The organism is Mesorhizobium sp. P3_A10 (genome assembly GCF_056403175.1).
Genome location: NZ_JBFUFZ010000007.1, coordinates 1 through 55,534 on the forward strand (window position 1 = coordinate 1; position 55,534 = coordinate 55,534).

General features: G+C 63.8%; 53 protein-coding genes, 1 pseudogene and 1 riboswitch (1 of these 55 cut by a window edge). Of the genes and pseudogenes, 26 read left to right on the forward strand and 28 right to left on the reverse strand.

Annotated elements, in window-relative coordinates:
* Nucleotides 1–723, forward strand: a pseudogene (locus tag AC1DXU_RS23735) (hypothetical protein); the annotation flags it as partial.
* A gap of 107 nt (nt 724–830) precedes the next feature.
* On the opposite strand, the gene AC1DXU_RS23740 reads toward AC1DXU_RS23735, so the two are convergent.
* Together AC1DXU_RS23740 and AC1DXU_RS23745 are read right to left on the reverse strand one after the other, a co-directional pair.
* Nucleotides 831–2,651: an ABC-F family ATP-binding cassette domain-containing protein gene (locus AC1DXU_RS23740; protein WP_477372916.1), complete on the reverse strand. Its 1,821-nt coding sequence runs from the start codon at nt 2,649–2,651 to the stop codon at nt 831–833.
* Nucleotide 2,652: 1 nt separating this feature from the next.
* Nucleotides 2,653–3,297 carry a thiamine diphosphokinase gene (locus tag AC1DXU_RS23745; protein ID WP_477317760.1) on the reverse strand — a complete coding sequence of 215 codons (645 nt, stop codon included), beginning with the start codon at nt 3,295–3,297 and terminating at the stop codon, nt 2,653–2,655.
* A gap of 87 nt (nt 3,298–3,384) precedes the next feature.
* Nucleotides 3,385–3,499: riboswitch (TPP riboswitch) on the forward strand.
* 44 nt (nt 3,500–3,543) lie between these two features.
* On the opposite strand from AC1DXU_RS23745, the gene thiB reads away from it, so the two are divergent.
* The 4 genes from thiB to AC1DXU_RS23765 all read left to right on the forward strand — a co-directional run bounded on the left by thiB (nt 3,544) and on the right by AC1DXU_RS23765 (nt 8,931).
* Nucleotides 3,544–4,557, forward strand: a complete 1,014-nt coding sequence (gene thiB, locus AC1DXU_RS23750) for a thiamine ABC transporter substrate binding subunit (protein WP_477372918.1) — start codon at nt 3,544–3,546, stop codon at nt 4,555–4,557.
* Between the two features lie 251 nt (nt 4,558–4,808).
* The gene (gene thiP, locus AC1DXU_RS23755) at nt 4,809–6,428 is read left to right on the forward strand and encodes a thiamine/thiamine pyrophosphate ABC transporter permease (protein WP_477372920.1); all 1,620 of its coding nucleotides are present in this window, start codon (nt 4,809–4,811) and stop codon (nt 6,426–6,428) included.
* Nucleotides 6,425–7,204, forward strand: a complete 780-nt coding sequence (gene thiQ / locus AC1DXU_RS23760; protein ID WP_477372921.1) for a thiamine ABC transporter ATP-binding protein — start codon at nt 6,425–6,427, stop codon at nt 7,202–7,204. The genes thiP and thiQ overlap by 4 nt, the downstream gene beginning before the upstream one ends.
* A 320-nt stretch (nt 7,205–7,524) precedes the next feature.
* Nucleotides 7,525–8,931: a M48 family metalloprotease gene (locus tag AC1DXU_RS23765; RefSeq protein ID WP_477372923.1), complete on the forward strand. Its 1,407-nt coding sequence runs from the start codon at nt 7,525–7,527 to the stop codon at nt 8,929–8,931.
* A gap of 96 nt (nt 8,932–9,027) precedes the next feature.
* On the opposite strand, the gene AC1DXU_RS23770 is transcribed toward AC1DXU_RS23765, so the two are convergent.
* Together AC1DXU_RS23770 and AC1DXU_RS23775 are read right to left on the reverse strand one after the other, a co-directional pair.
* Entirely contained in the window at nt 9,028–11,289 is a 2,262-nt protein-coding gene (locus AC1DXU_RS23770) for a caspase family protein (RefSeq protein ID WP_477372925.1), read from the reverse strand.
* A gap of 213 nt (nt 11,290–11,502) precedes the next feature.
* Nucleotides 11,503–12,366, reverse strand: a complete 864-nt coding sequence (locus AC1DXU_RS23775; RefSeq protein WP_477372927.1) for an RNA polymerase factor sigma-32 — start codon at nt 12,364–12,366, stop codon at nt 11,503–11,505.
* A gap of 341 nt (nt 12,367–12,707) precedes the next feature.
* Between AC1DXU_RS23775 and AC1DXU_RS23780 the strand changes: the two genes are divergently transcribed.
* From AC1DXU_RS23780 to AC1DXU_RS23790, 3 genes are all read left to right on the forward strand, one after another.
* Nucleotides 12,708–13,481: an amino acid ABC transporter substrate-binding protein gene (locus tag AC1DXU_RS23780; protein ID WP_477372929.1), complete on the forward strand. Its 774-nt coding sequence runs from the start codon at nt 12,708–12,710 to the stop codon at nt 13,479–13,481.
* A gap of 131 nt (nt 13,482–13,612) precedes the next feature.
* On the forward strand, nt 13,613–14,293 hold the full coding sequence (locus AC1DXU_RS23785; protein ID WP_477372931.1) for an ABC transporter permease subunit: 681 nt from the start codon (nt 13,613–13,615) through the stop codon (nt 14,291–14,293).
* The gene (locus tag AC1DXU_RS23790; protein WP_477372933.1) at nt 14,290–15,048 is read left to right on the forward strand and encodes an amino acid ABC transporter ATP-binding protein; all 759 of its coding nucleotides are present in this window, start codon (nt 14,290–14,292) and stop codon (nt 15,046–15,048) included. The genes AC1DXU_RS23785 and AC1DXU_RS23790 overlap by 4 nt, the downstream gene beginning before the upstream one ends.
* A gap of 86 nt (nt 15,049–15,134) precedes the next feature.
* On the opposite strand, the gene AC1DXU_RS23795 is transcribed toward AC1DXU_RS23790, so the two are convergent.
* The 4 genes from AC1DXU_RS23795 to AC1DXU_RS23810 form a co-directional block, all read right to left on the reverse strand.
* Nucleotides 15,135–15,716, reverse strand: a complete 582-nt coding sequence (locus AC1DXU_RS23795) for a CarD family transcriptional regulator (protein WP_112559634.1) — start codon at nt 15,714–15,716, stop codon at nt 15,135–15,137.
* Nucleotides 15,717–16,084: 368 nt separating this feature from the next.
* On the reverse strand, nt 16,085–16,423 hold the full coding sequence (gene fdxA, locus AC1DXU_RS23800) for a ferredoxin FdxA (RefSeq protein ID WP_477317780.1): 339 nt from the start codon (nt 16,421–16,423) through the stop codon (nt 16,085–16,087).
* A gap of 150 nt (nt 16,424–16,573) precedes the next feature.
* Nucleotides 16,574–16,960, reverse strand: coding sequence for an RNA-binding S4 domain-containing protein (locus tag AC1DXU_RS23805; protein WP_477318295.1), 387 nt, complete (start codon nt 16,958–16,960; stop codon nt 16,574–16,576).
* Nucleotides 16,961–16,987: 27 nt separating this feature from the next.
* The gene (locus tag AC1DXU_RS23810; protein WP_477317782.1) at nt 16,988–20,413 is read right to left on the reverse strand and encodes a helicase-related protein; all 3,426 of its coding nucleotides are present in this window, start codon (nt 20,411–20,413) and stop codon (nt 16,988–16,990) included.
* Between the two features lie 582 nt (nt 20,414–20,995).
* Between AC1DXU_RS23810 and AC1DXU_RS23815 the strand changes: the two genes are divergently transcribed.
* Nucleotides 20,996–21,211, forward strand: a complete 216-nt coding sequence (locus AC1DXU_RS23815; RefSeq protein ID WP_477317784.1) for a hypothetical protein — start codon at nt 20,996–20,998, stop codon at nt 21,209–21,211.
* An 82-nt stretch (nt 21,212–21,293) separates the two neighbouring features.
* Here AC1DXU_RS23815 and phbB read toward each other — a convergent pair whose 3' ends face one another.
* On the reverse strand, nt 21,294–22,019 hold the full coding sequence (gene phbB, locus AC1DXU_RS23820) for an acetoacetyl-CoA reductase (RefSeq protein ID WP_477317786.1): 726 nt from the start codon (nt 22,017–22,019) through the stop codon (nt 21,294–21,296).
* 83 nt (nt 22,020–22,102) lie between these two features.
* A complete protein-coding gene (locus AC1DXU_RS23825) occupies nt 22,103–23,287 on the reverse strand; it encodes an acetyl-CoA C-acetyltransferase (RefSeq protein ID WP_477317788.1) in 1,185 nt (394 codons plus the stop codon).
* Here AC1DXU_RS23825 and AC1DXU_RS23830 point away from each other — a divergent pair.
* Nucleotides 23,268–23,474, forward strand: coding sequence for a hypothetical protein (locus tag AC1DXU_RS23830; protein ID WP_477317790.1), 207 nt, complete (start codon nt 23,268–23,270; stop codon nt 23,472–23,474). The genes AC1DXU_RS23825 and AC1DXU_RS23830 overlap by 20 nt on opposite strands.
* A gap of 117 nt (nt 23,475–23,591) precedes the next feature.
* Entirely contained in the window at nt 23,592–24,203 is a 612-nt protein-coding gene (gene phaR / locus AC1DXU_RS23835; RefSeq protein ID WP_477317792.1) for a polyhydroxyalkanoate synthesis repressor PhaR, read from the forward strand.
* Between the two features lie 61 nt (nt 24,204–24,264).
* Here the strand turns inward: phaR and AC1DXU_RS23840 are convergent, their stop codons facing one another.
* The gene (locus tag AC1DXU_RS23840) at nt 24,265–25,404 is read right to left on the reverse strand and encodes a citrate synthase family protein (protein WP_477372935.1); all 1,140 of its coding nucleotides are present in this window, start codon (nt 25,402–25,404) and stop codon (nt 24,265–24,267) included.
* A 77-nt stretch (nt 25,405–25,481) separates the two neighbouring features.
* On the opposite strand from AC1DXU_RS23840, the gene AC1DXU_RS23845 reads away from it, so the two are divergent.
* The 6 genes from AC1DXU_RS23845 (at nt 25,482) to AC1DXU_RS23870 (ending at nt 34,508) form a co-directional block, all read left to right on the forward strand.
* Nucleotides 25,482–26,570 carry a citrate synthase/methylcitrate synthase gene (locus tag AC1DXU_RS23845; protein ID WP_477372937.1) on the forward strand — a complete coding sequence of 363 codons (1,089 nt, stop codon included), beginning with the start codon at nt 25,482–25,484 and terminating at the stop codon, nt 26,568–26,570.
* A gap of 377 nt (nt 26,571–26,947) precedes the next feature.
* A complete protein-coding gene (locus tag AC1DXU_RS23850) occupies nt 26,948–28,078 on the forward strand; it encodes a patatin-like phospholipase family protein (protein WP_477372939.1) in 1,131 nt (376 codons plus the stop codon).
* A gap of 111 nt (nt 28,079–28,189) precedes the next feature.
* Nucleotides 28,190–29,611 carry a coniferyl aldehyde dehydrogenase gene (locus AC1DXU_RS23855; protein ID WP_477372941.1) on the forward strand — a complete coding sequence of 474 codons (1,422 nt, stop codon included), beginning with the start codon at nt 28,190–28,192 and terminating at the stop codon, nt 29,609–29,611.
* Between the two features lie 307 nt (nt 29,612–29,918).
* Nucleotides 29,919–31,052: an efflux RND transporter periplasmic adaptor subunit gene (locus tag AC1DXU_RS23860; protein WP_477372943.1), complete on the forward strand. Its 1,134-nt coding sequence runs from the start codon at nt 29,919–29,921 to the stop codon at nt 31,050–31,052.
* Nucleotides 31,053–31,088: 36 nt separating this feature from the next.
* Nucleotides 31,089–34,253: an efflux RND transporter permease subunit gene (locus AC1DXU_RS23865; protein ID WP_477372945.1), complete on the forward strand. Its 3,165-nt coding sequence runs from the start codon at nt 31,089–31,091 to the stop codon at nt 34,251–34,253.
* A gap of 96 nt (nt 34,254–34,349) precedes the next feature.
* A complete protein-coding gene (locus tag AC1DXU_RS23870; RefSeq protein WP_477372947.1) occupies nt 34,350–34,508 on the forward strand; it encodes a DUF3309 family protein in 159 nt (52 codons plus the stop codon).
* 35 nt (nt 34,509–34,543) lie between these two features.
* On the opposite strand, the gene AC1DXU_RS23875 is transcribed toward AC1DXU_RS23870, so the two are convergent.
* On the reverse strand, nt 34,544–35,500 hold the full coding sequence (locus tag AC1DXU_RS23875; protein WP_477372949.1) for an NmrA family NAD(P)-binding protein: 957 nt from the start codon (nt 35,498–35,500) through the stop codon (nt 34,544–34,546).
* Between the two features lie 107 nt (nt 35,501–35,607).
* Between AC1DXU_RS23875 and AC1DXU_RS23880 the strand changes: the two genes are divergently transcribed.
* Complete coding sequence (locus AC1DXU_RS23880) at nt 35,608–36,516, forward strand: LysR family transcriptional regulator (RefSeq protein WP_477372951.1); 909 nt, start codon at nt 35,608–35,610, stop codon at nt 36,514–36,516.
* On the opposite strand, the gene AC1DXU_RS23885 is transcribed toward AC1DXU_RS23880, so the two are convergent.
* The 3 genes from AC1DXU_RS23885 to AC1DXU_RS23895 form a co-directional block, all read right to left on the reverse strand.
* Nucleotides 36,480–37,655: an MFS transporter gene (locus tag AC1DXU_RS23885; RefSeq protein WP_477372953.1), complete on the reverse strand. Its 1,176-nt coding sequence runs from the start codon at nt 37,653–37,655 to the stop codon at nt 36,480–36,482. The two genes, AC1DXU_RS23880 and AC1DXU_RS23885, sit on opposite strands and share 37 nt — an antisense overlap.
* A 433-nt stretch (nt 37,656–38,088) precedes the next feature.
* On the reverse strand, nt 38,089–38,397 hold the full coding sequence (locus AC1DXU_RS23890; RefSeq protein WP_477317820.1) for a DUF1244 domain-containing protein: 309 nt from the start codon (nt 38,395–38,397) through the stop codon (nt 38,089–38,091).
* Nucleotides 38,398–38,408: 11 nt separating this feature from the next.
* The gene (locus tag AC1DXU_RS23895) at nt 38,409–39,206 is read right to left on the reverse strand and encodes an N-formylglutamate amidohydrolase (protein WP_477372955.1); all 798 of its coding nucleotides are present in this window, start codon (nt 39,204–39,206) and stop codon (nt 38,409–38,411) included.
* Nucleotides 39,207–39,493: 287 nt separating this feature from the next.
* Between AC1DXU_RS23895 and AC1DXU_RS23900 the strand changes: the two genes are divergently transcribed.
* Nucleotides 39,494–39,940: a DUF1036 domain-containing protein gene (locus AC1DXU_RS23900; RefSeq protein ID WP_477318297.1), complete on the forward strand. Its 447-nt coding sequence runs from the start codon at nt 39,494–39,496 to the stop codon at nt 39,938–39,940.
* Nucleotides 39,937–41,373: a pyruvate kinase gene (pyk, locus tag AC1DXU_RS23905; RefSeq protein ID WP_477372957.1), complete on the forward strand. Its 1,437-nt coding sequence runs from the start codon at nt 39,937–39,939 to the stop codon at nt 41,371–41,373. Before AC1DXU_RS23900 ends, pyk begins: the two co-directional genes overlap by 4 nt.
* Here pyk and AC1DXU_RS23910 read toward each other — a convergent pair.
* The 3 genes from AC1DXU_RS23910 to ykgO all read right to left on the reverse strand — a co-directional run bounded on the left by AC1DXU_RS23910 (nt 41,370) and on the right by ykgO (nt 43,364).
* Nucleotides 41,370–42,437 carry an alpha/beta fold hydrolase gene (locus tag AC1DXU_RS23910; protein WP_477372959.1) on the reverse strand — a complete coding sequence of 356 codons (1,068 nt, stop codon included), beginning with the start codon at nt 42,435–42,437 and terminating at the stop codon, nt 41,370–41,372. The two genes, pyk and AC1DXU_RS23910, sit on opposite strands and share 4 nt — an antisense overlap.
* Before the next feature lie 105 nt (nt 42,438–42,542).
* Complete coding sequence (locus AC1DXU_RS23915) at nt 42,543–43,124, reverse strand: tetratricopeptide repeat protein (protein WP_477317828.1); 582 nt, start codon at nt 43,122–43,124, stop codon at nt 42,543–42,545.
* A 114-nt stretch (nt 43,125–43,238) separates the two neighbouring features.
* A complete protein-coding gene (ykgO, locus tag AC1DXU_RS23920; RefSeq protein WP_006327841.1) occupies nt 43,239–43,364 on the reverse strand; it encodes a type B 50S ribosomal protein L36 in 126 nt (41 codons plus the stop codon).
* A 205-nt stretch (nt 43,365–43,569) separates the two neighbouring features.
* On the opposite strand from ykgO, the gene AC1DXU_RS23925 reads away from it, so the two are divergent.
* Entirely contained in the window at nt 43,570–44,031 is a 462-nt protein-coding gene (locus AC1DXU_RS23925) for a lysozyme inhibitor LprI family protein (RefSeq protein WP_477372961.1), read from the forward strand.
* A 9-nt stretch (nt 44,032–44,040) separates the two neighbouring features.
* Here AC1DXU_RS23925 and AC1DXU_RS23930 read toward each other — a convergent pair whose 3' ends face one another.
* The 9 genes from AC1DXU_RS23930 to AC1DXU_RS23970 all read right to left on the reverse strand — a co-directional run bounded on the left by AC1DXU_RS23930 (nt 44,041) and on the right by AC1DXU_RS23970 (nt 51,018).
* On the reverse strand, nt 44,041–45,117 hold the full coding sequence (locus tag AC1DXU_RS23930) for a 5-(carboxyamino)imidazole ribonucleotide synthase (protein ID WP_477372963.1): 1,077 nt from the start codon (nt 45,115–45,117) through the stop codon (nt 44,041–44,043).
* Nucleotides 45,114–45,611, reverse strand: coding sequence for a 5-(carboxyamino)imidazole ribonucleotide mutase (gene purE, locus AC1DXU_RS23935; RefSeq protein WP_477372965.1), 498 nt, complete (start codon nt 45,609–45,611; stop codon nt 45,114–45,116). Before purE ends, AC1DXU_RS23930 begins: the two co-directional genes overlap by 4 nt.
* Before the next feature lie 96 nt (nt 45,612–45,707).
* Entirely contained in the window at nt 45,708–46,061 is a 354-nt protein-coding gene (locus AC1DXU_RS23940; protein WP_477372967.1) for a cupin domain-containing protein, read from the reverse strand.
* A 99-nt stretch (nt 46,062–46,160) separates the two neighbouring features.
* Nucleotides 46,161–47,366, reverse strand: coding sequence for an aminotransferase class V-fold PLP-dependent enzyme (locus tag AC1DXU_RS23945; RefSeq protein WP_477372969.1), 1,206 nt, complete (start codon nt 47,364–47,366; stop codon nt 46,161–46,163).
* A gap of 25 nt (nt 47,367–47,391) precedes the next feature.
* Nucleotides 47,392–47,853: a RidA family protein gene (locus AC1DXU_RS23950; RefSeq protein WP_477372971.1), complete on the reverse strand. Its 462-nt coding sequence runs from the start codon at nt 47,851–47,853 to the stop codon at nt 47,392–47,394.
* 95 nt (nt 47,854–47,948) lie between these two features.
* Nucleotides 47,949–48,743, reverse strand: a complete 795-nt coding sequence (locus AC1DXU_RS23955) for an amino acid ABC transporter ATP-binding protein (protein WP_477372973.1) — start codon at nt 48,741–48,743, stop codon at nt 47,949–47,951.
* 4 nt (nt 48,744–48,747) lie between these two features.
* Nucleotides 48,748–49,398 carry an amino acid ABC transporter permease gene (locus tag AC1DXU_RS23960; protein ID WP_477372975.1) on the reverse strand — a complete coding sequence of 217 codons (651 nt, stop codon included), beginning with the start codon at nt 49,396–49,398 and terminating at the stop codon, nt 48,748–48,750.
* A 1-nt stretch (nt 49,399) separates the two neighbouring features.
* Entirely contained in the window at nt 49,400–50,065 is a 666-nt protein-coding gene (locus AC1DXU_RS23965) for an amino acid ABC transporter permease (protein WP_477372977.1), read from the reverse strand.
* A gap of 71 nt (nt 50,066–50,136) precedes the next feature.
* Nucleotides 50,137–51,018 (reverse strand): transporter substrate-binding domain-containing protein, encoded by an 882-nt coding sequence (locus AC1DXU_RS23970; protein ID WP_477372979.1) that lies wholly within the window; start codon nt 51,016–51,018, stop codon nt 50,137–50,139.
* 119 nt (nt 51,019–51,137) lie between these two features.
* Here AC1DXU_RS23970 and AC1DXU_RS23975 point away from each other — a divergent pair, with 119 nt between their 5' ends.
* On the forward strand, nt 51,138–51,941 hold the full coding sequence (locus tag AC1DXU_RS23975; RefSeq protein ID WP_477372981.1) for an IclR family transcriptional regulator: 804 nt from the start codon (nt 51,138–51,140) through the stop codon (nt 51,939–51,941).
* A gap of 35 nt (nt 51,942–51,976) precedes the next feature.
* Here AC1DXU_RS23975 and AC1DXU_RS23980 read toward each other — a convergent pair whose 3' ends face one another.
* Entirely contained in the window at nt 51,977–52,180 is a 204-nt protein-coding gene (locus tag AC1DXU_RS23980) for a YdcH family protein (RefSeq protein WP_258606863.1), read from the reverse strand.
* Nucleotides 52,181–52,420: 240 nt separating this feature from the next.
* Here AC1DXU_RS23980 and AC1DXU_RS23985 point away from each other — a divergent pair, with 240 nt between their 5' ends.
* The 4 genes from AC1DXU_RS23985 to AC1DXU_RS24000 all read left to right on the forward strand — a co-directional run.
* The gene (locus AC1DXU_RS23985) at nt 52,421–52,603 is read left to right on the forward strand and encodes a YdcH family protein (protein ID WP_477246239.1); all 183 of its coding nucleotides are present in this window, start codon (nt 52,421–52,423) and stop codon (nt 52,601–52,603) included.
* 247 nt (nt 52,604–52,850) lie between these two features.
* Entirely contained in the window at nt 52,851–54,104 is a 1,254-nt protein-coding gene (gene ispG, locus AC1DXU_RS23990; protein ID WP_477372983.1) for a flavodoxin-dependent (E)-4-hydroxy-3-methylbut-2-enyl-diphosphate synthase, read from the forward strand.
* Nucleotides 54,105–54,107: 3 nt separating this feature from the next.
* Complete coding sequence (locus AC1DXU_RS23995) at nt 54,108–54,962, forward strand: transglycosylase SLT domain-containing protein (RefSeq protein ID WP_477372985.1); 855 nt, start codon at nt 54,108–54,110, stop codon at nt 54,960–54,962.
* Nucleotides 54,963–54,987: 25 nt separating this feature from the next.
* Nucleotides 54,988–55,534: the 5' portion of a chloramphenicol phosphotransferase CPT family protein gene (locus AC1DXU_RS24000; protein ID WP_477372987.1), read on the forward strand. It continues 5 nt past the right edge of the window; only the first 547 of its 552 coding nucleotides appear in the window; the start codon lies at nt 54,988–54,990; its stop codon lies off the right edge, out of view.

A 55,534-nucleotide genomic window follows, 5' to 3' on the forward strand; every position in this document is an offset into this window, starting at 1 on the left:
GCCGAGGGCGCCGCGCCGGCAACACCGCCCGCCGAGGGTGCTACGCCGGCTACACCGCCTGCAGCGGGCGCCGCACCGGCGGCGCCGACCGATGCCGCAGCGGCTCCGCTGGCGCCAGTTGCCGCCGCCCCGACGACACCGGCAGCGGCACCTGCCGAGACCTCGTTGCCGGTCGGCCAGAAGGCAATCTTCTATGAGGAGCGCACCAGCACGGCTCAGGGTTCGGCCGAGCCCGGCAGCATCGTCTGGTCGCTGGTGCAGGAATCGCCCGGCGGTGACCTGCCGCCGGAACCGGCGATCCGCGCCGAAGCGACCATCCCCGGCAAGGATATCCAGTTGCGCATGACCATCCGCCGCAACACCGACCAGACGCTGCCGGCGAGCCACATCATCGAGATGATTTTCCTGACGCCGGATGGCTTTGAAGGCGGTGGCGTCGACAATATCCTGCGCGTCGCCATGAAGAGCTCGGAACAGGATGCCGGCAGCCCGCTGATCGGCATTCCGGCCAAGATCGCCGACGGCTTCTTCCTAGTGGCGCTGAACGACACCAAGGCGGACGAAGACGCCAATCTGACCCTGCTCAGGGGCCAGGACTGGATCGACGTGCCGGTGGTCTACAAGACCGGACGCCGCGCTCTGCTGACCATGGAAAAAGGCATTCCCGGCGAGAAGGTGTTCGACGAGGCGATCAAGGCCTGGCAGGCGAAGACGGCGGGCTGAGGATCGAGGAATGGGTCGGCTTTCCCGGCCCTTCGCTATGGCTCCGGGCGTTCGTCGCTTCAATCGACAAATCGTTGTCGATTGATCGGCCTACGGCCGAACGCTCCTCACCCTTCCATCTCCTCGCGCAGCATTTCCAGTTCCAGCCATTCTTCCTCAAGCGCCGCCAGCGTCGCGCGCTCCTTGTCGAGGGCGGCGATGGTCTTCTGGAACGAGGCCGGATCGCGCTCGTAGTAGGCCGGATCGGCGATGTTGTTCTCCAGCCGCGAGATCGACGCCGTCACCGCCTCGATTTTTTTCGGCAGCGATTCCAGCGCGAACTTCTGTTTGAACGACAGCTTTTTTGCCGGGCCTTTTGGCGCGGATGCTTCCGTCCTGACAGCGGCAGTCATTTCGCCAATCTCTGCCTTCGCCCGCGCCTTGCGATCGTCGAGCCTGGTGCCACCGCGCTGCGCCAGCATGTCGGAATAGCCACCGGCATATTCGATCCAGCGGCCGTCGCCATCCGGCGCGATCAGGCTGGTCACGGTGCGGTCGAGAAAATCGCGATCATGGCTGACCAGGATGACGGTGCCGGCGAAACCGGCGACCAGTTCCTGCAGTAGTTCCAGCGTCTCCATGTCGAGATCGTTGGTCGGCTCATCGAGCACCAGAAGGTTTGCCGGCCGCGCTAAAACGCGGGCGAGCAGCAGGCGCGCCCGCTCGCCGCCGGAGAGCTCACGCACCGGCGTGCGCGCCTGTTCCGGCTTGAACAGGAAATCCTTCATGTAGGAGACGACATGACGCTGCTCGCCATTGATGACGAGGTTTTCACCGCGCCCGTCGGTGAGATATTGCGCCAGCGTTTCTTGCGGGTCGACGGCCTCGCGCTTCTGGTCGAGCGTGGCGATTTCCAGATTGGTGCCGAGCCGCACCGAGCCCGCATCCGGCGTCATCTCGCCGGTCAGCATCTTCAGCAGTGTCGTCTTGCCGGCGCCGTTCGGCCCGACCAGGCCGACGCGATCGCCGCGCTGGATGCGAGTCGAAAAACCCTTGACCACGGTGAGGTCGCCAAAGCTCTTCTCGATGTTCTTGGCCTCGATCACCAGCTTGCCGGATTCGGCGGCGTCGCTGGCCACCATGTTTGCCGCGCCCTCGGCGCCGCGATGGCCGCGAAAGCGCTGGCGCATGGTCTGCAGTTCGCCGAGCCGGCGCATGTTGCGCTTGCGCCGCGCCGTCACGCCATAGCGCAGCCAGTGTTCTTCGCGCACGATCTGGCGGCCGAGCTTGTGCTGCTCGCGCTCTTCCTCTTCCAGCACCACGTCGCGCCATTCCTCGAAGTGAGCAAAACCCTTGTCGAGACGGCGGGTCTGGCCGCGGTCGAGCCAGATGGTGGCGCGCGACACGCGCTCGAGAAAGCGGCGATCATGCGAGATGACGACCAGTGCCGAGGAGGTGCGGGCGAGCTCCTCTTCCAGCCATTCGATCACCGAGAGATCGAGATGGTTGGTCGGCTCATCGAGCAGCAGGATATCCGGCTCTGGCGCCATCACGCGGGCAAGGGCGGCGCGGCGCGCCTCGCCGCCGGAGAGGTCGTTCGGCCGTTCCTCGCCGGACAGGCCGAGATGCTCCATCAGATAGGTGGCGCGATAGGGATCGTCGGCCGGTCCGAGCCCCGCCTCGACATAGGCGCGCACACTTGCGAAATCATCCATGTCGGGCACTTGTGGAAGGTAGCGCACGGTCGCCGAGGGCTGGCGGAACACTTCGCCGTCCTGCGGCTCGATCAGCCCGGCGGCGATCTTCAGCAGCGTCGACTTGCCGGAGCCGTTGCGGCCGACCAGCGCGATCTTGTCGCCGGCCGATGCGGTCAGCGCGGCGCCGTCGAGCAGCGGTGTACCGCCGAAGGTCAGTTTTACCCCGTCGAGATTGAGAAGCGGCGGCGCCATGTCAGCTTTCTGGAAGAGGGTAGGGGTGAGCGAGCAACAGCGCGCGGCCACCACCCAGTGCAATTTCGAGCCGGCCCTTGACCTCGTTGGAAATGGTCAGCGAGGAGCCGAAGGCAACCTCGACATGGGCGAGTGGCCATTTGGCGCCGGTGACGGTCAGGCCGGACAGATCGGAAAAGCCAAGGATCGAAAACAGCGTGCCGTCGGCATAGTCGAAACCGGCCTTGCCCGGCAGCAATGGGATGCCCTCCTGCGCGCCGCTGGTCAACAGCACCTGCGTGCCGGCCTCGGCCAGCCGGAGGCTGAGCGCCAGATGCAGGAAAGCGTGGTCGGCGCGTTTGCCGCCGAAGGCGCCGGCGAGCACAAGGCTGGTCGCCCCGCGTTCGAGCGCGGCGGCGATGGCCAGTTCGCCATCGGTCTTGTCTTTTTCCGGCGGAAACACCTGGCGGGGCACGGATGCCAGGTCGTCCGGCAGATCGGCCGGCACGGAATCGAAATCGCCGACCCAGAGCTCCGGCATCAGGCCGAGCATCCTGGCATGGCCGATGCCGGCATCGGCGGCGATGACGCGCGAGCCTTCGACCTGGCGGTCGAGCAGCGGCGTGCGGATGAGATCGCCGCCAAGCAGGATGGTGAATGTGCTCATATCTGGTGGCCCTTACCAGCCCGGCACGAGAAACGGAAGGCGGCAAACTCCCACTTGCGCGGTCGATCGGCCGGGCCTATGTGTCGAAACGCTCTAACGGGGTGCCGGACGCAATCTTCGCGGACCGGCTGAGAGGCAGTCTCGCCAACCCGCTGAACCTGATCCGGTTTGTACCGGCGGAGGGATTAGACGTTTCGGACAAGCCCGACGCCTCAATTCCTTTCAACGCGAACGAAGGAGGCGCCGATGCGCACGCTTTTTTACTCTCTTGTCTCCGCAACAGTTCTTGCGGCATCCGTTCTTGCCACGTCCGGGCCGGCATCCGCCCAGGAAAAGCTCACCGTCTACACCTATGAGAGCTTCACTGCTGACTGGGGTCCCGGCCCTGCGGTAAAAAAGGCCTTCGAGGCCGAATGCGCCTGCACCCTCGACTTCGTCTCGGTCGCCGATGGCGTGGCATTGCTCAACCGCGTCAGGCTCGAAGGTGCCGCGACCAAGGCCGACATCGTGCTCGGCCTCGACACCAATCTCACCGCCGAGGCAAAGGCCTCCGGCCTGTTTGCGCCGCATGGCGCGGTGTCTGAAAACAACGTGCCGGGTGGCTGGAGCGACGACACTTTCGTACCGTTCGACTATGGCTATTTCGCCGTCGTCTACGACACCGAGAAGCTGAAGACGCCGCCCAAGAGCCTGAAGGAATTGGTCGAGGGCAGCAGCGACGAGAAGATCGTCATCCAGGATCCGCGCACCTCGACGCCGGGGCTCGGCCTGCTGCTCTGGGTGAAGTCGGTCTATGGCGACAAGGCGCCGGAAGCCTGGGCCAAGCTCAAGGCGAAGGTGCTGACCGTGACGCCGGGCTGGAGCGAGGCCTATGGCCTGTTCACCAAGGGCGAGGCGCCGATGGTGCTGTCCTACACCACCTCGCCGGCCTACCACATGGTTGCCGAAAACACCGAGCGCTACCAGGCGGCGTCCTTCGAAGAGGGCGAGTATCTGCAGATCGAGGTCGCCGGTATCACCACCACAGGCGCGAAGAACCCGCTGGCGGAAAAGTTCATCGCCTTCATGACCGGGCCGAAATTCCAGGATGTCATCCCCGAGACCAACTGGATGTTCCCGGCCGGCAAGACCGACAAGCCGCTCAACCCGGCCTTTGACAAACTGGTCAAGCCGATCAAGACCTTGCTGTTCAGCCCGGAAGAGGTCGCGGCCAACCGCAAGGCCTGGGTGGATGAGTGGCTTGCGGTGATGAGCAAATAGGAATCAAGCCTCGTCGGATGTTTGTGCCAAGCCACCCCCCTCTGTCCTCCGGGACATCTCCCCCTCAAGGGGGGAGATGGGCAGCTTTGGCGCTTCGCCAAGCCCCGCAACATTGGAGATTGGCGAAAGCTACCGAGTGCGTAATCTCCCCCCTTGAGGGGGAGATGTCCGGCAGGACAGAGGGGGGTGGGCGGGAACTCGACGTTCGCGAATTGTTTCCGTCAGCCCATCGAAGTGTCGGATAGCGCGAGATGCGTTCGCACTATTCCTCTGACCCTCGCATCACTGCCGGCGTCGTCGCGCTGGCGGCGATCGCGCTGTTGATCGGCGGCGCGTTCGCCGGGCTCGTCCTCGAAGGCGGGCGGGACCTGTCCGGCGCGGTGTCGGCCTTCGATCCCTATCTCCTGCGCGTCGCCCGCTTCACGCTGTGGCAGGCGGCTCTCTCGACGCTGCTTTCCGTGGTGCCGGCGCTGTTCGTCGCCCGCGCGCTGTCGCGGCATCCGCGCTTCTTCGGACGCGGTTTCATCCTGCAGCTGTTCGCCGTACCGCTGGCGCTGCCGGCGATCGTCGCTGCACTTGGCATTCTCGCCCTCTACGGCCGCGCCGGCTATTTCGCCGGCGTGCTCGGCACGCTCGGCGGCCAAAGCTGGCCCGGCATTTACGGCCTGTCCGGCATTTTGGTCGCGCATGTCTTCTTTAACCTGCCGCTCAGCGTGCGGCTGTTCCTCGAAGCGCTGGGCACGGTGCCTGCCGATCAGTGGCGGCTGGCGAGCCAGCTTGGCATGGGCGCGGCGCCGGCCTTCCGGCTGATCGAGTGGCCGACATTGCGCGCGGCCCTGCCTGGCGTCGCCGGGCTTGTCTTCATGCTCTGCATCACCTCCTTCACCATCGTACTGATCCTCGGTGGCGGGCCGGCCGCGACGACGCTGGAGGTCGCCATCTACCAGGCGCTGCGCTTTGATTTCGATCCCGCACGGGCAGTAACACTGACGCTGCTGCAGATTGCGCTGACCTTCGCCGTGGTGCTCGCCTTGACGCGGCTTGGCGCCAACACTGTCGGCGATGCCAATCTGCCGGTTGTGTCGCGCCGGTATCTTTCGGCTGGTGCGGCTGAGACCATGCTGAATGCAGTCTTGATTGTTCTCGCCCTGCTGTTCGTCGCCGGACCAATGGCGGCGACAGTGATGTCGGGCCTCGGCGCTGATCTCAGCCGTCTCGCCAGCGAGAGCGCGGTGCGGCAGGCGACGCTGACCAGCGCCGTGCTGGCCTTCCTGTCGGCGCTGCTTTCGGTGGCGCTGGCGCTGGCGCTGATCATGGCGCGGCGGGCCTTGTCGCTAAGCCGCCGCGTTGGCGCCAGAACGCTGCTCGAACACGCCACCGACACCGGCGCCGGCTTTGTGCTTGTCGTGCCGCCGATCGTCATCGGCGCCGGCTGGTTTTTGGCCCTGCGCACGGTCAGCGATGTCTTTGCCATTGCACCGATCATGGTCGTCACCGTCAACGCGGTGATGGCGATGCCGTTTGCGCTTCGCGCCGTCCGCCCCGCCTATGATGCGGCGAGCGAACGCCATGAGCGGCTTTGTGCACAACTCGGCATTTCCGGCTGGAGCCGGCTGCGGCTGATCGACTGGCCGTCGCTGCGGCGGCCGCTCGCCACCGGCTTTGCCTTTGCCATGGCGCTGTCGCTTGGCGATCTCGGCGTCATTGCGCTGTTCGGCAGTGATTCCGTGCAGACACTGCCCTATCTGCTGCTGTCGCGCATGGGCAGTTACCGCACTGCGGACGCCGCCGGCCTGGCGCTGCTGCTCGGCGTGGTTTGTCTGGCGCTGGTGCTGGTGGCGGACTGGCTGGGACGGGGAGAAAAGTCATGACGTCCGCGAACCAGAGCTCCGGCGACGAAAAAGGCGCGGCCGTGCGGCTGGACAAGGTCACGTTCGGCTATGCTGAAATGCCGTTCCTATTCGACGTCGAGTTCGCCGCGTCGAAGATCACCGCCATCATGGGAGCGAGCGGCTCGGGAAAGTCGACACTGCTCAATCTGGTCGCTGGCTTCGAGACACCGCAGTCTGGCCGGGTGCTGATCGGCGGCGCCGACATCAGCGCCGAGCCGCCCTCGGCGCGGCCGGTGTCGATGGTGTTCCAGGAAAACAACCTCTTTGCCCATCTTTCGGTGGAACGCAATGTCGGGCTCGGCCGCTCGCCTTCGCTCAGCCTGAGCGAGGCCGACCGCGCCGCAATTGCCGAGGCGCTCAAGCGCGTCGGCCTTGCCGACAAGGAGAGACGCCTGCCGCGCGAACTCTCCGGTGGTGAGCGGCAGCGTGTCGCACTCGCCCGCGTTCTGGTGCGCGACCGGCCAGTGCTGTTGCTCGACGAGCCTTTCGCCTCGCTCGGACCGGCGCTGCGCGACGACATGCTCGACCTGGTTGTGTCCGTTCATGCGGAACGGCAGATGACGGTGCTGTTCGTGACCCACCAGCCGGAAGATGCGCGCCGTGTCGGTCAGAACATGGTGTTCCTGGACAATGGCACGGTTGCCGCAACCGGGGCTGCAGCTGATTTCTTTGCCGGGGCTGGCCCTGATGCCTTTCGGCGCTATATCGGCACGGGTCCGGGCGGATCACGAGATGTTGCCCGGAAGCGGACATAATTTACGGCCAAACCGGGTTGAGGCGAGGTGGCGCTTGCTTGCCATGGTCAAGGTAGTGTGGCTAGGTCCGCCCAGTACTGGTCCGGCACAGGCCGTGATTTGCCCCTACAGCGTCGTGTCCATTCGGACGACAAGGATGCTGTAGGTTTTTGATTTTGTGCGTGATCTCCAAGCCGCCGGCGCGAACCTTCGGTTCGGGATCATGTGTTGAGAGCCGAAAGGAAGCTGTTCTGCCGACCGGCACAGACACAGTACGACGCAGTCCGCTGGCGCGCTTTCTCACGCTGGCCGGCTTGGCCGTGGCGCTGGCAAGCTGCCAGATGTTCACGCCTCCGGACGTGCAGGAATCCGGCTTCCAGCCGTCCGACAAGCCGATCACGGTCGACAATGTCGCCGCCAACAGCAAGCTCGCCGAGCTGGCGAAGGCGCAGCACCCGCGCATCCTCGCCACCTATGGTGGCGAATATTCCGATGCCAAGCTCGAACGCATGGTCGCCAAGGTCGTCGGCCGCCTGACTGTGGTGTCGGCCAACCCGACCCAGACTTATCGCATCACCATCCTCAATTCGCCCAACGTCAACGCCTTCGCGCTGCCGGGCGGCTATCTCTACGTCACGCGTGGCCTCTTGGCGCTGGCCAATGATTCGGCCGAGCTTGCCGCCGTCATCGCGCATGAGATGGGCCACGTCACCGCCAACCATGGCCTGCAGCGCCAGCAGCTGGAGGCCGAGGAAGGGTTGGCAACCAAGGTCGTCTCCGATGTGCTCGGCGACAGCCCGACCGCCAAGGCGGCGCTGATCCGTGGCAAGTTGAAGCTCGCCCAGTTCTCGCGCAACCAGGAGCTGGAGGCCGACGCCATCGGCATCAAATCGATCGGCGAGGCGGGTTTCGATCCGTTTGCCGCCGGCCGCTTCCTGCAGTCGATGTCGGCCTATACCGATTTCCGCTCGATCAGCGGCGCCACCGATGCCAGCCTCGACTTCCTGGCGACGCACCCCAACACGCCGCAGCGTATCGATCTGGCGCAGCGCCATGCCCGCCAGTTCGGCGCGCCAGGCGTCGGCACGCGCGACCGTGATTCCTTCCTTGCCGGCATAGACGGCCTGCTCTACGGCGACACGCCGGAGGAAGGCTATGTGCGCGGCGAAACCTTCATGCATCCGGGCCTCGGCGTCTCCTTCTCGGTGCCCGATGGTTTCATCATCGACAATTCGGCCGCGGCGGTGACCGCTACCGGCCCCGGCGACATGGCGATCCGCTTCGACGGTGTGGCGATCGACAAGAACCGCCCGCTGACCGACTACATCCGCAGTGGCTGGGTGGCTGGTCTCGTCGACAGCAGCGTCAAGCAGGAGACGATCAACGGCAACGAAGCGGCGACAGCGCATGCCGGCGCCGAAGGCTGGCAGTTCGATATCGCGGTGATCCGTGCCGGCGGCCAGGTCTACCGGCTGCTGACGGCGGCACCCTCGGCCAGCACCACGCTGGAGCCGGTGGCGCGCTCGGTCAGCGGCTCCTTTCGCATCCTGAGTGCGGCCGAAAAGGCGGCGCTGAAGCCGCTGCATATCCGCGTCGTCACCGTGCAGCCGGGGCAAACCATGGGCTCGCTGTCGGCGCAGATGGTCGGCGTCGATCGCAAGCTCGACCTGTTCCGGGTGCTCAATGCGCTGTCGCCGGGTGCCGCCGTCTCCGCCGGCGACAAGGTCAAGATCGTCACCGATAAGTAAGAATCGGGCGGGCAGGCGGTGCGATAGCTCGCCAGCGGGTGGTGGCGAAGGTGTTTCCACTCACATTGTCTGGTCGGCCGCCAATGACCGCCGCCGTCAGCCAGGGCTGCCGCCGCTGCGTTGTCCGCCACTGCCACTGCGACTGCCGCTACCACCGCCACGCCAGGGCACAATGATTGGATCGGGTTCGCTCGGTACCGGTCCGAGAAGTTTCGGGAGGGGCTCCCTTTTGGGTTTGGCGACCTTGGGCGGTTTCGTGCGAATGACCTTTACCTTCGTGATTGTTTTCGTTTCGGGCGTGCAGACTGCGATCGCCAGGGCATTGCGCCCAGCAGGACCGAGAATGCTCATCGCATAGATGTTCTGCCGTTCGATACCGGCCCTGAGGAAAGCCACGGCACGGGCCGAGTCGGCGGGCACGCCATTGCGGCCTTCCTTGAAGATCACGGCGAGATCGTTCATGGCATCGCTATGCCCCATCGCCGCCGCCTTGAGCAGCAGATCCAATCCCTTGCCGGTATCGCGCTTCACGCCGAGGCCATTGAACAAGGATCGTCCCCACGCTGTCAGCGCGTAAGGGTCGCCCTTGGCGGACGCTTCTGAATAGAGGACGTTGGCTTTCGTGGTATCCGCAGTCGTCCCTATTCCGGACGAGGCGATGCGGCCGAGTTCGAAGACGGCCCGGACATGTCCCCTGTCGGCAGCCTCCTGGATCGCCTTCCTGGCTTCGTCGACCTTGCCTGACGCCAGCAAGGCACGCCCCAGTTCGTAGTGGAAGCGGGCGATGTCGGGGTAGGCCTTCACCGCCGCCTGGCAAAGCTCAACCGCATTGCCGCCGATCTCGTTGGGCAGCAGTCCTGGGACCACGCCTTGCAGGTCGAGGGGTTCGCCTGCCGCCTGGTCGCAAGGGTCGACGCTTGGCGACAGCGTCATCGTCGCCCGCTTCGACGAATTGTTGGCTCGGATTTCGAAGCCGATCTCGACGGCAGCTGTCGAGCCGACCTGCGGCTCATAACGCAAATCACTGACTTCATTGGCCATCAGGCTCGATTGAGGCGACAGGATGCGGTCCGGCAGCGACAGCGTTCCTGTTGCCGGATAGCTGGCGAGCTTCAGGCTGATGCCTGGATCCTTTGCCGGCAGATTCAGCTTCAGCGGCACCGGGCCTATTCCGACCGGAACCTTGACATCGCGATCCCCGATCGCCTCGGCGGCGCCGGAGATATGGATGCCGCGCTCAAGCACCCGCTGCTTCTGCTCAGCCTTGAGTGAGGCGATGATCTGCTTGCCGTCGGCGCCCTCGCCGCTCTTGACCCGCAGCACCAGAACGCCTTTGGATTCGCCACCCCAGTCGTCATGCGTGGTGTAGGCCAGCGTGTCCACTTGTTCCTGCTCGCCGACGCCCTTGGGGACTTCCATCTTCAGACGCGGCAGATCCTTGCTCTGGATCGGCTGGCCCACTTCTACGGGTTTGCCATCCAGCGTCAGCCGGCCGAGCGTCGGCGGGTTTTCAATGCTGACGGTGACCGCGCCGCCGTCGACGTCGACAGGCTGCGGCAGGTCCAGCGCGACAGGACCGACGCCGGACGGCACGACCTTCTCCAGCACTGGCGGCAGCGAGGGCCGGGTCACGCGACGCATCAGCACGACGTCGTCGATCAGCGAGGAGTTTTCCCACGGAACCTGCTTGCCATCCGTGGCCTTGACGACATCACGGCGCACCGCAGCCATGACCGTGCGTATCTCTTGGTTCGGCGCCAGCGCCCTGCGCGAAAATGCCGACGAGAAGGGGCTGAGATCGCCGGTTCCGTCATAGGCGATTGCTCCCGGTTCCGTGGCAAAGGCGATCAACGTGTTCTGCGAGCTTTTGACTTGCGCGAGGCCGGTGCCGCCGGTGATGATCAGCTGGTCGCGCAGCCAATAGTCCTTGCGTGGGAACGGATTGTTGCGGCAGGCATCGAGAATGATCACCTGGATCTTGGATTTCGAGCGCAGCTGCTCAAGCACATCATCCAGCTTGACAGCCTGGACCTCGATGTCGGCTGCATCCTTGAGCGAGGCATCGACCGGGATCAGGAAATTCTCGCCGCCGATCTGGAAGCCGTGGCCGGAGTAGTAGACGACGGCCAGATCGGCGCCGTCCGCGGCCGCGAGATAGTTGCGGAACTGCTCCTCGAACTGAAGCCTGGTGAAGTCCTTGGCAAGGAACACATCGAAGCCAGCCTGCCGAAAAGTGTTCGACACATCGTCGGCGTCCTTGTCCGGATTCTTGAGAGCGGGAATGTCCCGGTACTCGGAATTGCCGATGACAAAGGCAACCCGTCGATCGGCGCGAGCATCGAATGTCGTGAGGCCCACGAGGACCAAGACTGCAAGGATCGCATAGCATCGCAACATGACAAATCCCCATCCGCTATGACCTGTTCGGTCGCAAGAACGCACTTGCAGCGGCCGGGTCTGTAAAATGGGTCACAATCTAAAAATATATTGTAGAGGGATGCCGCCATTGCGGCGATATATTCCTATTTAACCAAAGTCTTGCTTCTCTCCTCAGAGACATCACAGGTGCGTTCAGGCGGCCGTCGCCAGGAATTCCGGATTCTGCTCGACCAGCGCCACCTTCAGTTTTTCCATGGCGCGCGCCTCGATCTGACGCACACGTTCCTTGGAGATGCCGAGCGTCTCGCCGAGTGCTTCGAGCGTCGCGCCGTCGTCGCTCAGCCGGCGTTCCTCGATGATCCTGAGTTCACGGGCGTTGAGCGCGCCGAGCGCGGTCTTCAGCCAGCCGGACCGGCGTTCGACATCGATGGTGTCGCCGGCGACCTCGTCGGGCAAGGGGGCATCCGAAATCAGGAAGTCCATCCGCTCGGTCGCGCCGGCGTCGTCGGCGAGCGGCGCATTGAGCGAACTGTCGGGCGCCGAAAGGCGCGAATCCATCATCGCCACATCGGCTTCGGAAACGCCCAGCGCCACCGACACTTCGCGGTAGAGCGTGGCGTTGGAGATCGGCTCGGCGCCTTGCGCCAGCCGGGCGCGCAGGCGCCGCAGGTTGAAGAACAAGGCCTTTTGCGCCGAACTGGTGCCGCCGCGAACGATCGACCAGTTGCGCAGGATGTAATCCTGCATCGAAGCGCGGATCCACCAGGTCGCATAGGTCGAGAACCTGACTTCGCGCTCCGGCTCGAAGCGTGCCGCCGCCTCCAGCAGGCCGACATGGCCCTCCTGGATCAGGTCGCCCAGCGGCAGGCCATAGTGACGGAATTTGGAAGCCATGGAGATGACCAGCCGCATATGGGCGACGGTGATCTGATGCAGCGCGTGCTGGTCCTGGTTCTGCTTCCAACGCAGCGCCAGTATGTGCTCTTCGTCGCGCTCGAGATAGGGAGCTTTCATCGCCGTACGGACCATGGTCCGTCCTGCCGTGTCTTCCATCATGCGCCGCGCTCCCTGTTACGGGCATTGCGGACGGCTTGGCGACCGCGATCCCTGGTCTGGCGTCGGGGTGGTTGAAATGGTGACGCCGCGCCCTACAACAGCCATGAACGTGCCATGCGCCTGATTGGTTCCGCCGCTCATGTCGCGTGGGTTGTGCTGCCGTCAACAAGGTTGCAACGACCAAAGCGAGGTCGGTTGGCGCCAGCCGGCATGGTTTTGAGAATTCGATTTCGGGCGCCGCCGATTTTTGAAATCTGGTTCCTTATTTTGCGGCTCAGCATCTGTCAGTTTCCGGCTCTCACAATGCGCCGGGCACCGGCCAAGGACGGGATCACAGAAAAATGAAATGGTTCAACTCACTTATCGTCGCCGGAACGCTGCAGATTCTGGCCGTCACCGCTGGCCATGCCGGCGCCAATCTCGACCAGATCAAGCAGGCCGGCACCCTCAAGATCGGCACCGAAGGCACCTATGCGCCGTTCACCTATCATGACGCCTCCGGCGCGCTGGTCGGCTTCGACGTCGAGATCGCGCAGGCGATCGCCCAAAAGCTCGACGTCAAGGCCGAGTTCCTCGAAGGCAAATGGGACGGGCTGATCGCCGGCCTCGACGCCAACCGCTATGACACCGTCATCAACGAGGTCGGCATCACCGATGCGCGCAAGGCCAAGTATGATTTCTCCGATCCGTATATCGCTTCCAAGGCGGTGCTGATCGTCGCCGGCGACAACACCGACATCAAGGGTTTTGCCGATCTCAAGGGCAAGAAGTCGGCGCAGTCGCTGACCTCGAATTTCGGCAAGCTGGCTGAAAGCAACGGCGCCGAGCTCGTCGGCACCGACGGCTTCGACCAATCGATCCAGCTGCTTTTGACCGGCCGTGCCGATGCCACCATCAATGACAGCCTGTCCTTCCTCGACTTCAAGAAGCACAAGCCGGACGCCAATGTGAAGATCGCCGCGCAGGAAGAAAACGCCGATTATTCCGGCGTCATCGTGCGCAAGGGCGATCCGGAACTGGTCGCCGCCATCAACAAGGCGCTGGCCGACATCAAGGCCGACGGCACCTACAAGAAGATCGCCGACACCTATTTCGGCCAGGACGTTTCGAAGTAGGCGTAGCCCATCGAGCTGACATGTAACGCGGCGAGCTGTCTTTGACGGCTCGCCGCTTTTCGCGTGATATGCAGCCTGCATTTGCGCTTCGATGAGCCGCTACGGCGTAATCTGGCAGGGAGATGCCTTTCGTGCCCCATTGGCTGCAACTGATGCTGGACTCGCTGCCTTCGCTATTGTGGGCAGCGCTGATCTTCACCGTGCCGCTGACGCTGCTGTCGTTTGCGCTCGGTCTTTTCGTTGGGCTCGGTGCAGCGCTGATCCGGCTGTTCGGTCCGAAGCCGCTGGTCGCGGTGGTCCGCTTCTATGTCTGGATTTTTCGCGGCACGCCGCTTTTGGTGCAGTTGTTCCTGATTTTCTACGGCCTGCCGTCGGCGGGCATCCTGCTCGATGCCTTCCCGGCGGCGCTGATCGGCTTCACGCTCAACATCGGCGCCTACACCTCGGAAATCATCCGCGCCGTCATCGGCTCGGTGCCGAAGGGACAGTGGGAAGCGGCCTATTCGATCGGCATGACCTGGGCCCAGGCGATGCGGCGCACGATCCTGCCGCAAGCCGGCCGGGTCGCGGTGCCGCCGCTGTCCAACACCTTCATCTCGCTGGTCAAGGATACGTCGCTGGCCGCCGCCATCACCGTGCCGGAGATGTTCCAGGCGGCGCAGCGCATCGTCGCCACCACCTATGAGCCACTGATCCTCTATGTCGAGGCGGCGGCACTCTATCTGGCGCTGAGTTCGGTGCTGTCCGCGCTGCAGACGCGGCTGGAAACGCGGCTTAACCGCTATGGCGGCTTTCTGGAGGCGCGGACATGATCGGCCTCACCAGCATCGAGAAGCGGTTTGGCGACAATCTTGTGCTGAAAGGCGTCAGCGTCGCCATCGAAGAGGGCAGCGTCACCGCGCTTGTCGGCCCCTCCGGCGGGGGAAAAAGCACGCTTCTACGCTGCATCAACCTCTTGGAAATCCCGACTGCGGGCACGGTGCGCATCGGCGATGAGACGCTGGAATTCCGCCCCGGCATCAAGGTGTCCACGAGGGATATCCAGCGGCTGCGGCTGCAGACCGGCATGGTGTTCCAGAATTTCCAGCTGTTCCCGCATCGCACCGCGATCGAGAATGTCATGGAGGGGCTGGTGACGGTGCTGAAATGGCCGACTTACAAGGCGCGCGAGCGGGCGCTCACCTTGCTCGAAAAGGTCGGCATGGCGCACAAGGCCGATGCCTGGCCGGCGACACTGTCAGGCGGCCAGCAACAGCGGGTGGCGATCGCCCGGGCGCTTGCGCCTTCACCGAAAGTGCTGCTTTGCGACGAGCCGACCTCGGCGCTCGATCCGGAACTGGCGCAGGAAGTGGTCGATGTGCTTGGCCAGCTTGCCAGCGAAGGCACGACCATGGTGATGGCGACGCATGATCTCAGGCTTGCCTCCAAGATCGCGCAGGAAGTGGTGTTTCTCGATGCCGGCGTCGTGGTCGAAAAAGGTCCGGCAGCGGTGCTGTTCAGCAATCCGGAACACGAGCGGACCAAGCGTTTCATTGCGACGCTGAAGCAGGAGGCGGGCGAGGCGTAGGTACGTGACCTCGCTTCAACCCTATTTCCAGAAACAAAAAACCCGGCGCGAGGCCGGGTTTTTCATGAATTGTGAGATGAAAGCGATCAGGCAGCTTCTTCCTGTTCGGATTCCTCGTTGTCGGCCTTGGCGCCACGCTTCGGACCCTTGTTGAGGTTCACCTCGATGAGGCGCACCGCTTCGGTTTCCGACATGCGGTTGACGGCCGCGATCTCGCGGGCCATGCGGTCGAGTGCCGCTTCATAAAGCTGACGCTCGGAATAGGACTGCTCCGGCTGGTTGTCGGCGCGGTAGAGGTCGCGCACCACTTCCGAGATCGAGATCAGGTCGCCGGAATTGATCTTGGCATCATATTCCTGGGCGCGGCGCGACCACATGGTGCGCTTGACGCGGGCGCGGCCCTGAACGACCTTCAGCGCGCGCTCGACATAATCCTCTTCCGACAGCTTGCGCATGCCGATGGAGGTCGCCTTGGCGACCGGCACCTTGAGGCGCATCTTGTCCTTCTGGAAGTCGATGACGAAGAGTTCCAGCTTGTGACCCGCAACTTCCTGCTCGTCGATCGAGACGATCTGGCCTACGCCGTGCGCCGGATAGACGATGTACTCGCCGGTCTTGAAACCGTGACGCGCCGCGGTGGACTTCTTCTGCGGGGTGATCGTTGCCATACGCCGTGAACTCCTTGTGTGGTGCCAGCATTCTGCCGGCAGAAACTCGCGTGATCGGGGTTACCGACCGTTAGCCGCACAACGGATGAACCCACCGGAAAAGCCGAGACCGGCAAACCGCACAGAATGCGACCGCCCGCCCCAGATCGCTCTAGTCCGGATTGAGAAATTCACCTTTCAGTGATTTGGGGCGTTTGCGCCATAAATCGACGTTGTGTCACCGGCATGTTGGACTGATGTAACACAAAAAGTCGGAAGAATCAAGGTTTTGCTGCATTCGCGAAGGCCAAGCACTATCTCTGCCTGTCAAGGCAGTTGATGTGTCACGTCCGTTACGCAGCGTTATGCCGGCCAAACCGGCACTTTCGTCAGTCGCCTTCGCCGGGCTCGGCCGAGAAATATTTCTCGAATTTTCCAGCCTCGCCATCGAAGGATTTGGCGTCTCCCGGCGGTTCCTTCTTGGCGGTGATGTTGGGCCATTTCTCGGCGTATTCGGTGTTGACCTGCAGCCACTTTTCCAGACCCGGCTCGGTGTCGGGCTTGATCGCGTCGGCCGGGCATTCCGGTTCACAGACGCCGCAGTCGATGCACTCGTCGGGATGAATGACGAGCATGTTCTCGCCTTCATAGAAACAGTCGACCGGACAGACCTCGATGCAGTCCATGTACTTGCATTTGATGCAGTTGTCGGTCACGACATAGGTCATCGGTCGGCTCCGGGACGTCCCATTTTTGCTGGGCTTTTTTGGTGAGGTAACGCCTTTGTCCGCCGCTGGCAAGGGCAGCCATTCCCGGCGGCACCAGCGCGCCCGGAATGGAATTCCAGATCGCCGGCATGGCGAAGACCGCCCATGTTCTCAGTCTTCGCCAAACAACCGGTCGGTTTGCCTGCGCTCTTTCTTGGTCGGCCTGCCGCTGCCGGCGTCGCGCAGGGCAGGGATGGCATCGGCAACAGCCTCGCCTTTGGGCGCCGGCGGTGGCGACATATCCTCGTAGAGCGTGCGCGCCTCCTCCGCCGGACCGCGTCGCGTACCGGTGTTCAGCACCTTCCAGACGAAGATGCGCCGTTCCAGCGTGATGGTCAGGACATCGCCAGGCTTGACCATATCGGAGGCCTGCGCTGCTTTGTCGCGATTGATGCGGACGCGTCCGGCGACCACCAGCTTCGCCGCCAGCGAGCGCGATTTCACCGCGCGCGAATAGAACAGCCATTTGTCGATGCGCTGTCGGTCTCTGGCGACCACTGGGGCAACCATTGGAGCGAACCGAGCCTACTTCTTCAGCTGGTCGCGCAAGGCGGCGAGCTTGGCGAAGGGCGAGTCCGGATCGAAGCGCACCGGGCGCTCCTCGCGCGGCTTCTGCTGGAAGGCGGGCTTTGCGCCTGGCGCGCCACCCTTGCCCTCCGGCCTGCCGCCCTTCCAGTCGGGTCGGCCTTCACGGCGATCGGGACGCTCGCCCTGCGGCTTGCCCTCGCGGCGCTCTGCGCCTTCGCCTTGCGGCTTGGGCTTGAATTTCGAGCGGTCGAAGCGCGGCTTGCCGGCGCCGTCGCGCTGATCGCGGCGTCCCGGATGGGCTGGCCGATCGCCCGGCGCGCCGGCCGGCTGCCCGCTGGTGGCGTCTGCCGGCGCGTCGCTGCGCGCGGCCTGGCCGTTGCGCGGACGGCCGCGGTTTTCGTGCTGACGATTGCGTGGGCGCTGGTCGAACCGACCCTGGCGCCACAACAGGATGGGTTTTGGCGCTTCGGCCTCCGGAGCGGGCTCGCCGGGGGCGGCTTCCGCCAGCACGGCTGGCTCAGCCGCAGTATCACTTGCAGGCGAAGCCTCGGCGACCGGTTCCGCCGATGTGGCTTCAGCTTCGACGGCTTTAGATTCCGCCTCGGGCTCTGCCGATGCGGCTTCAACCTCGACGGCTTCGACCTCTACCTCAGGTTCCGCAGGGGTTTCAACTGCGGCGTCGGCTACCGGCGGCGCGTCTTCCGCGACCTCAACGGGAGTTTCCGGATGGGCGTCCGCAACGGCCTCCGCTGCTGCTTCGGCGACAGCCTCGGCTGCAACCTCGGTGGCGGCAGCCGCATCAGGCTCCGAACCTTCGGCTGGCGTCTCGACAGCCGCATCGGCAGTCGCGGCTTCCGCCGCTTTGGCTTGTTCGGCGCGGGCAGCCTCTTCAGCCGCCAACTTGGCTGCCGCAGCTTCACGCGCGGCGCTGTCCTGCGCTTCGAGGCGCGCCTTCACTTCGGCCGCCGGCTTCGGCTCGGCGCGATAGCCGAGGCCTTTGAGGATCTCTTCCATGTCGTCGGCGGTAGCGCCGAGGATCGACATCATCGGCGGCGTCACCATGAAGGCCTGGCCGTCATAGGCGCCGTCGGGGCGCTGGCCAAGGCCGGGCTTCCAGTTGGTCGCCGGACGGATCAGGTCGGCCAGCCGCTCGAGAATGTCGATGCGCACGGCGCGGCGGCCGAGATTGCGGTAGCCGGCGAGCTTGTAGAAGGTCTTGTCGAAAGCGGGATCGATGACCACCGAAGTGCGGCCGGAAGCCAACGCATGAACGACGTCGCCAAAGCCCGGCTTGTCCTTGCCGTCGTTCTTGAGCGCCCACAGCAGCGTCACCAGACCGGCCGGAGCCGGCTTGATCAGTGCCGGCACGAAGACATGGTAGGCGCCGAAGCGGACGCCGAGGCGGCGGAGCGCCGCGCGACCTTCCTGGTCGAGCGACTTCATCTCCTCGGCGATGTCGCGGCGGTTGATGAGGCCGAAATGCTCGACGAGCTGGAAGGCAATGCCACGGCCGATACCGGTGATCTGCTCGGCGTTCTTGAGGTCGACCAGCGGTTTCAGCAGGGATTCGATCTGGAAATTGACGAAGCGCTCGGCACGCGCCGCGACCTTGTCGCGGGCAGGACCGGTGAGCTGTTCGTCGGCCAGCAGCACCAGACGTGGCTTCAGCACTTCGTCGCCCGAAACCAGCGTGCCGATCGGCGCGCCAATCCAGCGCAGCGTGCCGTCGGAGCCGAGCGCGATGTCGCCGTTGGACGAGGCGCCGAAGCGTTCGGCGCGTGCCTCGAACTCGGCTGCAAGCGCCTTCTGGGCTGCCGCACGCACGGCCTTGGCGTCTTCGCCGCCGGCGCTCTGGTCGGCGGTGAAGCGGAATCCTTGCAACTCGCCGACATGGTGGCCTTCGACAAGGACGGTTCCGGTTGGGCTGATTTCGGCTTCAGGCATGGTATTTTCTCTAAGGCGCCGCATGAGGACGGAAGTCCTGCGGTCTACGAAGCGTTTCGTCAACCGCTCATGCAGCGCATCCGACAATCTGTCTTCGATTTCGCGCGTCTTTTCCTGCCAGTGTGCCTGATCGGCCAGCCAGCCGGGCCGGTTGGACACGAATGTCCAGGTGCGGATCTCGGCAATACGGTGCGACAGCGTGTCGATGTCGCCCTCGGTGGTGTCGGCGCGGCGCACCTGCTCGGCCATGTAGTTCTCGTCGACATGGCCGTGCCTGGCCAGGTCCATGTAGATCGAGGCGATGAGGTCAGAATGCTGGGCCGGCGCGATCTTCCGGTAGTCGGGCAAGGCACAGGCTTCCCATAACAGCGCCACGCGCTTGGGGTCGGTGGCAAGCGCTCTTATGTCGCCGTCACGCGACAGATGCTCGAGCGCCTGTGCGTCGACCGCCGGCAGTGCCCGGGTCAGGCCTTCGACCGGCGCGTTGGTCTCGATCGAGCGTTTCAGCGCATCGAGGCTGGCGAAATCGAAACGGGCAGAGCGCCACTGCAGCACCTTCACCGGATCGAACTCATGGCCTTCGATCCGCTTGACCAGTTCCTCATCGAGCGGATCGACCTGGCCGGTCACGCCAAAGGTGCCGTCGCGCAGATGCCGGCCGGCGCGACCGGCGATCTGGCCGAGCTCGGCCGCCGTCAAATTGCGATACTGGTAGCCGTCGAATTTGCGGTTCTGGGCAAAGGCAACGTGATCGAGATCGAGATTTAGGCCCATGCCGATGGCGTCGGTGGCGATCAGATAGTCGACATCGCCCGACTGGAACAGCGCCACCTGCGCGTTGCGGGTGCGGGGCGACAGCGCGCCGAGCACGACGGCGGCGCCGCCCTGCTGGCGGCGGATCAGTTCGGCGATGGCATAGACCTCGTCGGCGGAGAAGGCGACGATTGCCGTGCGCCTGGGCAAACGGGTCAGCTTCTTCGAACCGGCATAGGCGAGGTGCGACAGCCGCGGCCGCGTCACCACCGAAACGCCCCTCAGCAGCTTTTGCAGGATGCCGTGCATGGTGGCGGCGCCCAACAGCAGCGTCTCCTGGCGGCCGCGCAGATGCAGGATGCGGTCGGTGAAGATGTGGCCGCGCTCGAGATCGCCGGCCAGCTGCACCTCGTCGATGGCGACGAAGGCCGCGTCGGTCTCGCGCGGCATGGCTTCGACGGTGCAGACGGAATATCTGGCGCCTGGCGGCTGGATCTTCTCCTCGCCGGTGATCAGCGCCACCTTATGGGCGCCGACCTTCTCACAGACACGGGCATAGACTTCGCGGGCCAGTAGCCTGAGCGGCAGGCCGATGATGCCGCTTTCATGCGCCACCATGCGTTCGATGGCGAGATGGGTCTTGCCGGTGTTGGTCGGGCCGAGCACGGCGGTCACGTCGCGGCCCGACAAGATCAGCGGCTCAGTGTGTTTCGGCTGGATGTTCATCGGCCTGGAAATGAGGCTTTCTGCGTCGCGTTGTCGGGAGCGCGCCCCAAAGTGGCGCGTATGACAGGCGACACATAGGGATTTCGTGGGCGAAGCGAAAGCGGAATGTTCCAGCCTGCTGTCCGAGGGTCGCGCTCGAGGGCTGAATCCGTCCCCGGTTAACAGTTGGAACGAGTCTGGAACGAATCGGCGACGAATCAGTGACTCCTGCAGATTCAGCTTTTGTTCACGGCTATATGTGGATTTTGCGACCAGGAGTCTCACCACATGCTGAATCGCTGGAACTGGCCCGATTCATGCAAGCGAACGCAGATGTTAACCTTTGCCGGTGAAAGATCGGATCCTGACGGCGGACCTCACCCAAGATTATGAAATTGTTGATCTTTCCTAACGCGCCTTAATCATTTGGAGGGTGATTTCGGCCTCCGCCGTTAACGTTCCGGTCAAAGCCGGAACGAATCGGCGACGAATCGGCGATGACGAGATTTTCCCGGTTTGTTCACCCCAACATCTTGTGTTGTGAACAGGTTTTCCACCGAGAATCCACAGGCTTGCTAACAGGTTTCGCACAGGCGGCGGCTGTTGCCGTTAATTTCTGCGTACCGGAGTGGCACAGATCGGCATCGCCGGGCGCTTTCGCTGGTCAACCTCAATCCATTCCTGAAGCGTCGCATCGCCTTGAAGCTGTCAGGCCTCAGCCGGACGCCGCTTGCCCGGCTGCCGGCACCGTCGCGCGACCCAGGTCCGATGACCCAGGCCAAGCCTGCAGCCAAGCCAGGGCTGAAGCTTGCCGCCTGACAACCGCGATCGTCCGGTCCCAGTGATTCCGGTACCGGCCGTTGGGCCGGTACATCATTGGTCGGCGAGGGACGCCAAAGCCTCAGGCGAAATACTGGCCGCCATTGGCCGAGATGGTCGAACCGGTGATGAAGCCGGCCTCGTCGGAAGCGAGGAAGACGACGCAGCGCGCGATCTCCTCGGGTTCGCCGAGGCGGCCGACCGGGATCTGCGGGATGATGCGTTCGTTGAGCACTTTTTCGTCGATCGCCTTGACCATCTCGGTGGCGATGTAGCCGGGGCAGATGATGTTGACGGTGATGCCCGCGCGAGCCCCCTCTTGAGCAAGCGCCTTCGAGAACCCGATGTCACCGGCCTTGGCGGCGGAATAGTTGACCTGCCCGGCCTGACCCTTCTGGCCGTTGATCGAGGAGATGGTGATGACGCGGCCGAACTTGCGGTCGCGCATGCCGCCCCACAGCGGATGCGTCATGTTGAAGACGCCCGACAGATTGGTGTCGATGACCTCTTTCCACTGCTCGCGCGTCATCTTGTGGAACATGCCGTCACGGGTGATGCCGGCATTGTTGACCAGCACCGAAACCGGACCAAGGTCGGCTTCGACCTGTTTGATGCCGGCGGCGCAGGCATCATAGTCGGCGACCGACCATTTATAGGTCTTGATGCCGGTTTCTGCGCTGAACTTCGCCGCAGCCTCGTCATTGCCGGCATAGTTGGCAGCAACCGAATAGCCGGCATTCTTCAACGCGATCGATATCGCCGCACCAATGCCACGCGATCCACCCGTGACGATTGCAACCTTGCTCATGCGCTTCCCCTTTTTGATAGCCCTGTTGTCGGGCTTTTCAGGCACTGGATAAAGAACGGGCGGCTTGCGCCGCCCGGATAATGCTACAGGGCTTCAACGCACATGGCGACACCCATGCCGCCGCCGATGCACAGCGTGGCAAGGCCCTTCTTGGCGCCACGGCGGCGCATTTCGAAGACCAGCGTGTTGAAGACGCGGGCGCCGGAGGCGCCGATCGGGTGGCCGATGGCAATGGCGCCGCCATTGACGTTGACGATCGAGGTATCCCAGCCCATGCCCTTGTTGACGGCACAGGCCTGGGCGGCGAAGGCTTCGTTGGCCTCCACCAGGTCGAGGTCCTTGACCGACCAACCGGCCTTCTCCAGCGCCCGCTTCGAGGCTGGGATCGGTCCGGTGCCCATGATCGCCGGATCGACGCCCGCGGTTGCCCATGATGCGATGCGAACCAGCGGGGTGATGCCGCGCCGGACGGCTTCGGCTTCGCTCATCAGCAGGGCGCCGGCGGCGCCGTCATTGATGCCGGAGGCGTTGGCGGCGGTCACCGTGCCGTCCTTGTCGAATGCCGGCTTGAGCTTGGTCATGGCGTCGATCGTGGCGCCGTGGCGGATGTACTCGTCCTGGTCGACAATGGTGTCGCCCTTCTTGCCCTTGACGGTGAAGGCGACGATCTCGTCGGTGAACTTGCCGGCCTTCTGCGCGGCCTCGGCCTTGTTTTGCGAGGCCAGCGCGAACTGGTCCTGATCGTCGCGGGTGATCTGGAACTGGCGAGCGACGTTTTCGGCGGTGTTGCCCATGTGATAGCCGTTGAAGGCGTCCCACAGTCCGTCCTTGATCATGGTGTCGATCAGCTTGAAGTCGCCCATCTTGACGCCGGCGCGCAGGTGCTGGGCGTGCGCCGAAAGCGACATCGATTCCTGTCCGCCGGCGATGATCACCTTGGCATCGCCAGCGGCGATCTGCTGCATGCCAAGCGCGATGGCGCGCAGGCCCGAGCCGCAAACCTGATTGAGGCCCCAGGCCGTGGTCTCCTTGGGCAGGCCGGCATTGATCGAGGCCTGGCGGGCGGGGTTCTGTCCTTGCGCGGCGGTCAGCACCTGGCCGAGGATGACTTCGTCGACCTCGCCCGGTTCGACACCGGCACGCGAAAGCAGTTCCCTGATGACGACGGCGCCGAGCTCATGCGCCGGCGTGTTGGCGAAGGCGCCGTTGAAGGAGCCGACGGGCGTGCGCGCCGCACTGGCGACAACGATGGCATTGGCTGCGGACATTTTCTTCTCCAGACTTCGAGCTGTGGTGTTTTTTTGGCTATGGTTGGGGACTTTTCTTGCCCTTTCCATGATCCAAGTCAAACCGGAAATGGGCATGCCGGCCATGCGCCGCAAGCATGCCGCGCTTGCGCACGACACGGGCCCCGCCTTTGCTGCGCAGCATAATCACCCTGCCATGCAGCATTAATTGATGCCGCACTGCACAAACCACTTGGAATTATGACGCTTTTGCGCATATCCTCGAAAGAGGCGCAATCGTTACCGGCTGCTTACTCAGGTGTGCCGGTGTCCGGGGAGGATACTGATGGCCGCGAAAGACGATCCGATCATTATCAAGAAATACGCCAATCGCCGTCTCTACAACACGGGCACCAGCACCTATGTGACACTCGAGGACCTGGCCGACATGGTCAAGAAAGGCCAGGAGTTCACCGTTCAGGACGCCAAGACCGGCGACGACATCACCCATCCGGTGTTGACCCAGATCATCTTCGAATTGGAGAACAAGGATGGGCAAAACATGCTGCCGATCCCGTTCCTGCGCCAGCTGATCGCCTTCTACGGCGACCAGATGCAGCAGATCGTGCCGAGCTTCCTCGAACAGTCGATGATGGCCTTCTCCAAGGAACAGGAGCGCTTCCGCGAGCAGATGAAGGGCGCGATCGGCAAATCGCCGCTGGACATGATGAAGATCGCCACGCCGATCAAGGCACTGGAGGAGCAGACGCGCCGCAACATGGAAATGTTCCAGAACGCCATGCGCCTGTTCACGCCGTTCCCGCCTGGTGGCCCGAATGGTGCCGCCGCGGCGCCGGTCGAGCCGGCCAGGAAAGAGGCGCCAGAGAAGCCCGACGACCTTCAGGAGCTGAAGGAACAGATCGCCGCCATGCAGCGCAAGCTCGACACCATGTCGTGAGGCCTGGGGCTCGCGGATCGAAGGATCTCGCGAGTGATCGAAAATCCTGTAACCCGGAAAGCTATGGCAACGGTCCCTCATAGCGGGCGCGCGGCCTGATCAGGCCGTTGCTGGTGACCTGTTCGACGGCGTGCGCGGTCCAGCCGATGCTGCGGCCGAGCGCGAACAGGCGGAACGGCGCATCGGGCGGCAGACGCAGGCTGCGGGTCAGCGCCGCCAGCGCGAAATCGATGTTCGGGTGCAAGCCCGTTGCGGCAAAGGCCGCGTCGCGCAGCCGTGAGAACCCACGATCGACCTTGAAGGCGGCCAGCAAGGCTTCAGCCCTGGGATCGCCTTCGGGGTAGAGCGGGTGGCCAAAGCCAGGCATTGGCCTGTCATGACAAAGCCAGCGCTCGACGGCCGCGCCCGGCCCCAGCCTTTGCGCATCCTCCGCGAGGATCATGACCGCCTCGCCGGCGCCGCCATGGCGCGGTCCCGAAAGCGTGGCGAGGCCGGCCAGCAGGCAAGCGGCAACTGGCGACCCGGTGGAGGCGGCGACGCGCGCCGCGAAGGTCGATGCATTCAATTCATGATCGGCCAATAGGACGAGCGCCCGGCGGATCAGGGCTGCGCCTGCGGCGTCAACGGACCAGCCCCGCGCCAGTCTTGCGTGAAGGGCAGCCGTTCCGGCAACCGCGCCCAACGCCTGCGCGATAACTCCGATGGCGCCAGCCGCATCCTGATGCAGCGAAGCCGGCTTGCGTCCGAGCGAGGGTCGGCCCTCGGCCGCCAGCAAGGCCAGTTTGGCGAAGGCAGCCGGCCGGCCGCGTTCGTGGCCGCTGTGAGGGGCCGACGAAGCGAACGACACAGGACCATCGGATGCCCATAGCAGCCTTGCCGTGTCCTCCAGCGAGGCCTTCTCGGAGAGCGCAACCGCATCCTGGCCGCGATAGACCAGGCGGCCGTGCACGATGGTCGAAATCCCGGTGGCGATCGCCGGCTCACCCCAGGCGATGGCACTTTCGGCGATGGCCTGGGGCGTTCGTCCGCGCGCCCGGCGGGTCGCCAGCGACGCAATGTCGTCGGCGCGATACTGGCTTCGGCGCGGATCTGCCTGGTCCGGCCGCATCCCGATCCGGCCGCGGCTGACATAGGCGTAGAGCGTCTGCGGGCGCACTTTCAGGCGCTCCATCGCTTCTTCCCGGGTCAACCACTCCGACATGTTGATTCGCTTGATCAAGATTGATGGTTGGAGCGCTCACCATTATCTCCAATCAGGAAATGGTCAAGGAGGCAGTCATGGCAAACGGGCTCGATGACGTGGTGGCGGCGGAAACAGTGCTTTCCGACGTCGATGGTCTTGGCGGTCGTCTCACCATCCGCGGCCATTCGCTGCCGGAACTGGCTGGCCGCTGGCGCTATACGCAGGTGGTCCGCCTGCTGCTCGACGGCTTTTTGGAGGATCTTCCGGGCGATGCGGAACTGGCGGAGAAGATCGGCGCGGCGCGCGTTGACGTGTTCCAGCGGCTCCACCCGATGCTTGCCTCGCTGGCCCCGCTCGACATCTACAGCGCCATGCGCGCCGGCATTGCGATGCTGCCGGACGGCGACACATTGACGGATGCGCTGCGGCTGATCGCGGCACCTGCGGTGCTGACGCCGGCGCTGTTGCGGGCCAAGCGGGGCGCACCGGCGATCGCTCCCGACCCACACGCCGATCATGCCGGCGACATGCTGAGGATGCTGGCCGGCACTGCCGCGTCGCCGGCGTTGGCCACGGCGCTCGACACCTATCTGGTAACCGTCTGTGATCACGGCCTCAACGCATCGACCTTCGCTACGCGCGTGGTGGCGTCGACACAGGCCGGCCTGACGTCGGCGGTGCTGGCCGGGCTCGGTGCCCTCAAAGGTCCGCTGCATGGCGGCGCGCCTGGTCCGGTGATCGAGATGCTGGACGCAATCGAGGCGCATGGCGATGCCACCGGCTGGCTGCGCGACGAAATTGCGCGCGGCGAACGCATCATGGGTTTCGGTCACCGCATCTACCGGGTGCGCGATCCGCGCGCCGACGTCTTGAAGGCGGTGGTGCGGCAACTCGGCAGCCAAGGCGAAACCGGTCGCCGGTTGGCCTTCGCCGAAAAAGTGGAGCAGGCCGCGCTCGACGTGCTTCGGGTCGCCAAGCCGTCGCGCTCGCTGCAGACCAATGTCGAGTTCTACACCGCGCTGCTGCTGGAGGCGGCGGGCTTTCCAAAAGAGGCGTTCAGCAATGTCTTTGCCGCCGGGCGGATGGCCGGCTGGATTGCGCACGCGCGTGAGCAACAGGCGACCGGACGGCTGATCCGGCCGCAGTCGCGCTATGTCGGGCCGGTGCCCGACCTGGTGGCCTGAGAAGTTGGGTTTCCTCGCCCCCGCAAAGCGGGGGAGAGGTGGCCCGGCGAAGCCGGGACGGAGAGGGGGACGCCCGTTGTGAGGCGGCATCCCCTTAAGTTAGGTGCGCGGCTGGCCCGCGATACCCAGGAGCAGGAAATTTCCAGCGGCCGCGAAGGCCCCTCTCCGTCCCGGCTTCGCCGGGCCACCTCTCCCCACTATCGTGGGGGGAGGAACAATCTTGATGACCAAAATTTCATGTGATCACGCGACCGTGTTCGTGTTCTTGCCTCGGTCACCACTTATATGCTGCACTGCAACATAAGTCCGCTGCCGTCGAACCCGCCCGATTCCCGGGCGGGATAAGGCAGCAGCGAACAAACCGATACAGGAACGCCATGACGAAAAACGGCAAGGCGGAGGAAACCAAGAAGATCAACATTGCGCTGCAGGGCGGAGGCTCGCACGGGGCTTTTTCCTGGGGCGTGCTCGACCGGCTGCTGGAGGACGGCAGGCTCGACATTTCAGCGGTATCCGGTACCAGCGCCGGCGCCATGAACGCGGTGGCGCTGGCCGACGGCTTTGTGCGCGGCGGCGTCGAAGGCGCGCGGCAAAAGCTCGACGATTTCTGGCGCGCGGTGGCGGCCAAGGGCCGCTTCAGCCCGGTGCAGCGCATGCCGTGGGATGTGGCCTGGGGCAACTGGTCGATTGAGAGCACGCCTGGCTATTTCTTCTTCGACACCATGTCGCGGGTGTTCTCGCCCTACGTCGCCAACCCGCTCGGTCTCAATCCGCTACGCGACGTCGTCGAACAGGAGATCGATTTCAAAAATGTGCGCGCCTGCAAATCGATGGAGCTGTTCATCTCCGCGACCAATGTCGAGACCGGGCAGTTGCGCGTCTTTTCGGACGGCGAGATCGACCTCGACACGGTGATGGCCTCGGCCTGCCTGCCGCAATTGTTCCAGGCGGTCGAGATCAAGGGCGTGCCCTATTGGGATGGCGGCTATGGCGGCAATCCGGCGCTTTATCCGTTCTTCAAGATGGCGGCGACCGAGGATGTGCTTCTGGTGCAGATCAATCCGGTGGTGCGCGAAGGGACGCCGAAGAGCGCCAACGAGATCCAGAACCGCATCGACGAGATCACCTTCAATGCCGGGCTGCTGCGCGAATTCCGCTCGATCGCGTTCGTCAAGGAACTGATCGCCGCCGGGCGCTTGCCGCATGGCGAATACCGCGACATCCGCATGCACCGCATCGATGCCGACGACGCGTTCAAGGACCTGTCGGCATCGTCAAAGGTCAACGCCGAATGGGCCTTCCTGGCCTATCTGCGCGACCTTGGCCGGACCGCCGCCAGCGACTGGCTGGAGGAGAATTACGACGCCGTCGGCAAGCGGCCGACGCTCGATCTCTCCGGCGAACTCGATGACGGCTTCAAGCCGGTTCGCGGTCCCGCACCTGGCCGGCGGGTCAAGGAGTTCCTGGCGGCGCGCAAAAGGCCCGAGCAGGCACGCCGTCAGGCCTAGACCTGTCCGTCAGGACCAGATCGACGCAGTGCTTCCCCGGGGGAACCGGGGAAGTGCTGGATTCGGCCCATGGCGCGTTGTACCTTACCTAGACGTAAACGGGAGGTTGCGATGTTGCAGGCCAGACAGGATGCCCTTGGTGCATTGTTCGAGTTGCAGTGCAGGGCATTCGAAAAAGAGCCCTTTCCAGGGTTCGACGTCCGCAAGGATCGCCTCAGACGTCTGCTGGCGCTCACCGAGCAGCATGAGGCCGAGATATGCTCCGCCATCGACGCCGATTTTGGCGGCCGGTCGGCCGAAGAGACGCGCCTGGCCGAACTGTTCGTCGTTCGTGCCGGGATCAGGCATGCGCTGGCGCATTTGCGCGGATGGATGCGGGAGCGCCGCGTCGCCACCAGCCTGCCGTTTCTGCCGGGACGCAACCGCCTTCTGCCGCAGCCGGTCGGTGTCGTCGGCATCGTGTCGCCCTGGAACTATCCTTTCCAGCTTGCCATCGCGCCGGCTACTGCCGCGTTGGCCGCGGGCAATCGCGTTCTGCTCAAACCGTCCGAACTGACGCCGAAATTTTCCGCGCTGCTCGATCAACTGGTCGGCAAGCATTTCGCGCCTGACGAGATGAGCGTCGTCATCGGCGATGCCGATGTCGGAAAGGCATTCGTGTCGATGCCGTTCGATCATTTGCTGTTCACCGGTTCCACCGCAATCGGCCGTCAGGTGGCGCTGGCGGCGGCAGCCAATCTGACGCCGGTCACGCTCGAACTGGGCGGCAAGTCGCCGGCCATCTTCGACGCGTCCTGCGATCTCGATGCGTCGGTGGCCAGCGTCGCCTATGGCAAGCTTCTGAACGCCGGACAGACCTGCATCGCGCCCGACTATCTGCTGGTGCCGCAAGGGCAGAGCGAGGCGATCGCGGCAAAACTTGCAGCCGCCGTGAAGCGGCTCTACCCGAGCCTGCGCGACAATCCCGACTATACGGCCATCATCAGCGAGCGGCATCGTCAGCGCCTTGCCGACATGATCGCCGAAGCCCGCGAAAGCGGCGCCGATGTCATCGAGATCAACCCGGCCGGCGAGGAACTCGGAGCCACCAACCGCAAGATGGCGCCGACCCTGGTCAGGAATGCAGGCGAAAATCTGCGGCTGATGCGCGAAGAGATCTTTGGGCCGGTGCTGCCGATCATCGAATATGGCACGGTCGACGACGCCATCGATCAGGTGAACCGGGCGGAGCGTCCGCTGGCGCTGTATTGGTTCGGGCGCGATCATAGCAATCGCCAACGGGTCCTGCGGGAAACGATCGCCGGCGGCGTCACGATCAATGACTGCATGCTGCATCTAGTGCAGGAAAGACAGCCCTTCGGCGGTGTTGGCGCCAGTGGCATGGGCGCCTATCACGGCGAATGGGGCTTTCGCACGTTCAGCAAGGAGAAGCCGGTTTTTCTGCAGTCCAAGCTGAGTGCGGGCGGCCTGCTACGTCCACCCTATGGCAAGATATTCGAGAGGCTTTTCCGTCTGTTGAGGCTCATTACTTGACGGATTTTCCCCCTGTTCACTTCACATAGTTGAGAGGTTCCACATCATCCTGACGCCTACTGCCACAAGCATGCCGACCCAGAGAAAGCGGGCCGGCAGGCGGCCAGAAGCCTAGGAATGGCGGGTGCGCCCAGCCCGGTGGCACCATAACCCATCAACTTTTCTGACTATTTTGCAGTGCAACTTTGATGTAGAAGCGCGCTTTCGCCGTTCACGGCAAATTGAACACGGCCTCGCGCGCACCCATATCGGCAGCGCGCCCGAGTAGAAGACGCGGCCTGGCCATGCCCCGCACAGTGGAAAAACGATGATGAAGATCAGGTTTCACAAGCTTGCAGCCATTGTTGTGCTTGTCGCCTTCGCGGCGTGGGTCGGGACGGGCGTGTTTTCGTCCGTCGGCAGCGCGTCCGCCGACAACAAGCCCAAGGCAGTTGAAGTCGAGCAGCCAAAGCCGCCGGTTCGCACCGTGGCCGTGGCGACGCCGCCGCGCGCCACCTATGCACGCGCGATCCGCATTTCGGGATTGACCGAAGCCGACAAGCGCGCCGTGCTGGCGACGCGGGTGGCCGGCGTCATCGCCGAGCTGCCGGTCAAACAGGGCCAGCACGTCAAGGCCGGAGATCTGGTGTTGATGCTGGCCGCCGAGGAGAAGATTTCGGCTGTCGACAACGCCAAGCAGCTTTTGGTGCAGCGCCAGGCCGAACTGGAAGCGGCCCTGCGGCTGATGAAGACCGGCAATCTGCCCAAGCTGCAGCTCGATACCGCCCGCTCGAACCTGACTTTGGCGCAGTCGCAGCTGGAAGCCATGCAAGCCGAGTTGGACCGCAATGAAGTGAAGGCGCCTTTCGACGGCATCATCGACCGCGTGCCGGTGGAGCTTGGCAGCGCCGTCATGCAGGGCGGCGAGGTCGCCACCATTCTGAGCCTCGATCCCATTGTTGCCCGGGGCGAGGTCAGCGAAAGCGATCTCGGCTATCTGAAGATTGGCGACAAGGCGAATGTGCGGCTCGTCAGTGGCCAGATCGTCGACGGCACCGTGCGCTATATCAGCCGTGATGCGTCGTCGGCCACCCGCACCTTCCGCATCGAGGTCGCCATCCCCAATGCCGACGGCGCTCTGCCGGCGGGCATGACGGCGGAAATTTCGCTCAGCGCGCAGCCGACCGATGCGGTCATGCTGCCGCGTTCGGTGGTGACGCTCGGCGACAAGGGCGATCTTGGCATCCGCGCCGTCGACAAGAACAACAAGGTCGTCTTCTACCCGATCGATCTTGTCGACGATTCGCCAAAGGGCCTGGTGCTGGGCGGCATTCCCAAGGATGCCCGCATCATTGTGCAGGGACAGGACCTGGTGACCGAAGGCGATACAGTCAAGGCCGTCGAAGCCGATCCGGCGATGATCAAGAAGCTGATCGGCGAAGCCACCGGCGCGACCCAGTAAGCGGCGCAACACAACAGGCAACGGGAAACTTTGCGAATGGGTATCGTCGGTTTTGCGATCCGCAATGCGCGGCTCACGCTGTCCTTCATGATCTTCTTCATCGTGGCCGGCGCGCTGTCCTATATGTCCATCCCGAAGGAAGCCGAGCCGGACGTCCAGATTCCGATCATCTATGTCAGTCTGAGCCTCCAGGGCATCTCGCCCGAAGATTCGGAACGGTTGCTGCTGCGTCCGGTCGAGACGCGCATGAAGAGCCTTTCCAACGTCAAGGAAATGCGCTCGGCCGCCTTCCAGGGCGGCGGCTACGTGCTGGTCGAATTCAACCCCGGCGCCAATCTGTCTACGGCGCTGGAGGATGTCCGGGCCAAGGTTTCGGACGCCAAGCGCGATCTGCCGCAGTCGGCCGACGAGCCCACCATCAACGAGGTCAACCTTTCGGAGTTCCCGGTTCTGGTGGTGACTTTGGCAGGTAACGTGCCGGAAAGGGCGCTGACGGCGGCGGCGCGCGACCTGCGTGACCGCATCGAAGAGGTTCCGGGCGTGCTCGAGGCCGATCTCGAAGGCGCACGCGACGATCTGGTCGAGGTCATCGTCGATCCGGTTAAATTGTCGTCCTATGGACTGCAGCTCGACCAGCTCATCGCCGGTGTCGGCGCCTCGAACAGCCTGGTTGCGGCCGGCAACATCGAGGGCGCCGAGGGCAAATATGCGGTCAAGGTTCCGTCGCTGATCGAGACGCCGGAAGATGTCGCCAACCTGCCGGTAATCGCCGGCCCGAACGCCGTGGTGCGCGCCCGCGACATCGCCACCATCCGCTCGACCTACAAGGACGCCGAGACGATCACCCGGCTCAACGGCAAGCCGGCCATCGCCATCGAAGTCAAGAAGCGCATCGGCGCCAACCTCGTCGAAACCGTCGACGCGGTGAAGGCGATCGCCGACGAATATGCCAAGAAGCTGCCCGAAGGCAGCGTCGTCTCCTACAGCCAGGACAAGTCGACCTCGATCCGCCAGTTGCTCGGCGACCTGCAGAACCATGTGATGATCGCCGTCATCCTGGTGTTCATCGTCATTCTCTATGCGCTGTCGGGTCGTGCCTCGCTGCTGATCGGGCTGGCGATCCCGTCATCGTTCCTGCTCGGCATATTGATGCTGTCGCTGCTCGGCTTCACGGTGAACATCGTGGTGCTGTTCAGCCTGATCCTGGCCGTCGGCATGCTGGTCGACGACGCCATCATCGTCACCGAATTCGCCGAACGGCGAATGACCGAGGGCATGGACAAGAAAGAGGCCTATGCGCTGGCCGCCAACCGCATGGCCGGACCGGTCATCGCGGCGACCATGACGCGCATCGCCGCCTTCTCACCGCTGCTGTTCTGGCCGGGCATCGTGGGCGAGTTCATGAAATACATGCCGATCACGCTGATCGTGACGCTCGGCGCCTCGATGCTCTACGCGCTGGTGTTCACACCGACGCTGGGCGCCATCTTCGGCAAGGCGCACAAGGAGCCGGAGCACAGAGACGGCCTCTATATGGGCACGGTCAAGCTCGCCGTGCGCCATCCGATCATAACGCTGCTGCTGACGGTCGCGCTGCTGGTCGGCTCGGTCTACACCTATGTCCAAAAGGGCAATGGCGTCGAATTCTTCCCCAACGTCGAACCGGACTACGGCCTGCTCTACGTTCATGCGCGCGGCAACCTCTCGCTGGACGAGATGGACGCGGCCGTCGGCCAGGCGGAAAAGCGCATTCTTGGTTGGCCGGGCATCAAGTCGGTCTATACCCGCGCCGGCAAGGCGCAAGGGTCGGCCAACAACGACGTCGCCGAGGATGTCATCGGCGTCATCCAGTACGAGTTCGTCGACTGGCGCCAGCGCAAGCCCGCCAATGACGTGCTTTCCGACCTGCGCGTCGCCATGGCCGGTATTCCCGGCGTCGACGTCGAAGTCAGGGTGCCGGATGCCGGCCCGCCGACCGGCAAGCCAATCCAGGTTCGTCTTTCGGCGACCGACCCTGCCGGCTTGAACGACAAGGCTCGCGAAGTGGCGAAGATGCTGAAGACGGTGCCTGGTGTCATCGACATATCGGACGGCCTGCCGCCGCCCGGCATCGACTGGGCGCTGAAGGTGGATCGCGCCAAGGCTGCGCAATACGGCATTAGCCCGGCCTCGGTCGGCACGGTCGTACAACTGGTGACCACTGGCTTGAAGCTGTCCGAGTATCGTCCGGCCGGGGCTGACGACGCCGTCGACATCAGGCTGCGCCTGCCTGAGGACCGCCGCACGCTGGCGACGCTGGATCAATTGCGGGTGCAAACGGCGCAAGGGTCGGTGCCGATCTCCAATTTCGTCAGCCGTGAACCCGAACTGACAACCGGCATCCTCAACCGCATCGACGCGCAGCGCACGGTCATCGTTCAGGCAAATCTGGCGACCGGCACCCAGCCGGCGGAGGCACAGGCCGAGGTCAAGAAGAAGATGGCCGAGATGGATCTCCCGGGCATACGCTGGAAGCTTGCCGGCCAGGACGAGGAGTCGGAGAAAGCCTCGGCCTTCCTTGGCAAGGCTTTCGGCGCCGCGATCTTCATGATCTGCATCGTGCTGCTCATGCAGTTCAACAAGTTTACCAGCGTGCTGATGGTGCTGTCCTGCGTGGTCATGTCGACGATCGGCGTGCTGCTCGGGCTGCTGATCACCGGCCAGCCCTTCGGCATCGTCATGTCGGGCATCGGCGTCATCGCTCTGGCCGGCGTGGTGGTGAACAACAACATCGTGCTGATCGACACCTATGACCGCCTGCGCGAAGAGGGTTGGGACAAAATGGATGCGGTGCTGCAGACCTGCCGCGAGCGTGCCCGGCCGGTGGTGCTGACCGCGATGTCGGCCATCCTCGGCGTGCTGCCGATCGCGTTCGGCCTCGGCCTCGAAATCTTCCATCACGAGACGACGATCAACGCGCCGTCGACCCAATGGTGGATTTCGCTGTCGTCGGCGATCGTCTTCGGCCTGTCCTTTGCCACCATCCTGACGCTGGTGGTGACGCCGGCAATGCTGATGGTGTTCACGCGCAGCAAGAACAGCCGCTTCTATGCGTTTTTCCGGCGGCTGTTCCGGCGCGACAAGGGCAAGGTTTCGACGACCGCTGGCGGGGACGAGGCGGGCGGAGAACCGGCAATCGCCTTCCAGAAGGCCGCCGAATAACGGCATCGATCAGCCTGACAAAAAAGGCCGTCCGGAACAACCGGGCGGCCTTTTGCATTCTTAGCCATGAGGGCAGTTCAAGGCGAGGGAATTTCCATGACGGTCAGCACCATTCTCATCATCATCCTGATCCTCATTCTGATCGGCGCCGTGCCGGCATGGCCGCACTCGCGGTCCTGGGGCTATGGGCCCTCGGGGATTGCCGGTGTCATCCTGGTGGTACTGCTGATTCTGCTCGTGATGGGCAGGATCTGAAGATCAGGCAGCACCTGGCGGTCGTGCCAGCTCTTTCAGGCTGCGATCCTGTCTGTGCCATCGAGTTTCAGATCGGCGATCGCCTGCCGGATGGCGTCGACCGGATCGGTGGCCGGCAACTTGCCTACGACCCGCTCCAGCTTTTCACCGCTGAGCCCATGCGGCGTCCGCCAGAGGTAGGACATCTTGACGATTTCGCGCATCATCGGGCTGAACAATGCCGCCGCGCGCAACGCGATCCAAGGCATGCCCTTCGATATCAGCTTGCGGCCGCTGGCGGCTTCCGCCGCTGCCTTCATCTGGTTTCCGGTCAGCGTGTGGCCGGCGAAATGGAACCGCTCGTAGACGCCCAGGCTCCTGCGCTTTTCGGCGAGTGCCACGAACGCTTCTCCGAGATCGGGCAGGTAGGCGAAGGCGTGCGGAATATCCATCGGCCCGCCCCACATGAAGATGTTCTTGCGCAGCTTGGAGAGGATGATCAGGTCGAGCCAACTTTCCGGCCGTGTCCCGCCATAGAAATCACCGGATCTGAGCACGATCGTCTGGACGCCGCGCTCCTCTGCCTTCCTGCGGAAAAGCTCCTCCATCGCGATGCGGATTTCGGCCTTCTCCGTTGACGGGACTTCCAGCGCGTCCTCCGTGGTGCCAACACCGATGCCGTAGCCGAAATTGTAGACGTTCCCGGGCAGCATGTGGGTCGCGCCCGCGATCTCCGCCGCCGCAATGACGTTCTCGGCCATCGGCAAGACCTTCTCGGCCCATTCCGTGTAAAGCGGGTTCAAGGCGTTGAGGATGACATCGGCGCCCTTGCAGGCTTCGATGAGGGAGGCGCGGTCGGTGGCGTCCGCCTGAACGACCTCCACGCCCGGCGCCAGGGACGCTGCCTTGGCGTTGCGCGCCAGCCCCTTCACGCGCCATCCAGCGGCAACGAACGCACGTGCCGCGGCATCGCCAACCCTGCCTGCCGCACCCAGAACAACCACGGTCTGCATCTCTCTTCTCCTGTTTCGATGTTTCGGTGAGAGGAAAATCAGTTATTTGCATGTGAATTGAAATTCGCTAGGATTGGCATGCTGATATTCAATCATGAATAAGCGGGATGCCTGATCTCGACTGGAATTTGATCAAGAGCTTCGTCAGCGTGGCGGAATCCGGCAGCCTGTCGGCCGCCGCGCGCAAGCTGGCGGCAAGCCAGCCGACGCTTGGCCGTCACATTGCCGAGCTGGAGCAAGAGCTTGGCGTCACGCTGTTTCGGCGCGGCCGGCGTGGCTATGCGCTGACCGAAGCCGGCAGCACGCTCTATGAGCGCGGCAAGATGGTCAGCGAGCAGGCGAGCGCCTTCTCGCTGCTGGCGCTGGGTTCGACAGAAGCGATCGAGGGCACGGTCCGCATCGCCGCCAGCGAAGTGGTGGCGGCCTATGTGCTGCCTGAGATAACGGCGCGGCTCGGTGTGGAGGAGCCGGGGGTCGAGGTTGAGGTCGTCGCCTCGAACCAGGTCGAAAATCTTATGCGCAGGGATGCCGATATCGCCATCCGCATGATTCGGCCGGTGCAGAACGAACTGGTGGCGCGCAAGGTCGCCGACGTTCCGCTCCGTGCCTGCGCGGCAAAATCCTATCTCGAGCGGCGCGGCTGTCCGCTTCAGCCGAGCGATCTGGTCGGCCACGATCTGATCGGCTTCGACCGCAGCGACGAGATCATCAGAGGCTTTGCCGAATTCGGCGTGCCGCTGAACCGCGGTAGCTTCCGTTTCAGGTCCGACAACCAGATCGTGCTGTGGGAGGCGATGAGGGCGGGAAACGGCATCGGCTTCGGCCAGGAGCCGTTGATCGCGCGCGACCCGCTGATGGAGACCTTGCTGCCGGGCCTGCCTTTGCCGTCGCTGCCGATTTGGCTCGCCATGCACCGCGATGTGCGCACCAGCGTGCGCATCCGTCGCGTCGCCGATTTCCTCTACGAGGAACTGAAGCGCTATTCGGCCGGAGCCGGCGCGAACTCGGCGCGGTGAGCCAGTCCGGCCATCAGCAGCACGATGACCAGCAGCCCCGACAAAGCGACGAAGATCGGACCAAAACTTGAGCGCTCGGCAACGAAGCCGATCGCCGACGGTGCCACCAATATGCCGGAATAGCCCATGGTGGTAACGACGCTCATACCTGTGCCCGACGACATGCCTTCCTGGTTGCCGCCGGCGGAAAAGATGATCGGCACCATGTTGGCGATGCCGAAGCCGCAAAAGGCAAATGCCGCGATGGCGAGCCAGGGCGACGGCGCCAGGCCGGCGACCAGCATGCCGGCAGCGGCGACAAGCGCCGAAACGCGCAGCGTCATCACCGCGCCGAAGCGGTTGCGCACGCCGTCGCCGAGGAAGCGCATCAGCGCCATGACGCCGGAAAAGGCGGCGTAGGCGAGGCCGGCAATGGCAAGGTCGGCGCCGAGTTCCTGGCGAAGATAGAGCGCCGCCCAGTCGAGCACAGCACCCTCGGAAATCATCGTCAGCAGCGCCATCAGTCCGACCAGGTAGACCAGCGGATTTGCCGGAAGCGTGAATTTCTGATGCTCGGCCGTCGCCGGCTTGTCTTCGGCGATCAGATGACGGACCGCCACCGCGATCACGGCAAAGGCAATCGCAGTCACCGCCGCCGCATGGGCGAGGTGACCGTAATTCTGGATGGCAAAGCCGCCAAGCGCCCCGCCGGCGAAGCCGCCGAGGCTCCAGAAACCGTGCGAGGACGACATGATGGCGCGGGACAGACGCCGTTCCACCGCCACCGCATTGGCGTTCATGGCGACGTCCATGCCGCCGATCGAACCACCGAAGATGAACATGGCGATGGCCGCCAGCGGCACATTAGGCGCCAGCGCCACGACCAGCAGGCCGATGCTGCCGCACAGGCCGAACCAGCGCAGCACGGTGCGCGAGCCATACCTGGAGATCAGATGCCCGCACCAGGTCATGGCCGCGACAGCGCCGGCGCCGAACAAGAGGATCAGCAGGCCGAGCGTGAACTTCGAGATATCGAGCCGGGTCAGGAACACCGGGATCTGCGGCGCCCAGCTGCCGGTCAGGAAGCCATTGGCGAGGAAGATCGCCGCGACGGCCCAGCGCCCGCGAAAGGCGCTCTGCATGACGTTTTGCGCGTCCATAGGATAGAATCCGCTGCGGAATTGGCTTTGCGCGGCAAATTAGATCGATTCAATCCTCAGTCAAGCGCCGTACCTGATGAAACGCTTGGACCAAACAGGCGATGGGGCCGGTATCGTTCGTGGCGAACTACGTACGTCGGAGATTAGCGGAAGCGCCTCTCCCTTCGTCATCCACGGGCGGAGCAAGGAGCGTAGCGACGCAGCGCAGACCCGAGGATCCATGCCGCCACGTATGTGCGATGCTACGGTGCAACACCAGTTCTGGTGAGCGCGACCTTCATCCTGAGCGCCGTGCTTGTGTTGACCGGCGCGGCATGGATCCTATGGTCTGCGCCGCGTCGCTACGCTCCTTGCTTCGCCATAAGATGACGAAACGCGTAGGCCCGAGCCAATCGCGGACGCCTGGTTGCCCGCAGGAATCGCTTGCCGGGCGCTAATGATCCCTCGGCCGTCTTGCCTCGAATTCCGCCTTTTTGGCGTCGGAGGCCTCAGTCTGGTTCAGCGCCTGCCATTCGGCATAGGGCATGCCGTAGACGATTTCGCGCGACTGATCCTTGGAGAGATCGACACCCTCGGCAGTCGCGGCATCGCGGTACCAGTTGGACAGGCAGTTGCGGCAGAAGCCGGCGAGGTTCATCAAATCGATGTTCTGCACGTCTGAGCGTTCGCGCAGATGCGCCAGCAGACGGCGGAAGGCGGCGGCCTCGAAATCGCGTTGCTGCTCGTCGCTGAGTTTGGTCATCATAAACCTCCTTACAGCGGCCCGGTGCGCGAGCCGAACATTTTCACCTGGTGTATATCGGGACGACGGTCGATCGCGTCAACGATCGGCGCCAGCCGCTCGGCCCAGGCGAGCGCGCCCTTCTGGTCTGATATCAGGTCCTGACGGATCTCGATCAGCACATGGGCAAAACCGTTGACGATGGCATGCTTGAACATGGTGTCGCCGCGCAAGGCGCCGTCATAAGGTTCGTTGTCGCCGACGACGAGGGTCTTGTCGGCGGCAAGCATGTCGATCAGCGGCCGCGCCACGCGGTCGTCGAGGTCCCACAATATGCCGACATGCCATGGGCGCTCGACGCCCTGCATGGCCGGGGTGAAGGAATGCACCGAGAAGATGAAAGGCGCCTTCGCGGAGGCCTGCGCCACCGAGGCGATCATGGCGCCGACCGCGTCATGGTAGGGCCGGTAGAAGCGGTCCAGCCGCCGTTCCCGCTCTTCGGCAGCGATGGGATAGTTCCCCGGCACCAAGGTGCCGTCATATAGTTGGCGAATGAGCGTCGGGTCGTCCTCGCCGCGATTGGGGTCGATCAGCAGCCGCGAAAAATTGGCGATCACCGCCGGCACGCCGAGCAGCGCCGCGAGTTCACGTGTCACCGCTTCAACGCCGATGTCGTAGGCGATGTGGCGCTCGAACTCCGCTGCCGGCAGGCCGAGGCTGCCATAGTCCTCGGGCAGGTCGCGACGGGCGTGGTCGGCCAGAAGCACGATGCCGCGCTTGCGGTCGCCTTCGACGATATCGAAAGGCGCGAAAACTGTGGATCGGGTCATCGGCGGAAGATGTCTGTTCGCTGGCTTCGGGGGAGGGTGGTATCGTCTTTCCACGAAGAGGACGCTTGCGCAATGCCGTTGTTTGGCCACGGTTTCTGCGAAAATCCGGCAAAGGGCGACAGACCACGCGCCGGGGGCCTTTCTAAATCGATTGGAATTGGACAAAACGGCGCGTTGACATGCGCCCGGACTTTTCCGAAAAGGGGCGTTGAGAGATGCATATGTGGTTCTTGAGGGGTTTTTGGATGGGTTCCGCCGGCAGGCCGCGCGTGCGCTATGCCTTCGCCATGCCGCTCCTGACCCTTACCATGGGCCTGTCCGCGCTGGTTGCGGCCTCGCCCGCCCGCGCCGACTTCCGCGTCTGCAACGCAACGCAGAACCTGGTCGGTGTCGGCATCGGCTACCGCGCCAAGGCCGGCTGGATCACCGAGGGCTGGTGGCACATCGAAGGATCGAGTTGCAAGACGCTGATCGAAGGTCCGCTGTCATCAAGGTTTTACTATCTTTATGCAGAAGACGCCGAGCGCGGCGGGCGCTGGGATGGCCCGATCAACATGTGCGTGGCTGAAAAAGAGTTCAAGATCGCCGGCGTAACCGATTGCGTCGCCCGGGGCTTCCAGCGCGCCGGATTCCAGGAATATGACACGGGTGAACAGGCAAGCTGGATGGTCCAGCTGACCGATGAGCCCGCAACGGGAGGCGCCCCAGCCGCCCCGGGAACAAACAGTCAATGAGACGTAGCCGTAAGGTCAAGATCCTCGCCACCATCGGTCCGGCCTCCTCGTCCGAGGAGATGCTGAAGAAGCTTTTCGAAGCCGGCGCCGATGTGTTCCGCATCAATATGAGCCACACCGACCACGATCTGATGCGCACGCTTGTCGGCCGCATCCGCACCGTCGAGGAAGCGGTCGGCCGGCCCATCGGCATCCTCGCCGACCTGCAGGGACCGAAACTGCGTGTCGGCAAGTTCGCCAACGGCAAGGAGGTGCTGACCGTCGGCCAGACCTTCACGCTCGACAACAATCCGGAACCCGGCACGTCGACAAGGGTCTATCTGCCGCATCCCGAAATCCTGAGCTCGGTCGAGGCCGGCCATCGTCTGTTGATCGATGACGGCAAGCTTGAATTGAAAGCGGTGAAGAGCGACGGCAAGGCGATCGTCTGCACGGTCATTGCCGGCACCACCATTTCCGACAAGAAGGGCGTCAGCCTGCCCGACACCGATCTGCCGGTCGGTGCGTTGACAGAGAAGGACCGCAAGGACCTTGATGCCGTGCTGGCCACCGGTGTCGACTGGGTGGCGCTGTCGTTCGTGCAGCGGCCGGAGGATCTAGCCGAGGCGCGCAAGATCGCACGCGGCCGGGCGCTGATCATGGCCAAGATCGAAAAGCCGCAGGCGGTCGCCCGCCTGGCCGAGATCATCGAACTCTCGGACGCGCTGATGGTCGCCCGCGGCGATCTCGGTGTCGAGATGCCGCTCGAAGCCGTGCCTGGCATCCAGAAGCAGATCACGCGTGCCGCGCGCCGCGCCGGCAAGCCGGTGGTGGTCGCCACGCAGATGCTGGAATCGATGATCACAGCACCCGTGCCGACCCGTGCCGAAGTCTCCGACGTGTCGATCGCCGTGTTCGAGGGTGCCGACGCGGTCATGCTCTCGGCTGAATCCGCCGCCGGCGCCTATCCGGTCGAAGCAGTGGCGATGATGGACCGCATCGCCACCAAGGTCGAAACCGATCCCACCTATGCCGGCATCATCAACGCGCAGCGCTCGGAGCCGGAAGCGACCGGCGCCGACGCCATCTCGCTTGCCGCCCGCGAAATCGCCGAGACACTGAAACTGTCGGCGATCATCACCTACACCGCGTCCGGCACCACCGGCCTGCGCGCCGCGCGCGAGCGGCCGCAAGTGCCGATCGTCGCACTGTCGCCGATCCTCAACACGGCGCGGCGGCTGTCGCTTTTGTGGGGCACGCATTGCGTGGTCTCGCCCGATGCCAGCGACCTCGACGACATGGTCGACCGTGCCTGCCGCATCGCTCTCGAGGAAGGGTTCGGCAAACCGGGCGACCGCGTCATCATCACGGCCGGCGTGCCGCTGCGCACGCCCGGTTCGACCAACATGCTGCGGATCGCCTATATCGGCTCGGACTCGCAGACCGGCCACTAGGTCGGCGCGAGTTCGGCTTCTGGGACTTTGAGGTCGGCGCATTTGCCGGCGCCATAGGCGTCGGCGGCGATCCGCGCTTCGACGGTCTTGGCCATCGCCTGCAGGTCCACGTTCTTGCCGGCCACCTTTTCGATCGCGCCGACGACCAGATCGGGCGCGATCCAGTCCGGCTTGTGGCCGAGATTGTGGACCCAGACCAGTTCGGCTCCGGGGATATCACGCACCAGACCGACCGAATGGATCGAGGCATAGACCACCTTGTCGCGATCACCCGAGATGACCACGGTCGGCGCTTTGATCTCGAGGTAGTGCGGCGAGGCGGCAAGCGCATAGCGATAGAGCCCGGCGACATCGGTGGCGTTGGCGCGGAAGGCGTTGGGCCTGAGCACCAGCGGGATCGAAGCCCTCTCGACATAGTTGTCCGGCACCTTGTTGGGGGCAAAGACGCAGGTGGTGGCGTCTTTCATCTGCAGCGTTCCCGCCGGATAGGTCAGCGTCTCGGAAAACAGCCAGCCGACGACCGGAAGGGTGGTCAAACTGTAATACCAGGACGTGGCGCCGCCCGGCCAGGGATGGCTAACGGGCGAAACGAAGACGAGGCCAAGCGTCTTGTCCTGGTGTTCGCGGCCAAAGGCTGTCGTCACGGCGCCGCCGAAGGAATGGCCGACGATGATGGCTTGTCTGATACCGAGATGGTCCATCAACGCCGCTATGGTGTTGGCCTGCGCCGACGGGGTCTCGTTGTTGCCAGGCCCACGCCCGGACCAGCCGTGACCTGGCCGGTCGAAGAAAACCATCTCGGCACGGCCCTCGAGCAGTGGCCGCAGCGGCAGCATCTGGTCCCGGAGATTGGCACTGGCGCCGTGGATAAAGATGATCGGCGGCAGCTCGGCATTTTGCGGCGCGGGAACATGAACGTAGTGAATGCGGGCGCCATCGATGTCGGCAAATTCGCCGCTTGGCGGATTGCGGCGTTCGATCAACCACGAGCCGGCGCGGGTAACCCCGACAAGCGTAAGGACAAGCGCGATGAGGAAGGCGAGCGCGGCGTAGATCAGGTTCATGGGGGATATACGGGGATGGAGAGGGATAAGTTGTGTAGGGCAGTAGGCTATGTGTTTGGCAGCGCGATACGCACCCTAATCCCTACTGCCTATTCCCTGGAACAATCAAATGCCTTCGCCGGCAAGCTCTTCCGAAAGCGTCGCGACCTGATCCTGGGCGCTGCGCATCATCGGATAGATGCCCAGCACCTTCTGCCAGGCTTCGAGCGCCGATTGTTTGTGACCGGTCGCCGCCATGATCTGCGCCAGGCCCGAAAGCGCGCCGAAATGGCGTGGTTCCAGTTGCAGCGTGTGGTCGATGTCGGACATCGACTTTCCAAAATTCTTCATCATGTAGTGCACGGTGGCGCGCCGGTTCCAGCCTTCGGCATAGGTCGGCTGCAAGGTCACCACCTGGTCGAGGAAATCGAGCGCGACGTCGAATTTCTGGTTCTCGATCGCCTTCTGCGACCACAGCATCATCAGGTCGATCGAGGCGCTGCCGGATTGGAACCATTCGCTCCAGATGTGCCCGGCAATGCGCTCGGCGGCTTTTTCGTTGCGTTCGCGCTTCAGGTCGGCGAACAGCTGGTCGAGCCTGGCTGCCTTGGTCTCGGCAACCGGAGGATCGACCGGGTCGTCCGCCCATGCGGGCAGGACAGCGCTGGAGAGGAAAAGGGCGGTCAGAAATCCAAAAAGAATCCGCATCGCCGGAATCTAACCCCGGACGGCGGATCTTCAAACTGAAATTAGCGTGAAAGGGCCGGCAAGCCGGCAATAAACATCATGCGGGCGGAGGCAGAGAGCCTCCGGCCGAAAAACTCAACCCTGGCGCGCCTTGTAGCGCGGAGCGGTCTTGTTGATGATGTAAACGCGGCCCTTGCGGCGAACCAGCTGGTTGTCGCGGTGACGCGCCTTGAGCGCCTTGAGCGAATTCTTGATCTTCATGGTCTTGCCCGTCGGTCTGGGCCCGTCTCGGGCCGAATTATTAAGGCGCGCTCAGAAAGCGCACCTTGAACTTGTGCGTGGCTCATAAACGAGGAGCCTTGTCCGTGTCAACCGCAAGCGTGCTCATAGACGATGGGAACGCCTCGGGCCATCAAATATCCGCCATCGGCGCCTTGCGGCATTGCGCCACCTGGGCCCGGCTGGAATGATGCCGACGCCGCGAAGTGATTTGGAGACCATCATGCGCCGAATTTTTCTGCCTGCCTGTCTTGTCATCCTGGCGGCGGCCTCGGCCGCGCGTGCGGAAGATTGCGACCGCAACGACGACAGCCAGCAGATGATGAACATCTGTGCCAGCGAAAACTTCAGCGCGGCCGACGCGAAGCTCAACGAGACCTACCAGAATCTCATCGGCGCAAGTGACGCCAACACCGGGAAACTGCTGCAGACCGCGCAACGCGCCTGGATTGTCTTTCGCGACGCGGAGTGCGAATACACCACCGCGGGCAGTGAAGACGGCTCCATCCATCCGATGGAGGTTTCGGAATGCCTGACGCGGTTGACCAACGACCGCATCACGCAGCTTACCGCCACCACGAACTGCGACGACGGCGATGCGAGCTGCGCCAGCCCCGACGAGGACGAGGGCGACGGCGACGTCCAATAATCCTGTTTTTCAGGTCCTGCGGCTGATCCGGGTGAAGTGGCCCATCTTGCGGCCGGGGCGCGCCTCGGCCTTGCCGTAGAGATGCAGCATCAGATCAGGTTCGGCGAGCAGCGCCGGAACGCGCAGGATATCGTCGCCGATCAGGTTTTCCATGACGCAGTCCGAATGACGGCCGGGATCGCCGAGCGGCAGGCCGGCGACGGCGCGGATATGCTGCTCAAACTGCGAGACGGTCGCTGCGGCTTCCGTCCAGTGACCGGAATTGTGGACGCGGGGCGCGATCTCATTGGCCAGCAGCGAGCCGTCGGCAAGGACGAAAAACTCGACGCCGATGACACCGACATAGTCGAGCGCCGCGAGTATCTTTGCTGCCGCAGCTTGCGCTGCCGCAGTTGTCTCGAGCTTTATCCCGGCAGGCAAGGTCGAGCTGTGCAGGATGCCGTGGCGGTGGACATTCTCAGCCGGATCGTAGGCGGCGACAGCGCCGTCTTGCCCGCGCGCCGCGATCACTGAAATCTCGCGCTCGAAGGCGACGAAGGCCTCGAGGATCAGCGGCACGCCGCCCATTGCCTCGCAGGTGCCGGCAAAGCCGCCGGCTTCCATGTTGCGGAAGACGCGCTGGCCCTTGCCGTCATAGCCCATGCGCCGGGTCTTCAGGATGCCGCTGCCCTCGAATTTCTTCAGCGCCACCGTCAGTTCGTCGTCTGTGTCGACCGGGCAGAAATCAGCGGTGGGGATACCGATGCCGTTGAGGAATTTCTTCTCGGCGACACGGTCCTGTGCCACCTCCAGCGCCCGCGCCGGCGGATAGACCGGAACCTTTGCGGCAAGCGCGCTGGCGGCCGCGACCGGAACGTTTTCGAATTCGTAGGTGACGACAGCGCTGACTGCTGCCAGTTCCGCAAGAGCGGCTGTATCGTCATAGGCGGCCGTGATCTGCCGGTTGGCGACCTGTGCGGCCGGACAATCCGCTTGCGGCTCCAGCACCACGGTGCGGTAGCCAAGGCGCGCAGCTGCCATGGCCAGCATACGGCCGAGCTGACCGCCGCCGATAATGCCGATGGTCGATCCCGCCGGCAAGCTCACGGCGAGTCCGTCGGCTCGGCGGCGACCTTGGCGGTCTGCGCGGCACGCCAGGCATCGAGCCGGACGGCGAGCTTGTCGTCGTAGAGCGCCAGCACGGCGGCGGCCAGCAGCGCGGCGTTGGCAGCACCGGCCTTGCCGATGGCCAGCGTGCCGACCGGAATGCCGGCCGGCATCTGGACGATGGACAGCAGCGAGTCCTTTCCGGACAGCGCCTTCGATTCCACCGGAACGCCGAACACCGGCAATGGCGTCATCGCCGCGGTCATGCCCGGCAGATGGGCCGCGCCGCCGGCGCCGGCAATGATCACCTTGTAGCCGGCCCCCTTGGCCCCCTTGGCAAAGTCATACAGCCGGTCAGGCGTGCGGTGGGCCGAGATGATCAGCCGGTGGTGCGGGATGCCCAGCGCCTCCAGCGTTTCGGCGGCATGGCGCATCGTCGCCCAGTCGGACTGGCTGCCCATGATGATGGCGACGTCGGCGCGGTGATCGTTCAAGCTTTTGCTCCCCGGCGGCAAAGGCGCGCATTAGCGGAATTCGCGCAAAGCCGCAAGGAACAAGCACTTGCCGGTCGAGACAAAGGTTTGCGGGGATCAGTCGACCCTGACGACGAAGTGCTTGGTCACCGGCTCGATGATCTTCCACGTGCCCTTGAAATCGGCTTCCACCACGAAAGCATCGCCGGGGCCGACTTCGACGGGCGTGCCGCCATCGGGGGTGATGATGATGCGGCCGGCGATCATGTGCACGAACTCATAGTCGCTGTAGGTCGCGTGATAGGTGCCCGGCGTCGCTTGCCATGTGCCCGACATGACCTTGCCGTCGGCGGTGGTGTGCTGGACGGCGGTCTTCATGGTCGGCTTGCCCTCGACCACGACCCAGCCCGCGAGATCATCGGCCTCCGCATTGTCGACGGCGCCGAATTTGAGGATGGTCTTGTTTGTCATGGTCGGGCTCCTGTGCCGGCATTGGCTGCCGGTTGATAGCCGATGCACCCGGTGCGGGCAACGCGGATGCGGTGCCTAGCATCGGTCCAGCCGGCCAGTCTAATCCGGCCAGCGCAAGGCGCCGGAAGACTCCTTGCGAGGGGACTTCATCGCGTCCTTGGGACGGTCGCGTGCGGTCAGCACGGCGCGCAGGCGTTCGGCGACGATCTCCGCCTCGCCTGGGTGAAGATTGCAGGGGTCGAGGAAGAAGTGGCCGCGCTCGACCTCGTGGTTGCGCACAATGATCGGCGGCGAGCCGGCGGCAAGCGCCGAGGCAAGTCCGGCGGCGCTGAAGCGACTTTCGGGTGAAACAAAGATTTGCAGCCGGTCGAGCGGATTGGCGGTCGGATCGGGAATGATGATTGCCGCGATGCCGGGCAGTCCCTGCAAGGCATCCTTCCAAAGATGTAGCGCTGCGTCCTCGCGCTGGCGGATGCCGGCATGGTCGCGTTTTTCCCAGACTTCCAGTGCCGTCATGGTGCCGGCGATGCTCTCCTTGCCGACCTTCATGGCGCGGGCCACGCCGCGGTTCTGCAGATAGGCGGTGCGCACCAGCTCCTTTCGTCCGGTGACGATGCCGCTGGTCGGGCCAGAGAGGAATTTGTGGCCGCTATAGACAACGATGTCGGCGCCGCGTGCCAGGAAGCCACGCAGATCGTATTCAGAGGCAGCGTCGACGATCACCGGCACGCCCTTGGCGTGGCAGATCTCGCAGAATTCCTCGAGCGACAGCATGCCGTACTGCACCGTGTGATGGGCAACGACATAGAGGCCGGCGGCGGTGCGTTCGTTGATCGCCTCGCGCACGTGATAATCCTGCGTGACGCTGACGGTGCCGGCGGGAATGGTCTTTGCTCCAGCCAGCCGGATCGACTGGTCGATCGGCGCGCCGTAATTGACGATGTGACCGAGCTGGACGATGACCTCCGACTTGAGGCCCTCGGTGTTGTCAGGCAGCCGCTCGATGGCGAGAAGGTTGGTGCCGGTCATGGTGCCGGCTATGGCCATGGTGATGCCGCTGGCGCAGCAAGCGGTGATGAAGCCGGCCTCACCGCCGGTGAGGCGGGCGATGACCGTGCTTGCGGCGCGCTGCAAATCATCCATCTCGACCCATTGCGAGGCGATTTCCGCCATCGCGCTGATCGCTTCCGGGACGATGATCGAGGCGCCGAGCGTCGTCATCGTGCCGGAGACATTGATGATCGGGCGCAGGCCGAGCCGTTCGCGGATTGTGGTGTTGGAGCCGTCAGCGGAATAGGTTTTCATCTCGGCAGATCCATTTCTTGCAAAGTCAGACGGCGATCTCGACGACTGCCTCGATTTCGACTGTGATGTTGCCCGGCAGCGAGCCGACGCCGATCGCCGAGCGGGCGTGCCCGCCGATACTATCGAAAACAGCGGCGAAAAGATCGGAGCAGCCATTGACCACCGTGGGGTGGTCGCTGAACGTCGGGACGGCATTGACGAAGCCAAGCAGCTTGACGATGCGGACGATGCGGCCGAGGTCGCCGGCGGCGGCGTGCATGACGGCGAGCAGGTTCAAACCGGTGAGACGGGCATGACCATAGGCTTCTTCCACCGTGACATCGTCGCCGACCTTGCCGGTGCAAAGCGTGCCGTCGGCGCGCAGCGGCCCCTGGCCGGAGAGGAAGATCAGCCGCCCGCTCTCGGCATGGGTGACGAAATTGGCGATCGGTGTCGGCGGCTCGGGCAGCGTCAGGCCCAGTTCGGCGAGCCGGATGTAAGGCGTCATAAAAGGCTCCTTGCGGCTTCTCTTTGTTCTACGCAACTCCGGACGGAAAACCGCTTACACTTTTCCTGGAGTTGCTCTTGGGTCGCCGTCCGATGTCAGAAATGCGAGGCGCGGAAGCGCGCCAGGAAGCTGCGCAGGCGTTCGTTGTCGAAGCCCTCCGCCAGGATCTCGGCCGGCGGGCCCACGGCGCTGACGCCGCCATCGGCCATGAAGACGATGCGGCTCGAGGCGTCGCGGGCAAAGGCCATTTCGTGGGTGACCATCAGCATCGTCATGCCGTCCTCGGCCAGGCTGCGCACGACCTCGAGCACCTCGCCGACGAGCTCGGGATCGAGCGCCGATGTTATCTCGTCGAGCAGCAGGATTTTTGGCTCCATCGCCACGGCCCGCGCTATGCCGACGCGCTGCTGCTGGCCGCCGGAAAGCTCGGCCGGCAGGCTGTCGGCCTTGTGGGCGAGGCCGACCCGGCCGAGCCAGTGCTCGGCGATGGAACGCGCCTCGGCCTCGCTTTTTCCGCGCACCTTGCGCAGCCCAAGCATGATGTTGCCGGCGGCGGTCAGATGCGGAAACAGGTTGAAGCCCTGGAACACCATGCCGGTCTCGGCGCGCATCGCCGCCAGATCGCGTTCGCTGCGGCGCTGGCGTGTTCCCGCCTCGCGGTAGCCGACCTCCTTGCCGTCGATGCGGATGGAGCCGCTGTCATAGCTTTCGAGGAAGTTGACGCAGCGCAGCAGCGTGGTCTTGCCGCTTCCCGACGGCCCGATGACGGTCACCACCTCGCCGCGTGTCACCTCGAGGCTGACGGAGCGCAGCACGGCGACGGAGCCGAAGGCCTTGGAGACATCGCGGACTTCAAGCAGCGCGGGGCTGGCGTTGGTTGCGTCGGACATCATGCTATTCCCGAATGAAGGAGAAACGCCGCTCCAGCCGCCGGCTGGCCAGTGAAAGGGCGTAGTTGACGGCGAAATAGATGAGGGCGCCGAGGATATAGAGCGGCATCGCCTCATAGGTGCGGCCGATGACCTGATTGATGGCCTGCATCAGGTCGGTGATGCCGAGCAGCGAGACCAGCGCGCTGCCCTTGACCGCATCGGTGACGCCGTTGATCCAGGGCGGCAGGAAGCGCCTGAAGGCCTGCGGGAAGATGACGTAGGTCAGCCGCTGGCGAAAGGTCAGCCCGATCGCCATCGCCGCTTCGGATTGCCCCTTCGGGATCGAGCCGACCGCGCCCCTGAGGTACTCGACGACCTGCGCCGTCTTGAACAGAGTGAGCGCCAGCACGGCTGCCCAGAACGATGCCAGATGCAGCCCGACGGCAGGCAGGCCGTAATAGACGAAGAAAATCAGCACCAGGATCGGGATGCCGCGGATGGTGTCGCTGAAAGCGCGCACGACCCAGCGCAGCGGCGTTGGGCCATAGACGAGGCCGACCCCCATCGCCACGCCGGCGATCAGAGACAGCACCACGACCAGCAGCGACACCCACAAGGTGACGGCAAAACCCTGGGCGAGGAAAGGCAAGGCGTAGAGGATCTGGGTGAGCATATCAGCGTGCCGCCCTGAACCGGCGCTCGACGAGGCGCAGCGCGAAAAGCAGCGCGTAGCCGGTCAACAGATACATCGCCGTCGTGACCAGATAGACCTCGACGATGCGGAAGGTGTTGAAGTTGATCCACTGCGCGCCGTAGGTGAGTTCGGGCACCGAAATGACCGACGCGATGGACGTGTCCTTGAACAGCGATATGAAGGTGTTGGAAAGCGCCGGCAGGGTTATGCGCAGCATCGTCGGCAGGCGCACATGCAGCAGCCTTTGCCAGGGCGTCAGGCCGATTGCCTTGCCGGCGTCGAGCTGTCCGCGCGGCACCGCTTCGAGCCCGGAGCGAAACACCTCGACCAGATAGGCGCCGCTGTAGAGCGACAGCGTCGCGACGAACGAGGTCTGGGCGCTGTAGGCCAGGTCGATGACCGTCGGCAGGCCGTAGAAGACGAGATAGACAAGCAGGATCAGCGGCACGTTGCGGATGAACTCGACATAGGCGGCGATGATGCCCCGCACCACGCGCCCTGCCGATACGTACCAGACCGCCAGCACCAGGCCGATGATGATGCCGATCGCGATCGAGATGACGGCGAGTTCGAGACTGAGCAGCAGTCCGCCCCAGAGCTTGTCGAAATGCCGCCAGATCAGGTTGAAGTTGAGGGCATAGCCCATGCGTGCGCCTTCGTGCCAATGGCCGTCGGGAGATGGAAGGGCGCTGGACGCGCCCCTCCATCCGATACAGGTCAGATGGCCGGGAAGCCGGGATGGCGAGCCGGCGGCTCCTGTCCGAAATAGTCCTTGAACGCGGCGTCGTAGAGTGCGTTTTCGTGGCCGAACATGGCGATGGTGAAGGTCGAGTTGACGAAGGTCAGCCAGTCGAGGTCGCCCTGCCGCAGAGCTGCGCCATAGAGCATGCTCAGCCAGCTCTTGCCGGCGTCGAAGTATTTGTCCGGATTGCGCGAGGCAAGCCAGCGCACCGTGGACAGATCGACCGCGGCGGCGTCGACGCGCTTTGATTCCAGCGCCTGCAGCACGTTGGCCTGGGTATCGATCTGCATGACCTGGCACTCGGGCAGGACCGAATGCACTTGTGCCTCGGCATCGACATTTTGCAGGATGGAGATGCGCGTCGCGGCACCACCGGCAAGCAGCTTGTCGAAGGTCTTGTTCTCGGCTGTGGGAAGGCTCAGCAGGGCGACACCTTCGACGTAATAGGGCCTGGAGAAGTTGACCAGCTGCGAACGCTGGGCGCTCATGGTCATGAACTGGATGGTGATGTCGACCTTGTTGGTGGTCACGTTCGGAATGCGCTGCGCCGGGTCCTGCATGACGAATTCGACCTTGGTCGGATCGTCGAAGAGGCCCTTGGCCAGAATCCGCCCCATGGTGATGTCCATGCCGACGAGTTCGCCGGCGTCGTTTTCGAAGTGCCAGGGCGCGTTGGTGCTGCCGGTGCCGACGATCACCTTGCCGCGATCGAGAACGGTGCGCAGCAGGCTGTCGGGTGCGGCCTGGGCAGCTGCCTTTTTAACATCGACCGCGGTTGCCGCGCTCATCACGCCGGCCGTTGCCAGTCCGGCCATGCCCAGCTTCAGAAAATCACGTCTCTTGGATGTGTCGTTCACTGCGACCTCCTTTTCGTGTTGTGTTCCCCAGACACATGCGTCAGCTGATTTCGCTAGTTGTCTCTTACAAAAGACACATGTATCCTATACAAGACAGATACTAACACGAGGAATCGACAATGCAAGACGGCAATGGCTTGGCGGCCGTTTCGGATATCGGTCCGGACGAAGACAGGATTTCGGGGTCCCGCGAGAAGGGCCTCACTCGGGTGCTGCAGATTCTGGAGTTCCTGCACACGACCCAGCGCGCCATCGGCATCGGCGACCTTGCCAAGGGGGTGGGCGCGCCGCGCTCGACGACCTACACGCTGGTGCGCTCGCTGGTCGATGCCGGCCTGCTGGAAATGGCCGGCGACGGCAATCGCGTCTATTTCGGCAAGAAGCTTTATCTCTACGGAATGGATTATGTCCGGGGCAACGACCTGCTCAGGCGAGGCCGCCAGGAGGTCGACAACCTGTCGCGCGAGACCGGCGAGACCTCCGAATTGTGCATGCTGCAAAGCGGCCGCTACACCATCGTCCACTCAAGCCCGGGCACCAGGCCGTTCCGCATCAGCTCGGCCACGGGTTTGCAGATCCCGCTGCCATGGACCGCTTCCGGGCGGCTGCTTCTGGCGGGTTTCGAACGAGCCGTGATCGAAGGCATGGTGTCCGAAGATGACCTCGTGCTGCCGGATGGCCGCAAGCTGAAGCTGGACGACTTCATCGCCGACATCGCTGTCGCGCAGACCACGGGCTATTGTGTCACGTCGGGCCTTGTCGACGCCTACACCAAATGCCTGGCCGCGCCGGTGCTTTCGGCGTCCGGCAAGGTCGAGGCGACGATGTGCCTGGTGGTGCCGATCGACACCTCGACGGAGAAAACCGGCGAGCTCATCACCCTGCTGCGTGAACGCGCCAGAAAGCTTTCGATCGCGGGATAGGCCGCCTTGTCCGGGCGGAGCCCGGCAAACGCGGTTCAGGCAATGATGTCGGGGATGATCTTGTCTTCCAGCGCCATCAGCCGGTCCTTCAGGAACAGCTTCTTCTTCTTCATGCGCTGGATCTGCAGGGGATCACAGCCCATGGCGATCATCGCATTGATGGCCGCATCGAAATCGGCGTGTTCTTGCTTCAGCCGAGAAAATTCGAGGCGGACATCAGCCTGTTCCTGGTCGGACATTATCTACCGTCTGCACGTCTGCGGCGCCCAAAATGGGCCTCATTGGGCGGGACCGGCGTCTTTTTGCAAGCCGGCGCGCAGCCCATATCACATTTCACATTGTCGTGGAATGCTACCACGCAGCATTCGACATCGATGCCGGATGGTGGCAGACTGTCACCGTGCCGTCACAGAAGCGAGCCGGCGGTGGACGCGCTTTGGCGGCTGCAATCGAGGAAACCATGAAAGGGAGAACCAATCATGTCTCTTGCTTCCCATCTTGATGAGTTGCAGCGGAAACACGGCGACATCGAACGCGAGATCGATGATGCGATGAACCATCCATCGGTCGACGACCTCGAAATCGTGAATCTCAAGCGGCGCAAGCTGGCACTCAAGGACGAGATTGAAAAACTGAAAGCGACGAAGCCGACAACACATTGACGTTTCACAGCTGAGATAGCCGCTTAACGCGGTGGAATTGTCTTGCCGGCGGCAGGTGCTGTCGCCGGAACTGGGTGTGTTTGGCGCCAAATTTCCAACATCCATGGCTCTGGCTCGCCTCCGCAAGAGGCTGCCAGCATGCATTGTGCGAGCGATTTGATCGCCCAGTGGCGACCTGTCGCCATTGACAAGCCTTCTTTGCTCCTCCACCTCATGCCCGGACCTTGCAGATAAAAGGCGGCCGGCCATGACCGGATATTTTTCTTCTCCCTTCCCGCGCCGCACATCGGTCGGCGTCGATGTCGGCGGTGTGATCGTCGGCGGCGGTGCACCGGTCGTCGTGCAGTCGATGACCAACACCGACACCGCCGATATCGACCAGACTGTCGCGCAGGTTGCGGCGCTGCATCGCGCCGGCTCCGAAATCGTGCGCATCACCGTCGATCGCGACGAGAGCGCTGCCGCCGTTCCGGTCATTCGCGACCGCTTGCAGCGGCTCGGCATCAACGTGCCGCTGGTCGGCGATTTCCACTATATCGGCCACAAGCTTTTGGCTGACCATCCGGCCTGCGCCGAAGCGCTGGCAAAATACCGCATCAATCCGGGCAATGTCGGCTTCAAGGACAAAAAGGACCGGCAGTTCGCCGCGATCGTCGAGATGGCGATCAAATATGACAAGCCGGTGCGCATCGGCGTCAATTGGGGCTCGCTCGACCAGGAGCTGCTGACCCGGCTGATGGACGACAACCAGGCCCGGGGCTTTCCGCTGACCGCGCAGGAAGTGACGCGCGAGGCGATCGTGCAGTCGGCCATCCTGTCGGCCGAGATGGCGGAAGAAATCGGCCTTGGCCGCGAAAAAATCATCCTGTCGGCCAAGGTCAGCGGCGTGCAGGATTTGATCGCCGTCTACACCGAGCTCGCCACCCGCTCCAACCATGCGCTGCATCTTGGCCTGACCGAGGCCGGCATGGGCTCGAAAGGCATCGTCGCCTCGTCGGCCGCCATGGGCATCCTTTTGCAGCAAGGCATTGGCGACACCATCCGCATCTCGCTGACGCCGGAGCCGAATGGCGACCGCACCCGCGAGGTGCAAGTGTCGCAGGAGCTTTTGCAGACCATGGGCTTCAGGCAGTTCGTGCCGATCGTCGCCGCCTGCCCAGGTTGCGGCCGCACGACCTCGACTGTGTTCCAGGAACTTGCGCAGAACATCCAGGCCGATCTCAGGAAGAACATGCCGGTGTGGCGCGAAAAATACCCTGGCGTCGAAAACCTCAAGGTCGCGGTGATGGGCTGCATCGTCAACGGCCCCGGCGAATCCAAGCACGCCGATATCGGCATTTCGCTGCCCGGCACCGGCGAGACGCCGACAGCGCCGGTGTTCGTCGACGGCAAGAAGGCAGCGACGCTGCGCGGCCCGTCGATCGCGGCCGACTTCGAGAAAATGGTTGCCGATTATATCGAGCAGCGGTTCGGCCAGCACGGCAAGGCCGCAGCGGAGTAGAGGATGCAGCGTTTCCTCACGGTGACGCTGACTTTGCTTTGCACCCTGGGCTGGGCGGCAGCCGTTCAGGCCGACCCACCGCAATCCGCCGCCAAAAGATTGATAGGCCGGGTCTGCGACCTGATCGAGACCCATGCCGACCAGAACGGCCTTCCCAGGGACTTCTTCGCCCGGCTGATCTGGAAGGAAAGCCGCTTCGATCCGAATGCGGTCAGCCCGGTCGGCGCCGAAGGCATTGCCCAGTTCATGCCGGGCACCGCCAAGATGCGTGGTCTCGCCAATTCCTTCGACATTGCTCAGGCGATCCCGGCCTCGGCGAAATACCTCGCCGAAATGAGAACCGGTTTTGGCAATCTCGGCCTGGCGGCCGCCGCCTACAATGCCGGCGAAAGCCGCGTGTCGCGCTGGCTAAGCTCCGGCGGCTTCCTGCCGATGGAGACCGAAAGCTATGTTTTCGACATTATGGGCGAGCCGGCTGACAAGTTCACCGACACCGCCTATGCTGGCACCATCCAGCCGCTCGACAAGAAAGCGCCCTTCGCCGTCGCCTGCCGCAAGCTGCCGGTGATCATGTCGGCAACCGTGGCGATGGCCTCGATCAACATCAAGCCATGGGGCGTCCAGGTCGCGGGCAATTTCCGCCGTGGTGCCGCGATCAATCAGTGGATCAGGGTCAGGAGCCGGTTTCCGGCTTTGCTTGGCGGCCATGATCCGGTCGTCAGCCGGGTGCGCACGCCGATCGGTCGGCGCGGCATCTACGCGGTTCGGATCGGCGTCGATGACCGCGCCGCCGCCAATGTCATCTGCCAGAAACTGCAGAGCATCGGCGGGGCCTGTATTGTGGTGCGCAACAGGTAAAACTTCGGAAGGGTGCGCGTTGCAGATGACCGCCAAAATCATCCTTCTCAACGGCGTCGGCAGTGCCGGCAAGAGCTCGATCGCGAGAGCCCTGCAGACAATCGCCGCCGCGCCCTTCCTGCACGTCCAGATGGATGCCTTCATCGACATGCTGCCGGAGGCGCTGCAGGATCATGCCGACGGGTTTTCCTTTGAGACGGTGCTGGAGGACGGCAAGCCGTCGGTGGTGATCAGGAGCGGGCCGGTCGGCGCGCGAACAATGCGCGGCATGCGCCACGCCATCGCCGCCATGGCCGGGCAAGGCAACAATCTCATTGTCGACGACGTGATCTTCAATGACGAGATATCGGAATATGTCGAGTTGCTGTCGGATTTCGACCTGCATCTGGTCGGGGTCATGGCGCCGCTGGAGGTACTCGAGGCACGGGAAGCCACGCGCCCCGACAGGTTGCCAGGGCTGGCGCGCTGTCAGTATGACCGCGTGCACAAGGGCATCCGCTACGATCTCGAAATCGACAGCAGCTCCGCCACCCCGCTGGAATGCGCCAGGCGCATCCAGGAAAAGTTCCAGT

Coding starts and splice junctions, on each gene's coding strand:
- AC1DXU_RS23740 (WP_477372916.1), bottom strand. CDS start 2,651: ATGGCGCCGCCGCTTCTCAATCTCGACGGGGTAAAACTGACCTTCGGC.
- AC1DXU_RS23745 (WP_477317760.1), bottom strand. CDS start 3,297: ATGAGCACATTCACCATCCTGCTTGGCGGCGATCTCATCCGCACGCCG.
- thiB (WP_477372918.1), top strand. CDS start 3,544: ATGCGCACGCTTTTTTACTCTCTTGTCTCCGCAACAGTTCTTGCGGCA.
- thiP (WP_477372920.1), top strand. CDS start 4,809: ATGCGTTCGCACTATTCCTCTGACCCTCGCATCACTGCCGGCGTCGTC.
- thiQ (WP_477372921.1), top strand. CDS start 6,425: ATGACGTCCGCGAACCAGAGCTCCGGCGACGAAAAAGGCGCGGCCGTG.
- AC1DXU_RS23765 (WP_477372923.1), top strand. CDS start 7,525: ATGTTCACGCCTCCGGACGTGCAGGAATCCGGCTTCCAGCCGTCCGAC.
- AC1DXU_RS23775 (WP_477372927.1), bottom strand. CDS start 12,366: ATGATGGAAGACACGGCAGGACGGACCATGGTCCGTACGGCGATGAAA.
- AC1DXU_RS23780 (WP_477372929.1), top strand. CDS start 12,708: ATGAAATGGTTCAACTCACTTATCGTCGCCGGAACGCTGCAGATTCTG.
- AC1DXU_RS23790 (WP_477372933.1), top strand. CDS start 14,290: ATGATCGGCCTCACCAGCATCGAGAAGCGGTTTGGCGACAATCTTGTG.
- AC1DXU_RS23795 (WP_112559634.1), bottom strand. CDS start 15,716: ATGGCAACGATCACCCCGCAGAAGAAGTCCACCGCGGCGCGTCACGGT.
- fdxA (WP_477317780.1), bottom strand. CDS start 16,423: ATGACCTATGTCGTGACCGACAACTGCATCAAATGCAAGTACATGGAC.
- AC1DXU_RS23810 (WP_477317782.1), bottom strand. CDS start 20,413: ATGAACATCCAGCCGAAACACACTGAGCCGCTGATCTTGTCGGGCCGC.
- phbB (WP_477317786.1), bottom strand. CDS start 22,019: ATGAGCAAGGTTGCAATCGTCACGGGTGGATCGCGTGGCATTGGTGCG.
- AC1DXU_RS23830 (WP_477317790.1), top strand. CDS start 23,268: ATGGCATTGGCTGCGGACATTTTCTTCTCCAGACTTCGAGCTGTGGTG.
- AC1DXU_RS23825 (WP_477317788.1), bottom strand. CDS start 23,287: ATGTCCGCAGCCAATGCCATCGTTGTCGCCAGTGCGGCGCGCACGCCC.
- phaR (WP_477317792.1), top strand. CDS start 23,592: ATGGCCGCGAAAGACGATCCGATCATTATCAAGAAATACGCCAATCGC.
- AC1DXU_RS23840 (WP_477372935.1), bottom strand. CDS start 25,404: ATGTCGGAGTGGTTGACCCGGGAAGAAGCGATGGAGCGCCTGAAAGTG.
- AC1DXU_RS23845 (WP_477372937.1), top strand. CDS start 25,482: ATGGCAAACGGGCTCGATGACGTGGTGGCGGCGGAAACAGTGCTTTCC.
- AC1DXU_RS23850 (WP_477372939.1), top strand. CDS start 26,948: ATGACGAAAAACGGCAAGGCGGAGGAAACCAAGAAGATCAACATTGCG.
- AC1DXU_RS23855 (WP_477372941.1), top strand. CDS start 28,190: ATGTTGCAGGCCAGACAGGATGCCCTTGGTGCATTGTTCGAGTTGCAG.
- AC1DXU_RS23860 (WP_477372943.1), top strand. CDS start 29,919: ATGATGAAGATCAGGTTTCACAAGCTTGCAGCCATTGTTGTGCTTGTC.
- AC1DXU_RS23865 (WP_477372945.1), top strand. CDS start 31,089: ATGGGTATCGTCGGTTTTGCGATCCGCAATGCGCGGCTCACGCTGTCC.
- AC1DXU_RS23870 (WP_477372947.1), top strand. CDS start 34,350: ATGACGGTCAGCACCATTCTCATCATCATCCTGATCCTCATTCTGATC.
- AC1DXU_RS23875 (WP_477372949.1), bottom strand. CDS start 35,500: ATGCAGACCGTGGTTGTTCTGGGTGCGGCAGGCAGGGTTGGCGATGCC.
- AC1DXU_RS23880 (WP_477372951.1), top strand. CDS start 35,608: ATGCCTGATCTCGACTGGAATTTGATCAAGAGCTTCGTCAGCGTGGCG.
- AC1DXU_RS23885 (WP_477372953.1), bottom strand. CDS start 37,655: ATGGACGCGCAAAACGTCATGCAGAGCGCCTTTCGCGGGCGCTGGGCC.
- AC1DXU_RS23890 (WP_477317820.1), bottom strand. CDS start 38,397: ATGACCAAACTCAGCGACGAGCAGCAACGCGATTTCGAGGCCGCCGCC.
- AC1DXU_RS23895 (WP_477372955.1), bottom strand. CDS start 39,206: ATGACCCGATCCACAGTTTTCGCGCCTTTCGATATCGTCGAAGGCGAC.
- AC1DXU_RS23900 (WP_477318297.1), top strand. CDS start 39,494: ATGCCGCTCCTGACCCTTACCATGGGCCTGTCCGCGCTGGTTGCGGCC.
- pyk (WP_477372957.1), top strand. CDS start 39,937: ATGAGACGTAGCCGTAAGGTCAAGATCCTCGCCACCATCGGTCCGGCC.
- AC1DXU_RS23910 (WP_477372959.1), bottom strand. CDS start 42,437: ATGAACCTGATCTACGCCGCGCTCGCCTTCCTCATCGCGCTTGTCCTT.
- AC1DXU_RS23915 (WP_477317828.1), bottom strand. CDS start 43,124: ATGCGGATTCTTTTTGGATTTCTGACCGCCCTTTTCCTCTCCAGCGCT.
- ykgO (WP_006327841.1), bottom strand. CDS start 43,364: ATGAAGATCAAGAATTCGCTCAAGGCGCTCAAGGCGCGTCACCGCGAC.
- AC1DXU_RS23925 (WP_477372961.1), top strand. CDS start 43,570: ATGATGCCGACGCCGCGAAGTGATTTGGAGACCATCATGCGCCGAATT.
- AC1DXU_RS23940 (WP_477372967.1), bottom strand. CDS start 46,061: ATGACAAACAAGACCATCCTCAAATTCGGCGCCGTCGACAATGCGGAG.
- AC1DXU_RS23945 (WP_477372969.1), bottom strand. CDS start 47,366: ATGAAAACCTATTCCGCTGACGGCTCCAACACCACAATCCGCGAACGG.
- AC1DXU_RS23950 (WP_477372971.1), bottom strand. CDS start 47,853: ATGACGCCTTACATCCGGCTCGCCGAACTGGGCCTGACGCTGCCCGAG.
- AC1DXU_RS23955 (WP_477372973.1), bottom strand. CDS start 48,743: ATGTCCGACGCAACCAACGCCAGCCCCGCGCTGCTTGAAGTCCGCGAT.
- AC1DXU_RS23960 (WP_477372975.1), bottom strand. CDS start 49,398: ATGCTCACCCAGATCCTCTACGCCTTGCCTTTCCTCGCCCAGGGTTTT.
- AC1DXU_RS23965 (WP_477372977.1), bottom strand. CDS start 50,065: ATGGGCTATGCCCTCAACTTCAACCTGATCTGGCGGCATTTCGACAAG.
- AC1DXU_RS23975 (WP_477372981.1), top strand. CDS start 51,138: ATGCAAGACGGCAATGGCTTGGCGGCCGTTTCGGATATCGGTCCGGAC.
- AC1DXU_RS23980 (WP_258606863.1), bottom strand. CDS start 52,180: ATGTCCGACCAGGAACAGGCTGATGTCCGCCTCGAATTTTCTCGGCTG.
- AC1DXU_RS23985 (WP_477246239.1), top strand. CDS start 52,421: ATGTCTCTTGCTTCCCATCTTGATGAGTTGCAGCGGAAACACGGCGAC.
- ispG (WP_477372983.1), top strand. CDS start 52,851: ATGACCGGATATTTTTCTTCTCCCTTCCCGCGCCGCACATCGGTCGGC.
- AC1DXU_RS23995 (WP_477372985.1), top strand. CDS start 54,108: ATGCAGCGTTTCCTCACGGTGACGCTGACTTTGCTTTGCACCCTGGGC.